44 protein-coding genes (1 of these 44 running past the window's edge) are annotated in these 57671 nt (G+C 73.3%); 21 read left to right on the top strand and 23 right to left on the bottom strand.

Translation table 11 applies throughout. The features are described 5' to 3' along the window. Positions 1-2604: the 5' portion of a CHAT domain-containing protein gene (locus ACIQR3_RS35080; protein ID WP_403545223.1), read on the bottom strand. Its footprint begins 330 nt before the window's first position; the window shows 2604 of its 2934 coding nt (coding positions 1-2604); its start codon is at positions 2602-2604; its stop codon lies off the left edge, out of view. A gap of 149 nt (positions 2605-2753) precedes the next feature. Between ACIQR3_RS35080 and ACIQR3_RS35075 the strand changes: the two genes are divergently transcribed. From ACIQR3_RS35075 to ACIQR3_RS35065, 3 genes are read left to right on the top strand one after another with little or no spacing between them, the layout of a single operon-like run. Continuing rightward, positions 2754-4187: a S8/S53 family peptidase gene (locus tag ACIQR3_RS35075; RefSeq protein WP_403545199.1), complete on the top strand. Its 1434-nt coding sequence runs from the start codon at positions 2754-2756 to the stop codon at positions 4185-4187. 59 nt (positions 4188-4246) lie between these two features. Further along, positions 4247-4822, top strand: coding sequence for an RNA polymerase sigma factor (locus ACIQR3_RS35070; RefSeq protein WP_403545198.1), 576 nt, complete (start codon positions 4247-4249; stop codon positions 4820-4822). After that, positions 4819-5286 (top strand): hypothetical protein, encoded by a 468-nt coding sequence (locus ACIQR3_RS35065; RefSeq protein ID WP_403545196.1) that lies wholly within the window; start codon positions 4819-4821, stop codon positions 5284-5286. The genes ACIQR3_RS35070 and ACIQR3_RS35065 overlap by 4 nt, the downstream gene beginning before the upstream one ends. 41 nt (positions 5287-5327) lie before the next feature. Here ACIQR3_RS35065 and ACIQR3_RS35060 read toward each other — a convergent pair whose 3' ends face one another. After that, positions 5328-6551, bottom strand: a complete 1224-nt coding sequence (locus tag ACIQR3_RS35060; protein ID WP_403545194.1) for a cytochrome P450 — start codon at positions 6549-6551, stop codon at positions 5328-5330. Between the two features lie 85 nt (positions 6552-6636). Continuing rightward, a complete protein-coding gene (locus ACIQR3_RS35055; RefSeq protein ID WP_403545192.1) occupies positions 6637-7434 on the bottom strand; it encodes an N-formylglutamate amidohydrolase in 798 nt (265 codons plus the stop codon). An 84-nt stretch (positions 7435-7518) separates the two neighbouring features. Between ACIQR3_RS35055 and ACIQR3_RS35050 the strand changes: the two genes are divergently transcribed. Further along, positions 7519-7860 carry a DUF5713 family protein gene (locus tag ACIQR3_RS35050; RefSeq protein WP_403545190.1) on the top strand — a complete coding sequence of 114 codons (342 nt, stop codon included), beginning with the start codon at positions 7519-7521 and terminating at the stop codon, positions 7858-7860. Positions 7861-7928: 68 nt separating this feature from the next. Here the strand turns inward: ACIQR3_RS35050 and ACIQR3_RS35045 are convergent, their stop codons facing one another. Together ACIQR3_RS35045 and ACIQR3_RS35040 are read right to left on the bottom strand one after the other, a co-directional pair. Next, entirely contained in the window at positions 7929-10148 is a 2220-nt protein-coding gene (locus ACIQR3_RS35045) for an NADP-dependent isocitrate dehydrogenase (RefSeq protein WP_403545188.1), read from the bottom strand. 199 nt (positions 10149-10347) lie between these two features. After that, positions 10348-11433 carry a mechanosensitive ion channel family protein gene (locus tag ACIQR3_RS35040; protein WP_403545186.1) on the bottom strand — a complete coding sequence of 362 codons (1086 nt, stop codon included), beginning with the start codon at positions 11431-11433 and terminating at the stop codon, positions 10348-10350. 463 nt (positions 11434-11896) lie between these two features. Between ACIQR3_RS35040 and ACIQR3_RS35035 the strand changes: the two genes are divergently transcribed. Next, the gene (locus tag ACIQR3_RS35035) at positions 11897-13087 is read left to right on the top strand and encodes an AAA family ATPase (protein ID WP_403545221.1); all 1191 of its coding nucleotides are present in this window, start codon (positions 11897-11899) and stop codon (positions 13085-13087) included. Positions 13088-13110: 23 nt separating this feature from the next. Beyond that, on the top strand, positions 13111-14730 hold the full coding sequence (locus ACIQR3_RS35030; protein WP_403545184.1) for a VWA domain-containing protein: 1620 nt from the start codon (positions 13111-13113) through the stop codon (positions 14728-14730). 33 nt (positions 14731-14763) lie between these two features. Here the strand turns inward: ACIQR3_RS35030 and ACIQR3_RS35025 are convergent, their stop codons facing one another. Beyond that, positions 14764-15756: a YbhN family protein gene (locus tag ACIQR3_RS35025; protein WP_403545182.1), complete on the bottom strand. Its 993-nt coding sequence runs from the start codon at positions 15754-15756 to the stop codon at positions 14764-14766. A gap of 138 nt (positions 15757-15894) precedes the next feature. Here ACIQR3_RS35025 and ACIQR3_RS35020 point away from each other — a divergent pair, with 138 nt between their 5' ends. Beyond that, on the top strand, positions 15895-17778 hold the full coding sequence (locus tag ACIQR3_RS35020; protein ID WP_403545219.1) for an ABC transporter ATP-binding protein: 1884 nt from the start codon (positions 15895-15897) through the stop codon (positions 17776-17778). Here ACIQR3_RS35020 and ACIQR3_RS35015 read toward each other — a convergent pair. After that, positions 17765-18670: a helix-turn-helix transcriptional regulator gene (locus tag ACIQR3_RS35015; protein ID WP_403545180.1), complete on the bottom strand. Its 906-nt coding sequence runs from the start codon at positions 18668-18670 to the stop codon at positions 17765-17767. The two genes, ACIQR3_RS35020 and ACIQR3_RS35015, sit on opposite strands and share 14 nt — an antisense overlap. Positions 18671-18756: 86 nt before the next feature. Between ACIQR3_RS35015 and ACIQR3_RS35010 the strand changes: the two genes are divergently transcribed. Genes ACIQR3_RS35010 through ACIQR3_RS35000 form a run of 3 tightly spaced genes read left to right on the top strand, consistent with a single transcriptional unit; the run spans position 18757 to position 21189 of the window. Beyond that, positions 18757-19317 carry a quercetin 2,3-dioxygenase gene (locus tag ACIQR3_RS35010; RefSeq protein WP_403545178.1) on the top strand — a complete coding sequence of 187 codons (561 nt, stop codon included), beginning with the start codon at positions 18757-18759 and terminating at the stop codon, positions 19315-19317. A gap of 10 nt (positions 19318-19327) precedes the next feature. Beyond that, a complete protein-coding gene (locus ACIQR3_RS35005) occupies positions 19328-20284 on the top strand; it encodes an amidohydrolase family protein (RefSeq protein ID WP_403545176.1) in 957 nt (318 codons plus the stop codon). A gap of 14 nt (positions 20285-20298) precedes the next feature. Beyond that, complete coding sequence (locus tag ACIQR3_RS35000; protein ID WP_403545174.1) at positions 20299-21189, top strand: alpha/beta fold hydrolase; 891 nt, start codon at positions 20299-20301, stop codon at positions 21187-21189. An 18-nt stretch (positions 21190-21207) separates the two neighbouring features. Here the strand turns inward: ACIQR3_RS35000 and ACIQR3_RS34995 are convergent, their stop codons facing one another. After that, a complete protein-coding gene (locus ACIQR3_RS34995; RefSeq protein WP_403545172.1) occupies positions 21208-21729 on the bottom strand; it encodes a MarR family winged helix-turn-helix transcriptional regulator in 522 nt (173 codons plus the stop codon). 100 nt (positions 21730-21829) lie between these two features. Between ACIQR3_RS34995 and ACIQR3_RS34990 the strand changes: the two genes are divergently transcribed. Further along, entirely contained in the window at positions 21830-23203 is a 1374-nt protein-coding gene (locus ACIQR3_RS34990; protein WP_403545170.1) for an MFS transporter, read from the top strand. On the opposite strand, the gene ACIQR3_RS34985 is transcribed toward ACIQR3_RS34990, so the two are convergent. After that, positions 23144-24433: a cytochrome P450 gene (locus tag ACIQR3_RS34985; protein WP_403545169.1), complete on the bottom strand. Its 1290-nt coding sequence runs from the start codon at positions 24431-24433 to the stop codon at positions 23144-23146. The two genes, ACIQR3_RS34990 and ACIQR3_RS34985, sit on opposite strands and share 60 nt — an antisense overlap. Positions 24434-24807: 374 nt before the next feature. Between ACIQR3_RS34985 and ctaD the strand changes: the two genes are divergently transcribed. The 3 genes from ctaD (at position 24808) to ACIQR3_RS34970 (ending at position 27852) form a co-directional block, all read left to right on the top strand. Continuing rightward, positions 24808-26514: a cytochrome c oxidase subunit I gene (ctaD, locus tag ACIQR3_RS34980; RefSeq protein ID WP_403545167.1), complete on the top strand. Its 1707-nt coding sequence runs from the start codon at positions 24808-24810 to the stop codon at positions 26512-26514. A gap of 3 nt (positions 26515-26517) precedes the next feature. Continuing rightward, on the top strand, positions 26518-27054 hold the full coding sequence (locus ACIQR3_RS34975) for a hypothetical protein (protein ID WP_403545165.1): 537 nt from the start codon (positions 26518-26520) through the stop codon (positions 27052-27054). A gap of 105 nt (positions 27055-27159) precedes the next feature. Next, the gene (locus tag ACIQR3_RS34970; protein ID WP_403545163.1) at positions 27160-27852 is read left to right on the top strand and encodes a response regulator; all 693 of its coding nucleotides are present in this window, start codon (positions 27160-27162) and stop codon (positions 27850-27852) included. 271 nt (positions 27853-28123) lie between these two features. On the opposite strand, the gene ACIQR3_RS34965 is transcribed toward ACIQR3_RS34970, so the two are convergent. The 3 genes from ACIQR3_RS34965 to ACIQR3_RS34955 all read right to left on the bottom strand — a co-directional run bounded on the left by ACIQR3_RS34965 (position 28124) and on the right by ACIQR3_RS34955 (position 32802). Further along, entirely contained in the window at positions 28124-28546 is a 423-nt protein-coding gene (locus tag ACIQR3_RS34965) for a pyridoxamine 5'-phosphate oxidase family protein (protein WP_403545161.1), read from the bottom strand. A gap of 222 nt (positions 28547-28768) precedes the next feature. Beyond that, positions 28769-30517: a GAF domain-containing protein gene (locus tag ACIQR3_RS34960; protein ID WP_403545159.1), complete on the bottom strand. Its 1749-nt coding sequence runs from the start codon at positions 30515-30517 to the stop codon at positions 28769-28771. Between the two features lie 266 nt (positions 30518-30783). Further along, positions 30784-32802 (bottom strand): FAD-dependent oxidoreductase, encoded by a 2019-nt coding sequence (locus tag ACIQR3_RS34955; RefSeq protein ID WP_403545157.1) that lies wholly within the window; start codon positions 32800-32802, stop codon positions 30784-30786. Between the two features lie 257 nt (positions 32803-33059). Between ACIQR3_RS34955 and ACIQR3_RS34950 the strand changes: the two genes are divergently transcribed. Next, positions 33060-34958: an NAD-binding lipoprotein gene (locus ACIQR3_RS34950; protein WP_403545155.1), complete on the top strand. Its 1899-nt coding sequence runs from the start codon at positions 33060-33062 to the stop codon at positions 34956-34958. A 131-nt stretch (positions 34959-35089) separates the two neighbouring features. On the opposite strand, the gene ACIQR3_RS34945 is transcribed toward ACIQR3_RS34950, so the two are convergent. Then, positions 35090-35623, bottom strand: a complete 534-nt coding sequence (locus ACIQR3_RS34945) for an EF-hand domain-containing protein (RefSeq protein ID WP_403545153.1) — start codon at positions 35621-35623, stop codon at positions 35090-35092. Between the two features lie 348 nt (positions 35624-35971). On the opposite strand from ACIQR3_RS34945, the gene ACIQR3_RS34940 reads away from it, so the two are divergent. Beyond that, the gene (locus ACIQR3_RS34940; protein ID WP_403545151.1) at positions 35972-36880 is read left to right on the top strand and encodes a class I SAM-dependent methyltransferase; all 909 of its coding nucleotides are present in this window, start codon (positions 35972-35974) and stop codon (positions 36878-36880) included. Positions 36881-36920: 40 nt separating this feature from the next. Here the strand turns inward: ACIQR3_RS34940 and ACIQR3_RS34935 are convergent, their stop codons facing one another. The 4 genes from ACIQR3_RS34935 to ACIQR3_RS34920 all read right to left on the bottom strand — a co-directional run bounded on the left by ACIQR3_RS34935 (position 36921) and on the right by ACIQR3_RS34920 (position 41393). Next, positions 36921-38006, bottom strand: coding sequence for a glutamate dehydrogenase (locus tag ACIQR3_RS34935; protein WP_403545149.1), 1086 nt, complete (start codon positions 38004-38006; stop codon positions 36921-36923). A 51-nt stretch (positions 38007-38057) separates the two neighbouring features. Then, positions 38058-39134 carry a polyprenyl synthetase family protein gene (locus ACIQR3_RS34930; RefSeq protein WP_403545148.1) on the bottom strand — a complete coding sequence of 359 codons (1077 nt, stop codon included), beginning with the start codon at positions 39132-39134 and terminating at the stop codon, positions 38058-38060. 54 nt (positions 39135-39188) lie between these two features. Then, entirely contained in the window at positions 39189-40655 is a 1467-nt protein-coding gene (locus ACIQR3_RS34925; protein ID WP_403545146.1) for an ABC1 kinase family protein, read from the bottom strand. Positions 40656-40787: 132 nt separating this feature from the next. After that, a complete protein-coding gene (locus ACIQR3_RS34920) occupies positions 40788-41393 on the bottom strand; it encodes a hypothetical protein (protein WP_403545144.1) in 606 nt (201 codons plus the stop codon). 512 nt (positions 41394-41905) lie between these two features. Here ACIQR3_RS34920 and ACIQR3_RS34915 point away from each other — a divergent pair. Further along, a complete protein-coding gene (locus ACIQR3_RS34915; protein ID WP_403545142.1) occupies positions 41906-42349 on the top strand; it encodes a hypothetical protein in 444 nt (147 codons plus the stop codon). A gap of 231 nt (positions 42350-42580) precedes the next feature. Next, the gene (locus ACIQR3_RS34910) at positions 42581-43618 is read left to right on the top strand and encodes a 3-dehydroquinate synthase family protein (protein ID WP_403545140.1); all 1038 of its coding nucleotides are present in this window, start codon (positions 42581-42583) and stop codon (positions 43616-43618) included. 1 nt (position 43619) lies between these two features. Here the strand turns inward: ACIQR3_RS34910 and ACIQR3_RS34905 are convergent, their stop codons facing one another. Next, positions 43620-44480: an ROK family protein gene (locus ACIQR3_RS34905; protein ID WP_403545138.1), complete on the bottom strand. Its 861-nt coding sequence runs from the start codon at positions 44478-44480 to the stop codon at positions 43620-43622. 47 nt (positions 44481-44527) lie between these two features. Further along, positions 44528-44962, bottom strand: coding sequence for a type II 3-dehydroquinate dehydratase (locus ACIQR3_RS34900; protein ID WP_403545137.1), 435 nt, complete (start codon positions 44960-44962; stop codon positions 44528-44530). A gap of 218 nt (positions 44963-45180) precedes the next feature. Between ACIQR3_RS34900 and ACIQR3_RS34895 the strand changes: the two genes are divergently transcribed. From ACIQR3_RS34895 to ACIQR3_RS34885, 3 genes are read left to right on the top strand one after another with little or no spacing between them, the layout of a single operon-like run. Next, the gene (locus ACIQR3_RS34895) at positions 45181-46347 is read left to right on the top strand and encodes a DegT/DnrJ/EryC1/StrS family aminotransferase (RefSeq protein ID WP_403545135.1); all 1167 of its coding nucleotides are present in this window, start codon (positions 45181-45183) and stop codon (positions 46345-46347) included. Beyond that, complete coding sequence (locus tag ACIQR3_RS34890) at positions 46344-47489, top strand: Gfo/Idh/MocA family protein (RefSeq protein WP_403545133.1); 1146 nt, start codon at positions 46344-46346, stop codon at positions 47487-47489. The genes ACIQR3_RS34895 and ACIQR3_RS34890 overlap by 4 nt, the downstream gene beginning before the upstream one ends. A gap of 44 nt (positions 47490-47533) precedes the next feature. Further along, positions 47534-48223, top strand: a complete 690-nt coding sequence (locus ACIQR3_RS34885) for an HAD-IA family hydrolase (protein WP_403545131.1) — start codon at positions 47534-47536, stop codon at positions 48221-48223. 119 nt (positions 48224-48342) lie between these two features. Here ACIQR3_RS34885 and ACIQR3_RS34880 read toward each other — a convergent pair whose 3' ends face one another. The 4 genes from ACIQR3_RS34880 to ACIQR3_RS34865 all read right to left on the bottom strand — a co-directional run. Beyond that, positions 48343-49527, bottom strand: a complete 1185-nt coding sequence (locus ACIQR3_RS34880; RefSeq protein WP_403545130.1) for a cytochrome P450 — start codon at positions 49525-49527, stop codon at positions 48343-48345. Between the two features lie 49 nt (positions 49528-49576). Continuing rightward, the gene (locus ACIQR3_RS34875; RefSeq protein ID WP_403545128.1) at positions 49577-50812 is read right to left on the bottom strand and encodes an LLM class flavin-dependent oxidoreductase; all 1236 of its coding nucleotides are present in this window, start codon (positions 50810-50812) and stop codon (positions 49577-49579) included. Between the two features lie 78 nt (positions 50813-50890). Further along, positions 50891-51649: an arylamine N-acetyltransferase gene (locus tag ACIQR3_RS34870; RefSeq protein WP_403545127.1), complete on the bottom strand. Its 759-nt coding sequence runs from the start codon at positions 51647-51649 to the stop codon at positions 50891-50893. Between the two features lie 43 nt (positions 51650-51692). After that, the coding region (locus ACIQR3_RS34865) for an SDR family NAD(P)-dependent oxidoreductase (protein ID WP_403545125.1) at positions 51693-57671 on the bottom strand (5979 nt) is incomplete at its 5' end.

Here is a 57671-nt window from a genome sequence, read left to right as displayed (position 1 = left end):
CCCGTCGGCCATCCGCAACGACGAGAACAACGGGCTGTCCGCCCGGAACGTGCCGTGCGCCGCGATGTGCGCCAGCGCCGCCCCGTCCAGCTCCCGCAGCACCCGGGGCACGCGGGCCCCGTCGCCCTCCAGCACGACCGGCGCCCCGCGCGCGAGCGGTCGCCCCGGCGCCGGGTACCCCGGCTCCCCGTTCCCGCCGGCGGACGCTCCGCCGACCGGATACCTGTCGACCGGATACCTGTCGACCGGATCCCCTTCGACCGGATCCCCTTCGACCGGATACCTGTGGACCGAATTCCCTTCGACCGAATTCCCTCCGACAGGGGCCCTGTCGGGCCTGCCGGGCCTGCCGCCCCCGTCGACGCGCGTCGCCGACGCCTCGTGACGGAGGCGGTCGGTCTCGGGGTGCGGGGCGCGAGTCCCGTGACGCGCGGCGGGCGTCACACGCGCCCCGTAGGCGCCGGACGGCACCGCCTGGGCCCCGTAGCCCCCGGACGGCATCCCCTGCGCCCCGTACCCCTCGGCCAGCAGCGGGACCTCCGCGCCGCCGCTGGCCAGGCCCGGGCCGCGGACCAGGATGTGCCGGCCGCCGGACGGGGGCGCCGTCCCGCGGGCGCGCAGCCAGCTGGTCGCCGACGGGGAGACGCTCAGGACCCGGTCGCGCAGCGCCGGCAGCAGCGCCCACGGCACCCGGTGCAGCCTCCCCGGCGGCACCACCACGACCGGTCCGGCCCCGAGATGCGCCGCCGCCGGACCGAGCAGCAGCTCCTCCAGGCGACGCCCCGCGGCCTCCACCACTGGCAGCCGCGCCTCCGCGCCGGGATGGGCCAGCCGCCGCAGCCCGGCCTGGACGTGCTCGGCCTCCCGCTCCGCCTCCGCCAGCAGCCCCGCCTCGAACCGCCGCACCCGCCCCTGCCCGCACAGCAGCACCTGCACCCGGCCGTCGAGCACCGCCAGCTCCACCAGCCGTACGTCGTCCCCCAGCGCCGCCAGCAGCCGGCCGACGTCGAACCGGTCACCGCCGCCCGGCGCCTCCCCGCGCATGTGCAGGGTCCGCGCGCGGATCTCCCGCTCCAGGCGCCGCTGTTCACGCTCCAGCGCCGCCACCGGACGGCCCTCCATCCGGGCCTCCTCCGCCCGCGCCGCGATCTCCCGGAACGCCGTCAGGTCGCTGAGCAGCACAGGGTCGGCCGGCGGCCGGGCCGGCGGCGCGGTCAGCACCGTCGCCCGCCACCGCTCGCTCCACACCAGCAGCCGCCGCGGCCCGCCCGAGGCCAGCGACGCCTCCTGGGCCAGTGCCGCCAGTTCCGCGCCCTGCGCGGTCGCCCGGGCCCGCAGCTCCGAGGCGCCCAGCGTCATCCGGTGGTCGTCCAGCACGTCCAGACCGCGCCGGCACGCCTCCAGCACCCCGCGCGGGGAACCGGCAGCCCGCGCCCGCAGCGCCTGCGCCGCCCAGCCCGTCATCCGGGCCAGCGGCGGACCGCTGCGCCGGCTGCGCGCGGCGACCGCCAGATGCCGTTCCGCGTCCGCCGTCCAGCCCAGGTCCAGCGCGATCCGCCCGGCCAGCAGCGACGCCTCCGGCGCGGCCGGCGCCCCGAACGAGGCCAGCTTCTCCGCCACCGCCGCCGCGTCCGCGACCAGCCGCCCCGAACCCCGCCCGGCCGCCACCCGCGCCTCGATCAGCACCAGCCGGGCGTGCGTCTCGTACCAGGTGCGCCGCTGCGCCGCGAACAGCCGCACCGCGACGGCCGCCCGCGCCACCGCGGTCTGCGCGTCACCCGCGAGCCGCGCCGCCCGCGCCGCGACCAGCAGCAGTTCCGCCTTGCGGGTGGACTGCCCGCCGATGCCGTCCAGGACGGCGATCGCCTGATCGACCTCGGCCAGCGCCTCCGGGGCCAGCCCGGCCGCCATCATGACCTCGCTGCGCCGGATGTTCAGCATGAACATCGGCGTGCCCAGCGCCGCGTACCGCTCGCTCGCCTCGTCGAGCAGCCGCAGTGCGGCCGGCACGTCGCCGGACCGGAACGCGGCCAGCCCCCGGCTCTCCACCGCGTCCGCCTTGTCGTGCTCCTGGTCCGTGGTGCCCCACAGCTCCTCCGCCGCCGCGAAGTCGGCCTCCGCCCGCTCCACCGCCCCCAGCGCCAGGTGCACCGTCGCCCGCAGCGTCAGCGCCCGCGCCGTCCAGATGACGTCACCGGCCTGCCGCAGCACGACTATCGCCCGCCGTACGTCCTCCAGCGCCTCCCCGTGCCGGCCCAGCACCCACCACACGTACGCCCGCCGGTACAGCACCCGCGCCCGGGTGTGCCCGGTCCCGCGCGCCACGCCCCGCTCGAAGGCGGCCAGCCCCTGCCGGGTACGGCCCGTGTGCACCAGGGCCACCCCCAGAGTGGCCAGGACGTCGGCCTCTCTTTCGGGTGAATCCGCCCGGGCCGCCAGATCGCGGGCCCGCCGCAGATGGGCCAGTGCCAGCCGGGTGTCGCCGAAGTCCCGCTGCCAGATGCCGATCACCTGATGGGCGATCGAGGCGTGCAGCGGCGGCGGGGCGGCGTCCAGAAGCCCTTCCGCCCTCGCCAGTGCCTCGTTCGGGGCCGCGAACACCATCGGCAGCAGTTCGAAAACCGAGTCGCTTCCCGCTGTCACCTCAAGGATGGTAGTGGCAGCGCACCACGTCACACAGGTGCGGGTCTGTATCAATCAGCTGTCTCCAGACTCTGAATGACGAACGCCGCCTCAGGGGGAGAGGACCCGCCATGGCACCACAGCGATTCCGCGAGCAGTTCGACCACATCCAGCGCTCGATGCCCGACGTCCCGCTGGCGATGGGCCCCGACGACTCCGCCGAGTTCCTCTACGAGAAGGGCGTCGTCCTCGCCCGCGACGGCGAGGAGGCACGCGTCGTCGAGGACACCGTCCGCGAGCACTTCACCGCCGTCGCCGGGCTCGACGCCGACCAGGTGCGCCGCGCGAGCCGTGAGACCAACCGCTGTGGCATCACCCGTATCCAGGTCGGCGACCCCGGCCAGGGCACCGGCGCCGGCGACCCGGCCGTCGCGAACGCCCTGCGGTCCCTGGCCGCCGCCGAGGGCCGCGCCCAGCGCCGCCTGGTCAGCCGCAACCACGTCGTGCACATCGCCGTCAACGCCTGCCCCGGCGACGAACCCGTCCCGGTGCCCCGCACCGAACCGCCCAACCCGGCGGCGGCCGACACGCCGTACGACCCCGGCTCGGCGGTCGGCGTCCTCGTCATCGACACCGGCCTCACGCGCGACCACCGGTCCAGCCCGCTGCTCGCCCACACCCGGGGCGACCTCCAGATCAAGGAGTGGGACGACGCCGGCGTCCTGATGCAGTACGCCGGCCACGGCACCTTCATCGCCGGGCTCCTCGCGGCCGTGGCGCCCAACACCGACATCACCGTGCGCAACACCCTCAACGACGCCGGGGCGATCCTGGAGTCCGAGTTCGGCGAGAAGCTGTTCGAGGCCGTCGACCAGGACGGCTGGCCCGACCTCATCAGCCTCTCCGCCGGCACCCCCAACGGCCGCACCGACGGCCTGCTCGGCGTGCACGCCTTCATGGAGGAACTGCGCACCCGCGGCACCCTCCTGGTCGCCGCCGCCGGCAACAACGGCAGCGCCACGCCGTTCTGGCCCGCCGCCTACGCCGACCTGCCCGGCTGGGAGGACTCGGTGCTGTCGGTCGGCGCGCTGCGCTCCGACGGCGAGGGCGGCGCCTGCTTCTCCAACCACGGCCCCTGGGTCAAGGCGTACGCCCCCGGCGAGCGCCTCACCAGCGCCCTCACCGGCTTCGACACCCCCGTCCCGTACGTCTACCAGCACTCCACCTACGACGCCTGCCGGTACGGCTCCGCCTACGCCTGCACCTGCCAGGCGCCCCGGCACACCGGCCTGCTGAGCGAGCCGGGCGAGGCGCCCGCCAAGGCGGACCAGGTGATGTTCGAAGGGAACGCGCAGTGGAGCGGCACCTCGTTCGCCACCCCCGTCGTCGCCGGCCTGATCGCCGCGCACATGACGACGCACAAGGAGACCGACGCGCGCACGGCCCGGGGCCTGCTCCTGGCGTCGAACACCGCGTACACCGAGGTGCGCGGCGCGCACGTACCGGCGCTGCTGCCGCCCACCTGGCGACCGGTCCCCGTCGAACCCCCGGCCGACGGGGCATGAGGGGCGGAACGGCCCCCTCCACGGCGTACGATGGCGTGTCGTACACGAGGGGTGGGGCCGTGGACCGTACAGATGTCGGGGCGCTCGTCCAGTCCGCCGCCGACGGTGACGCGGCGGCCTGGAAGGCGCTGGTGGAAGGGCTGGGCCCGCTGGTGTGGTCCGTGGCGCGGGCACACCGGCTGTCCGACGCCGACGCGCACGAGGTGTACCAGACCGCCTGGTTCCGCTTCGCCCAGAACCTGGGGCGCATCCGGGAACCGGAGAAGGCGGGCTCCTGGCTGGCCAGCACCGCGCGCAACGAGTGCCTGAAGGTGCTCAAGGCGGCCCGTCGGTGGACGCCGACGGACGATCCGCAGCTGCTCGACCGGGTGAGCGAGGACCTCACGCCGGAGGAGTCGGTGCTCGACTCCGAGGAGGCCGCCGCGCAGAGCGAGCGGGTCCGGTGGCTGTGGCAGGAGTTCGAGGAACTGGGCGAGCGCTGCAGGCAGTTGCTGCGCGTGCTGATGGCGTCGCCGCCGCCCAGCTATCAGGAGGTGTCGGCGGCGCTGGACATCGCCGTCGGCAGCATCGGACCGATGCGTCAGCGCTGTCTGAGGCGCCTGCGGGCGCGACTGGAAGCCCGGGGGGCGGCATGAGCGAGATGCGTGACGAGAGTGTGGACGACGGGTTCGACGACTCGCTGCTGGAGGAGGAACTGCGGCAGGCGGCCGCCATCCTGGACCCGATACCGGCCGAGCTGAGCCGGATCGCCGTGGAGGCGTTCGCGCTGCGCGACCTGGACGCCGGGCTCGCCGAGCTGACGTTCGACTCGCTCGTCGACGCCCTGCCCGTCCGGGGCGAGACGGACCCGCCGCGGATGCTGACCTTCCGCGCCGGGGACGTGAGCCTGGACATCGAGGTGAGCGCCGAGGGCCTGTTCGGACAGGTGATGCCGCCGCAGCCGGCCCGGATCGAGGTGCTCAGCGGCCTGCGGACGGCCCGGTCGCTCGCGGCCGACGACATGGGACGGTTCACCGGCGAGGCACCGCCGTCCGGCCCGTTCGCGCTGCGGCTGCGGGCCGGCGGGGAGGTCGTCGTCACCGAGTGGCTGCGCGCCTGAGCCTCGGGGCGCAGGCGCGGCGCAGGGTCCGCGGGCCCGCGTCACCAGGCGCAGGGCAGGGTCCGCGGGCCGCGGATCATGGTCCGGCGCCGCCAGGCCACCTGCTCGGGGCCGCCCGCCAGCCGCAGTCCGGGCAGCCGGTCCAGCAGCGTGCCGACGAGCAGCTCCAGCTGCAGCCGGGCGAGCACGGCGCCGGTGCAGTAGTGCGGCCCGTTGCCGAAGGCCAGGTGCGCTCCGGCGTCCCGGCCGGGGTCGATCCGGTCCGGGTCGGGGAAGACGTCCGGGTCCCGGTTGGCGGCCAGGTAGGAGACGTAGACGGGGTCGCCCGCGCGGATGAGGTGGCCGCGCAGCTCGACGTCCTCCCGGGCGATCCGGGCCAGGCCCACCGAGGAGCGGTGCGGGATGTAGCGCAGCAACTCGTCCAGGACGGCGCCCCGCTCCTCGGGCCGCTCCCGCGTCCGGGCCATCAGCTCGGGGCGGGTGAGCAGCAGGTACAGCATCTGGCCGCAGTTGTGGGTGACGGCCTCGCCGCCGATCTGCAGCGGCCCGGCCAGCCCGATCGCCTCCTGCTCGGCGACCTCGCCGCGCGCGACGGCGGCACCGAGCAGGGAGTAGACGTCCTCGCCGGGGTCGTGCGCGCGGGCCCGGACGGTCTCGGTGATCCAGCCGTACAGACTGTTCTTGGCCCGCTCGGCGCCCTCGACCCCGCCGGAGGTGGAGATGATCTCCCGGGTCCAGGAGTGCACCCGTTCCCGGTCGGCGGCCGGCACCCCCATCACCTCGCTGACGACGGCGATCGGGAAGGGTTCGAGGACCCGTTCGACCAGGTCCGCGGGCGGCCCGTCCCGCACCACGCCGTCCACCAGGGCGTCCAGCATCTGCTGCGCCCGGGGCCGCAGCCGCTTCATCGCGCCCACGGTGAAGGCCCCGGCCACCGCCCGCCGCAGCCGGTTGTGGTCGGGCTGGTCGGCGAAGGCGAGCGAGCCGGGACGAGGCTTGAAGTGCGGCGCCATCCGCGTCACCTGACGCTGTGTCACCTCCGATCGCTCGAACCGCGGATCGTTGGTGATCAGCTTCACGTCCTCGTGCCGGGTGGCCAGCCACGCCCAGCCCTCGCCGTGCGGCAGCCGGATGCGGGTCAGCGGGCCCTCGCGCATCAGCTCGGCGAGGACCGGGTCGAACTCCGTACCGTCCAGGTCGAGCGCGGGCCAGTCCCGCACCGGGGGCGGGTTCCGGTCGGTGAGCGTGCTGGTCTCCTGCGTCATTCCCCCACCTTCTCCGGGTGGGGGGCCCGTGTCGCGCCGGAGTGCTCCAGGCGGTCGTCGGCCGGGGGCGGGGCGGGCGGACCGGTCAGCCGGAGACCGCGTCGACGAGGGCGGCCAGGGACGTGGCCAGCCGGGACAGCCCGGGGCCGGCCGGGCCGCCGGGCTCGGACATGTACGTGTCCCGGCGGATCTCCACCATCAGCGCGCCGACCTCGGCCCGCTTCCCGTAGAAGTCCAGCGGTACGTACGTCCCGCTGAACGGGCTGTCCAGCCCCGTCTCCCCGCACGGCGCGAACGCCTCCCGGGCCGCGGCGAGCAGTTCGGGCGAGGTGTGGAAGCCGTCCGTGCCCAGGCAGACCGGCGGGCGCGGACCCGCACCGTGCAGTTCGTAGGGGAGCGGCTCGGTGGGGTACGAGTGCACGTCGATGATCACCGCGCGCCCGGTGGCGGCGAGCCGGCCGGCCACCGCCTCGGTCATCGCCCGCGCGTACGGCCGGAAGTACCGCTCGACCAGCGGCTCCGGGTCGGTGCCGCCGGCCCGCAGGACCTCACGGTGCGAGGTCCGCGTGTACACGGCGCCCATTCCGACGGCCGTCATCTCCTCCCGTTCGTCCGGGAACCGCTCGGGGTCGACGACCAGCCGGGAGAGCCGGTTGACGAACCGCCACGGCGGGACGGCGGCCAGCCCGGCCGCCGCTTCGGCGAGCGAGTCCGTGTGCGCGTCGGTGATGTGGTCCAGCTCCCGCGCCAGCTTCTCGTCGTCCGGGACGAGGCCGGCCCGGACAGCCGGCGGAATGCGCCGGGCGGCGTGCGGCACGTGCAGGACGACCGGGGAGGCGTCGGCGCCGGGAAGCAGGTCGAAGGCGGGCGGGGCGTCGGTCACGGGCTGCTCCCGGGGGCGTTGTCAGTGGGGTGCGGCAGTATCGGGGGTGCGGGACCGGAAGACCGGGACGACCGAGGGGGCATCATGCCGATCACCGAGCAGCGGGTGGCCGCACACCCGTTCCTGAAGGCGATGTACGAGGACGGGTACTACCCGGACCACGTGGTGGACCGGGGCAGGGACGTCCTGCGTCGGCTGTGCGAGCGCATCGAGGCCGAGCGCCCCGTCGACGTCGCGGCGCTGTACGCGCTGACCCACGCGGCCACCGAGGAGTTCAACGCGCTGGAGGAGGCGTTCGCCGAGGCCGGCAGCGAGATCGAGACCGTCGCCCGGGAGGCGATAGCCGAGGACTTCCGGTTCGTCGCCCAGGCGTACGGCTTCCCGGACGCCGATGCCGAGGAGCTGATCGCGCCGCGCGCGTGGTGAGAGACGGGCACCCCGCCTCCGCCGCTGCGGAGACGGGGTGCCGACTGCCTCAGGGCCTGTCGTTCGGATCAGGCGAGGGTCGCCAGCGCCTCGTTCCAGGTCGCCGACGGGCGCATGACCTCGGCGGCCTTGGCCGGGTCGGGCTGGTAGTAGCCGCCGATCTCCGCGGGCTTGCCCTGGACGGCGTTCAGCTCCTCGACGATCTTCGCCTCGTTGGCGGTGAGCGTCTCGGCGAGCGGGGCGAAGGCCTTGGCCAGCTCCGCGTCGTCGGTCTGCCGGGCCAGCTCCTGGGCCCAGTACAGGGACAGGTAGAAGTGGCTGCCGCGGTTGTCGATGCCGCCGACGCGGCGGGTCGGGGACTTGTCCTCGTTGAGGAAGGTCGCCGTCGCGCGGTCCAGGGCGTCCGCGAGGACCTTGGCGCGGGTGTTGCCCGTGGCCTCGGCGAACTGCTCCAGGGACGGCACCAGCGCGAAGAACTCGCCCAGCGAGTCCCAGCGCAGGTAGTTCTCCTTGACCAGCTGCTGGACGTGCTTCGGCGCGCTGCCGCCGGCGCCCGTCTCGAACAGGCCGCCGCCCGCCATCAGCGGGACCACCGACAGCATCTTGGCGCTGGTGCCCAGCTCCAGGATGGGGAAGAGGTCGGTGAGGTAGTCGCGCAGCACGTTGCCGGTGACCGAGATGGTGTTCTCGCCGCGGCGGATGCGCTCCACCGAGAGCTTGGTGGCCTCCACCGGGCTGAGGATCCGGATGTCCAGGCCCTCGGTGTCGTGCTCCGGCAGGTACTCCTCGACCTTGGCGATCAGGTTGGCGTCGTGGGCGCGGCCCTCGTCCAGCCAGAAGACGGCCGGGTCGCCGGTGGCGCGGGCGCGGGTGACGGCGAGCTTCACCCAGTCGCGGATCGGGGCGTCCTTGGTCTGGCAGGCGCGGAAGATGTCGCCGGCGGAGACCGTCTGCTCCAGGACGGCGTTGCCGTCGGCGTCGACCAGGCGGACCGTGCCCGTGGTGGGGATCTCGAAGGTCTTGTCGTGGCTGCCGTACTCCTCGGCCTTCTGCGCCATGAGGCCGACGTTCGGGACCGAACCCATGGTCGACGGGTCGTAGGCGCCGTTGGCGCGGCAGTCGTCGATGACGGCCTGGTACACGCCGGCGTAGGAGGAGTCCGGGATGACGGCGAGGGCGTCGTGCTCCTGGCCGTCGGGGCCCCACATGTGGCCGGAGGTGCGGATCATGGCCGGCATGGAGGCGTCGATGATGACGTCGGAGGGCACGTGCAGGTTGGTGATGCCCTTGTCGGAGTCGACCATCGCCAGCTCGGGGCCCTCGGCCAGCTCGGCGTCGAAGGACGCCTTGATCTCGGCGCCCTCGGGCAGGGACTCCAGCCCCTTGTAGATGCCGCCCAGACCGTCGTTCGGGGTCAGGCCGGCCGCGGCGAGGGTCTCGCCGTACTTCGCGAACGTCTTCGGGAAGAAGGCGCGCACCACGTGGCCGAAGATGATCGGGTCGGAGACCTTCATCATCGTGGCCTTCAGGTGCACCGAGTACAGGATGCCCTCGGCCTTGGCGCGGGCGACCTGCGCGGTGAGGAACTCGCGCAGCGCGGCGACGCGCAGCACGGAGGCGTCGACGACCTCGCCCTTCTTCACCGGGACGGACTCGCGCAGCACGGTGGTGGTGCCGTCGTCGCCGGCCAGCTCGATGCGCAGCGCGCCGTCCTCGGCGATCACCACGGACTTCTCGGTGGAGCGGAAGTCGTTCTCGCCCATGGTCGCCACGTTGGTCTTGGACTCGGCGGTCCAGGCGCCCATGCGGTGCGGGTGGGTCTTGGCGTAGTTCTTGACCGAGGCGGGGGCGCGGCGGTCGGAGTTGCCCTCGCGCAGGACCGGGTTGACCGCGGAGCCCTTGACCTTGTCGTAGCGGGCGCGGATGTCGCGCTCCTCGTCGGTCTTCGGGTCGTCCGGGTAGTCGGGCAGCGCGTAGCCCTGGGCCTGCAGTTCGGCGACGGCGGCCTTGAGCTGCGGGATCGACGCCGAGATGTTCGGCAGCTTGATGATGTTGGCCGCGGGGGTCTTGGCCAGCTCGCCCAGCTCGGCGAGGGCGTCCGGGATGCGCTGGTCCTCGGTGAGGTACTCCGGGAACACGGCGATGATGCGTCCGGCCAGCGAGATGTCCCGGGTCTCCACGGGGACACCCGCCTGCGAGGCGTACGCCCGGACCACCGGCAGGAAGGAATACGTTGCCAGGGCCGGGGCCTCGTCAGTGTGCGTATAGATGATGGTCGAGTCAGTCACCGGGTGCTCCGCTCCACGTCTGCAACATTGCTCGACATCAAGATATCTCGTGACCGGCCTGGTCTCGACAGGGGTCCGCCGCGGAGTTCCCGGGGGCGACTTCCGGAGCCGGACTTCCGGGCCGGACTTCCGGGCCGGACTTCCGGGCCGGACTTCCGGGCCGGAGCCGACGGGTGTCCGTCGGCTCCGGCCGCGGGTGTCAGTCGTGCACCGGCTGCGCGGTGTCCTCACCCGTGCGCTGCTGGGGGAAGACCACCGCTCCCTGCTGGAGGGCGACCGTCCGGGCGGGGGAGGGGATGCGGATGCCCTCCTCGCGGTAGCGCCGGTGCAGCCGCTTGATGAACTCGTGCTTGATCCGGTACTGGTCGCTGAACTCGCCGACGCCGAGGATGACGGTGAAGCCGATGCGGGAGTCGCCGAAGGTGTGGAAGCGGATCGCCGGCTCGTGCTCCGGCACGGCACCGGTGATCTCCGTCATGACCTCGGTGACGATCTCGGCCGTCACCCGTTCCACCTGCTCCAGGTCGCTGTCGTAGGCGACGCCGACCTGGACGGTGATGGTCAGCTGCTGCTCGGGCCGCATGAAGTTGGTCATGTTCGTCTTGGCGAGCTGCCCGTTGGGGATCACGACCAGGTTGTTGGACAGGTCGCGGACGGTGGTCTGGCGCCAGTTGATGTCCTCGACGTAGCCCTCCTCACCGCTGCTGAGCCGGATGTAGTCCCCGGGCTGCACGGTCTTCGAGGCGAGGATGTGGATGCCCGCGAAGAGGTTCGCGAGGGTGTCCTGGAGGGCCAGGGCGACCGCCAGACCGCCCACACCCAGGGCGGTGAGCAGCGGGGCGATGGAGATGCCCAGGGTCTGCAGCACCACCAGGAAGCCGATGGCCAGCACCAGCACCCGGGTGATGTTGACGAAGATCGTGGCCGACCCGGCGACCCCGGAGCGGGAGGTCGTGACCGTCCGCACCAGCCCGGCGATCACCCGCGCCGCGGACACCGTCACGACGAAGATGAGGAGGACCGTCAGCGTCTGGTTGACGGTGTGCTGGATCGTGCGGTTCAGCGGCAGCGCCGCCGCGGCGCCCGCGACCCCGCCCGAGACCGCTGCCCACGGTGCCACCGTGCGCAGCGCGGCCACGATCACGTCGTCCCCGCTCCAGCGGGTGCGGCCGGCGTGTCCGGCCAGCCAGCGCAGCAGCGCGCGCAGCAGGAAGGCGGCCAGCAGCCCGGCGGCCAGGGCGATGCCGGCCACCACCAGGTCGTCCACGGTGAGGTCGCGGGTCACCGGTCACCTCCGGGGAGGGAAGCGGCGGCGAGGGTCCTCGCCGACGGCCGGATGTGAAGTCTCGTCACGTCGTCACCTGCTCGATTCCGGAAGGGCGATCACACCGCTCGGTGATCTGTTCGAGCGGCGCGACCGCTCATCCTGCCGCATCCCGGCCGGTGGACGTACCGCGTCCGCGGGCCGGGGGAGGGGCTTCGGCCACCGGGCCGTACGGACGACGGGTACCGCACCACCGCACCGGGACCGGGCCGGGTACGACGGCGGCGGCCCCGGGCCGGACCGTCCGCGTTATCTTGCTCGGGCGCGAAGCGAGGGTTCAGGCGTCGTTCATTTCGAGGAGTCGTACGTGGGGGCACAGGACGCGCGGGAGGCGACCGCGCGGGACACGGGCGTGCGGGACACAAGTGCCTTACGGGAGGTGAGTGCCTTACGGGAGGGAGGCGCCGTACGGGAGGCAGGCACCGTGCCCGCGCGGGACACGGCCGCGCGGCTGCGGGCGATCTGCGGTGAGCTGTCGGACCGCTTCTACGAGCGGGACGACGTGGTGCGGACGCTGGTGGTGACGCTGCTGGCCGGACAGCACTCGCTGCTGCTCGGCCCGCCCGGCACGGCCAAGTCCGAACTGGCTCGGGAACTCACGGGCCGCGTCGAGGGGGCCTCCTACTGGGAGATCCTGCTGTCCAAGTTCACCGCGCCGACCAGGATGTTCGGCCCCATCGACGTGGCCGCGCTCGCCCGCGGCGAGTACCGGCAGGTCTACGAGGGCCGCGCCACCACCGCGCACGTGGCGTTCATCGACGAGATCTTCAAGTGCTCCACGGCCGCGCTGAACGAGACGCTGGGCTATCTCAACGAGCGGATCTACCACCCCGAGAACGGCGGCGAGCCGATCCGCTGCCCCCTGATCGGCGCCATCACGGCGAGCAACGAACTGCCCACCGGCGAGGACTCGGCCGCGATCTACGACCGGCTGCTGGTCCGGATCGAGGTCGGCTACCTGGCCGACCCCTCGAACTTCGCCGCGCTGGTCCGCTCCGCCGTCAGCCGCCCGGAGCCACCGGCCAGGACCACCGTCTCGCTGGCCGCGTTGCGGCAGGCCGTGACCGGGGCCGTGCCGGACGTGGCGGTCCCCGACGCGATCGTGGACGCGGCGTGCACGCTGCGGGCCGCCCTGCGCCGCAAGGAACTCGTCGCCTCCGACCGCCGCTGGCGGCAGGCGGTGCGGCTGCTCCAGGCGTCCGCGTACCTCGACGGCCGCCCGGCGGTCGCCGAGACCGACCTGTCGGTGCTGACCCACGTGCTGTGGGACTCGCCCGCCCAGCGCCCGACCGTCGAGCGCGAGGTGCTGCACCTGGTCAACCCGGACGCCAAGGAGGCGCTCGACCTGGCCGACACCCTCGACGAACTGGAGGCCCAGCTCGACGCCATGGCCGGGCAGTCCCGTGAGGCCCTGAGCGAGTGGGTCATCAAGCACGCCCACAACAAGCTCGCCACGGCGGGCAAACGGCTGGAGAAGCTGCGCGCGGAGGCAGCGGGCGCCGGCCGTTCCACCGCCGCCATCGACCGGGTCACCGGCCGCCAGCGCGCGGTCCGCGCCCGGGTCCTCACCGAGGCCCTCGGCGTGGACGCGAGCATGGTGCAGGCCCAGTTCTGAACGGCGGCGAGGACGGACAGGACATGGACGCGACACCCGGCAGGCTCGACGCACTGGCGGCCCGCGCCGGGACCTGGCTGGGCCGCTCGGCCGGCACCCCCGAGCGGCACACCGCGGCCGTGGTCACGGACCCCTTCGAACGCATCGCCTGGCGCGACACCTACGGCCGGTCGGCGGGCCTGCGCGAGCTGGCCGAGGAGCTGAACGAGCGTTACGAGCACGCCACCGACCTGCTGGCCGATGTGTTCGTGGCCGCCTACCAGCCCGTCCCGCTGCTGCGCGAGCGCGCGGAGATGGACCCCTCCCGGCTGGTGAACCACCAGGTCGTCGCCGCGCTGGCCGAGTCGGCGGACTTCGCCGAGCTGCGCCGGGAGACGGCGGGCGACCCCTATGCCGCCGCCATGGCCGTACTCGCCCAGGCCGCCGAACTGCGCCGGATGCTCGCCGGTTCGCGGGACGCCCAGGAACAGGCCGAGCGGGCGAGCGGGGCCCGGCGGGCCGCCGACGGCGCGGCGGGCGCCGTGGGCGAGGCGCTCCGGGAGGCCGCCGAGGAGGCCGGAGCGGACGGCACCGTGCCCGACCGGGCCGCCGACGCCGTCCAGCGGGCGATCCGGGCCGCCGAGACCGCCGACGCCGCCGCCCGGCAGGCGGCCCGGGCCGCCCAAGGGGCCCTCGCGGCGGCGGGCGGCCAGGTCCGTGCCGCCGCGCGCACCGCGGTGGCACGGGCGGCCCGGACCGTCCGGCAGGAGGCCGCGCTGACGCGCGCGTGGGGCATCGGTCCCGGCGAGCTGGAGCGGCTGCCGTTCGACCAGCGGGCCCGGCTCGCCGAACGGCTGCGCACCGGCCGGCTCGCCCGGTGGGCCGAACTGATCGGCCGCTTCCGGCAGATGGCCGGCGGCGAACGCGCCCGCAAGGTGGAGAACACCACCGGGGAACTGGTCGGCGTCACCCTCGGCGACGACCTCTCCCGCGTCATCCCCTCCGAACTGGCCCACCTCGGCCTGCCCGGCCTGCGCGCGGTCTTCGCCGCCCGCTACGCCGCCGGCGAACTGATGCTCTACGACAGCCAGGGCGAGCAGGACACCGGCCGGGGCGCCGTCATCGCGTGCGTCGACACCTCGCACTCCATGTACGCGCAAGGGCCCGGCGGCATCACCCGGGAAGCGTGGTCCAAGGCCTGTGCCCTGGCGCTGCTGGACCAGGCCCGCGCGGCGCGGCGCGACTTCGTCGGCATCCTCTTCTCCGCCGCCGACAAGCTCCGCGTCTTCCGCTTCCCGGCCGACCGGCCCGCCGAGGCCGCCGAGGTCGTCGAGTTCGCGGAGACCTTCCTCGGCGGCGGCACCGACTTCCAGCGGCCGCTGTCGGCCGCCGTCGACATCCTGGCGGCGGAACTCGACGACGCGGCGCGCGGGCGCGGCGACATCGTGCTGATCACCGACGACGCGTGCGAGGTCACCGAGGCGTGGACCCGCGGCTGGAACGAGGCCAGACACCGGCTGGGCTTCCGCCTCTTCGGCGTGGCCATCGGCGTCCCGGACGCGGCCGAGACCGGCTCGGTCCTGGAGGCCCTGTGCGACAACCTCCGTACCGTCGACGACCTCACGGACGTGCACGCCGCCGCCGACCTCTTCCGGGTCATCTGACCCGGCGATCCGGCCCGGGGGCCGGCCGCCCGCTCAGATGACCTTCAGCCGTACCAGCGCCCCCAGCGTCAGCGCCCCCGGCAGCAACGGCAGCCAGACGGTGATGATCCGGTAGGCCAGCACCACCGCCGTCGCCACGGCCGCCGGGCCGCCCGCCGCCACCAGCGCCACCACCAGCGCGGCCTCGACCGACCCCAGGCCGCCCGGCGTGGGCACCAGCGCCACCGCGACCGTCGCCGCCAGGTACGCCAGCGCCATGTGCGCGGCCGGCACCGGCAGCCCCAGCGCCCGTCCCGTCAGCACCAGCGCGGTCGCCTGCAGCGCGGGGAAGGCCAGCGAACCGCCCCACAGCGCCAGCGCCCGCGCCGGACGGGTGTGCACCGAACGGGCCTCGCCGAGCGCGGTGCGCAGGAAGCCGGTCACGGCCGTGCGCACCCGCCGCACCAGCGCCAGTACGCCCGCCGCCACCACCAGCACCGCCACCGTGCCGAGCAGCAGGGGGCCGGCGAACCCCTCGGGCAGCAGCGCCCCGAGCCGCAGCGCGCCGGGGAAGGCGAGCAGCAGCACCCCGAGCAGCGCCACCCGGCCGACGCTCTCGGCCAGCAGGTACAGGGCGAGCGCGGCCGAGGAGCGGGCCAGCGGCAGCCCGCACACCGTCATGAACCGCAGGTTGACCGCGCCCGCGCCCAGGCCGCTGGGCAGCAGGTGGTTGGCGGCGCCGGCCGCGAACTGGGTGGCCAGCAGCCGTCCGCCGGGCAGCCGCTGAACTACGGCGCCCTGCCGGGTGCAGGCGGCGGCGACCCAGGTCAGACAGGTGGCGGCGACGGCGGCCAGCAGCCAGGGCCAGCTGGCCGTGGCGAGGTGCCTGACGCCCTCGGCGAGCACCGACCGCTGCCGCACGGCGACCACGGCGACGAGCACGAGCGGGAGCAGGCACAGGACCTGGCGGATCCGGTGGGCCGGGACGCGGCGCGCCCGCCGGGGGGATCGTCCCGGGGGAGCTTCGGGGAGGTGTACGGCTGTCACACCGGCAGAGCGTTCCCGTCTCGCGCCAACTCCCGGTGGCAGCAGCGGGGACGGCGGCTTACGGGCGGACAGCGGACCGCCGCTGACCTCGATGTTGACCTCAAGATTGCTTGAGGTTCTACCGTCTGCGGCATGAGCATGGAGACCACCGCCTGGACCCAGCTGCACAGCGTCCTCAACGCCGAGCGGGACCGCCGCCCCTTCGCCCGCGCCACCCTGCGCCGCATCGGCGCCTTCGCCCGCCCGCACCGCCGCCGGATCACCTGGTTCGTGCTGCTCGGCGTGGTCACCGCGCTGCTCGCGGTCGCCACCCCCGTCCTGGCCGGCCGCGTCGTGGACGCGATCGTGTCCGGCGGCGACGAGCACACCGTCGTACGCCTCGCCCTGCTGATCGCCGCGATCGCCGTCGCGGAGGCGGGGCTCGGCATCCTCTCCCGGAGGCTGTCGGCGCGGCTCGGCGAGGGGCTCATCCTCGATCTGCGGACGGCCGTCTTCGACCATGTGCAGCGCATGCCGGTCGCGTTCTTCACCCGGACCCGTACGGGAGCCCTGGTCTCCCGTCTCAACAACGACGTCATCGGCGCCCAGCGGGCGTTCAGCAACACCCTCTCCGGAGTCGTCAGCAACCTGGTGACGCTGCTGCTCACCCTCGCCGTCATGCTCACCCTGTCCTGGCAGATCACCCTGCTCGCGCTGGTGCTGCTGCCCGTCTTCGTGGTCCCGGCCCGCCGCATGGGCCGCCGGATGGCCCGGATGCAGCGCGAGGCCGCCGCCCTCAACGCCGCGATGGGCACCCGGATGACCGAGCGGTTCTCCGCGCCCGGCGCCACCCTGGTCAAACTGTTCGGCCGGCCCGAGGACGAGTCGGCGCAGTTCGCCGAGCGGGCCCGCCGGGTCGCGGACATCGGGGTGCGCACCGCGACCGCGCAGGCCGCGTTCATCACCGCCCTCACCCTGGTCTCCGCGCTCGCCCTCGCCCTGGTCTACGGCCTCGGCGGCCGGCTCGCCCTGCGCGGCACCCTGGAGCCGGGCGCCGTCGTCGCCCTGGCGCTGCTGCTGACCCGCATGTACGCGCCGCTCACCGCGCTCGCCGGGGCCCGGGTGGAGGTGATGAGCGCGCTGGTCAGCTTCGAGCGGGTCTTCGAGGTGCTCGACCTGAAGCCGCTGATCGAGGAGCGGCCCGACGCCCGCCCGGTCCCCGACGGCCCCGTCGCCGTCGAGTTCGACGACGTCCGCTTCGCCTACCCCTCGGCCGACAAGGTCTCCCTCGCCTCCCTGGAGGAGGTCGCCGCCCTGGACGGCCGGGGCGGCGCCGAGGTCCTGCACGGCATCTCCTTCCGCGCCGAGCCCGGCCGGACCGTCGCCCTCGTCGGCTCCTCCGGCGCCGGCAAGTCCACCGTCGCCCAGTTGCTGCCGCGCCTGTACGACGCCGACTCGGGCACCGTACGCGTCGGCGGCACCGACGTGCGGGAACTGACCGCCGCGTCGCTGCGCGCCACCGTCGGCATGGTCACCCAGGACGGCCACCTCTTCCACGACACGGTCCGCGCCAACCTCCTGCTCGCCCGCCCCGACGCCGCCGAGGCCGACCTGTGGGACGCCCTGGGCCGCGCCCGCCTCGACGGCCTCGTACGGTCCCTGCCCGACGGCCTGGACACGGTGGTCGGCGAACGCGGCTACCGCCTGTCCGGCGGTGAGCGCCAGCGGATGACCATCGCCCGGCTGCTGCTGGCCCGCCAGCGCGTCGTCATCCTCGACGAGGCCACCGCCCACCTCGACAACACCTCGGAGGCAGCCGTCCAGGAAGCGCTCACCGAGGCCCTGGCGGACCGGACCGCCGTCGTCATCGCCCACCGCCTGTCCACGGTCCGCGCCGCCGACCAGATCCTGGTGATCGAGGCCGGCCGCGTCGTGGAACGCGGCACCCACGACGGTCTCCTCGCCGCCGGCGGCCGGTACGCCGAGCTGTACCGCGGCCAGTTCGAGAACCGGCGGGACGACACCGCCCTCAGGGCTTCGTGAGGGTCCGGAACTCGGTGGGCGTCATCCCGGTGCGCTGCCGGAAGAACGCGCTGAAGGCGGTCGGATAGCCGAACCCGATCCGCTCCCCGATGGTGGCCGGCGCCAGCGAGGTGTGGATGAGCAGGCGTTTCGCCTCCAGCAGCACCCGGTCGTCGATGAAGCGCTTGGCGCCGACCCCGAGCGCCGCCCGGGTGGCCCGGGTGAGCGTGCGCGGGCTGTAGCCCAGCCGGGCGGCGTAGTCCTCCACCCGGTGGGTCCGCCCGAAGTCCTCCTCGACCGCCCGCCGGAACCGGTGGAACGGCTCGCTGCCGCCGGGACGCGTCCGGCGGCGCGGGTCGGCGAGGTGGACCAGCCGCACGAGGATCACCGAGAGCAGATCGCGCAGCGTCTCGACGTACGCCTCCAGCGTCAGGTCGCCGAGCCCCGCGTGCTCCTCGACCAGGGCGTCGAGCAGCCGCAGCAGCGCCGCCTGCCGCCCCGGCTCCGGGGTGATCAGCCGGTACGGGACGTGCTCGCCGTCCCGGATCAGGGCGTCCGTCGCGGCGCTCGGGAAACCGGACGGGAACACCAGTACGGTGGCGTCGGCGTCCCCGGGCCCGTCCGGGAACTGGATCACCTGGCCCGGCCACACCCACAGCCAGTCGCCCGCGCCCAGCGTGTACGAGGTGAAGTCCACCGCGCACGCCAGCCGCCCGCCCCGTACCGAAACGACCAGGTGGAAGGCCGGGCGCACCGGCCCGGTGAGCGGGCGTTCCCGCTGGTCGGCGCGGGCGGCGAGGCCCGGCAGGTCGAGCACCTCCAGCCCCGGTGGCCGGCCCGGTGTCGGATGGTAGGACACCGTCGGAACACCGCCCGTCGGACGGCCGCCCGCGAACTGTCCGTTTTTCTTCATCGCGTGCCCGAGTGTATGCCGACCACCCGCCGGGGCCGGTTCTAGGTTGGCGGGAGCCGTCCGAGCCGCAGAGAGGACCGACCCCCATGACCATCGAGTTCGCCACCCGCTACCGCCGGCGCTCCCACATCCCGCCGGAGCCGGGCAAGCCGTACTTCATCGAGAAGGGCATGGGCGACCGCGCCCACCTCTTCACCGACATGTTCACCATCTACGCCGGCGGCGAGCAGACCGAGAACACGTTCAACTTCTTCACCTGCGAGGGCCCCAAGGGCGACATCATCCCCGCCCACTCCCACCCCGACACCTACGAGGTCTTCTACATCACCGACGGCGCCGTGCGGCTGTTCGTGGAGGACCTGGAGGGCGAGCAGTACGAGAAGCTGCTCACCGTCGGCGACTTCGGCTTCGTCCCGAAGAACTGCCCGCACGCCTACCGCATCGAACGCCACCACAGCCGCATCGTCGGCGTGGCGGCCGGACCGGGCGGCACCTTCGAGCGGTTCTTCGAGAACCTCGGCACCCCCACCGACGAACTCTCCCCGCCGCAGCGCCCGTTCGTGCCCGAGCCGCACAAGTTCGGCACCGTGCCGCAGCAGTACGACGTGAACTTCCTGCCCGACCACCAGTGGCGCACGGGAAAGTGAGCAGCGGTACATGAGCACCCCCGGCTACCTCGACGTCCACGCCCACTTCGTCACCGACTCCTACGTCCGCCAGGCCCGCGCGGCCGGCCACGAACTGCCCGACGGCGTGCCCGCCTGGCCCACCTGGTCGGCGCAGGCGCACCTGGAGCTGATGGACCGCTGCTCCATCGAGACCTCGATGCTGTCGATCTCCTCGCCCGGCATCCACTTCGGCGACGACACCGCCGCCCGCCGGCTGGCCCGCGAGGTCAACGAGGACGGCGCCGACACCGTACGCGCCCACCCCGGCCGCTTCGGCCTGTTCGCCTCCCTGCCGCTGCCGGACACCGACGGTGCGCTGGAGGAGATCGCGTACGCCTACGACACCCTCGGCGCCGACGGTGTGGTCCTGGAGACCAACACCCACGGCACCTACCTCGGCAACCCGGACCTGGAGCCGGTCTGGGCCGAGCTGGACCGGCGCGGCGCGGTCGTCTTCCTGCACCCGACCTCGCCCGTGTGCTGGGAGCAGTCCGCCCTCGGCCGCCCCCGCCCGATGGTCGAGTTCATCTTCGACACCGCCCGCACCGTCACCGACCTGCTGATGGCCGGCACCCTCGGCCGGTACCGGAACCTCACGGTGATCGTGCCGCACTGCGGCGGCGCGCTGCCGGTCCTCGCCGACCGGATCAACGGGTTCATGAAGATGTTCATGCCGGCCGGCACCGACGCCCCGGACGCCGTCGAACAGCTCCGCCGCCTCTACTACGACCTGGCCGGCCCTGCCCTGCCCCGCCAGCTCCCCGCGCTGCTGAACCTGGTCGGCACCGACCGCCTCCTGTACGGCAGCGACCACTGCTGGACCCCCGCCGCCGGTGTGGAGGCGCACGTCGCGGGCCTGGACGCGGCCCCCGCCCCCGAGGGCCACGCCGACTGGCGCACCCTCACCACGGCCAACGCCCGCCGCATCCTGCCCCGTACCGCCTGACGTAAGGCACCGCCGTGACCTTCCCCTTCCACCTGCTGGCCCCGCCCGACCCGGCCGCCCTGCCGCTGCCGCACCCGGCCCGCCCCGCCGACGGCGTGACGCTGCTGCGCGGCGCGGTGTACGCCCTCCCCGAGGGGAGCCGCCCGCTCACCGCCGACCTGTGGCTGCCCGAGGACGCCACCGGACCGCTGCCGGTCGTCGTCTTCGTCCACGGCGGCGGCTGGCGGGCGGGACTGCGCGACGACCTCGGCCCCCGCTTCCGCGACTGGACGCCGGGACCCTTCGCCCGGCTCGCCCGGGCCGGGTTCGCCGTCGTCTGCCCCGACTACCGGCTCAGCGGCGAGGCCCCGCACCCCGCCCAGCAGGGCGACCTGGCCGCCGTACTGGCCTGGCTGCGCGCCCGCGCGGGCGACCTCGGACTCGACCCCGCGCGCACCGTCCTGTGGGGCGAGTCGGCCGGCGGACACCTCGCCGCGCTGACCGCCCTGACCCAGCCGCCGGGCACCGTCGCCGGGTGCGTCACCTGGTACGCCCCCACCGACCTGCCCGGCCTCGCCGAGGACCGCCCCGCGGGCACGTACGACGCCCACGACCCCTCCTCCTACGAGGCGCTGCTGCTCGGCGGGCCCCCGGCGGACCGGCCCGAGGCGGCCCGCGACGCCAGTCCGGTCACCCACGCCGGACCCGACGCGCCGCCCTTCCTCCTGCTGCACGGCACCGACGACTCCCTGGTCCCGGCCCGGCAGTCGGTCCGCCTCGCCGAGGCCCTGCGCGCCGCCGGGCACCACCCCGACCTGCGCCTGGTCACCGGGGGCGACCACCTCTGGGTGGGCCTGTCCGACGCGGACGCCGAGGACTGCTACGCCCGCACCCTCACCTTCGCCCGCCGCTGCACGGGCGCCTGAGGGGGCCGTCGGGGCGCGTCACGGGCGGGACTGGCGGGGTTCCAGGTCGAGGAGCAGGGCGCGCAGGTCCCCGGCCAGCCGGTCGCGCCCCTCGACGTCCAGGGCGCGCAGCAGATCGGACTCGAAGGCGTAGTGGCCGTCCAGGTCCCGGTCCAGGTCCGCCACGCCCTCCGGGGTGAGACTCACCAGGGAGGACCGCCCGTCGTCCGGGGAGGCCGTACGGGCGATCCACCCTTCCCGCTCCAGCCGCTTCAGCCGGCCGCTCAGCCCGGCCCCGGAGACCAGCATGGCCTCCCGCAGCCGCGTCGGGGTCAGGGCGTACGGCGGACCGGCCCGCCGTAGCGCCCGCAGGACGTCGAAGTCACCCAGGTTGTTGACGACCATGCCCGGACGCCGGCGCAGCCGCCGGCTCTGCGCCTCCTCGATCAGCTGGGCGAGGCGCTGGACCCGGGCGAGGACCTCACCCGGCGAGACGTCCAGGCGCGGACAGGCCGCCGCCCACTCCCGGGTCGCGGTGTCGACGGCGTCGGTTCCGATCATGTTTCGTTCGCGCCCTTTCCTGTGCTGGGTGCACAAGCTTACCAAGCAGGACCACTCGGTCCACTTGGTTCGCTCGCGAACTACCTATACGCTCGGTGACATGCAAAGTGAAGTCTCCTCACCGGCCGCCCGCGACGCGCTGGCCCCCCGGCGCCGCTCGCCGGGCACCGTGCTGGCCAGCACCAGTCTGGGCACCCTCCTGGTGATCCTGCTGACCTCCGGCCTCAACATCGCCTCCCCCGAGATCCGCTCCACCTTCGACGCGGGGGACACGGCCATCGGCTGGGTCCTCTCCGGCTACACCCTGGCCTTCGCCATGCTGTCGCTGACCGGCGGCGCGCTGACCGACCGGTTCGGGGCGCGGCGGATCTTCCTGGTGGGGCTGGGGATCTTCACCGTCTTCAGCCTCGTGGCCGCCGCCGCCCCCACCGTGAGCCTCGTGGTCGTCGGCACCTTCGGCGAAGGGGTGGGGGCGGCGCTCGTCCTGCCGTCCGCGCTGGCCCTGATCCAGTTCGTGTACCAGGACGTCCCCGGCCGCCTGTCCTGGGCCATCGGCATCTGGGCCGGCGCCAACGCCCTGGGGGCCGCCCTGGGGCCGGTGCTGTGCGGCGCCCTGGTGTCGGTCTCCTCCTGGCGTGCCATGTTCCTGGCCGTCGCCGTCCTCGCCGTCGCCTTCGCCCTGGTGGGGCGGCCCGTACTGCCGCTGCTGCGCGGCGGCGGGGCGAGGCTGGACCTGCCCGGGCTGCTCGTCATGGTGGTGCTGCTCGGCCTCGTGGCCTTCCTCGCGCACGACTGGCGGGCACTGCCGCCCGCGGTCCTGGCCGCCGGCGTCGTCGTCGCCTGCGCGGCGGTCTGGGTCTTCGGCCGGGTCGAGCGGCGCGCACCCGCGCCGATGCTGCCGCTGAGCCAGTTGCGGGACGTGCCGTTCAGCGCCAACGCCGTCGTCACGGTGGTGGGCACCGCCGCCTTCTTCGGCACCCTGTACATCACCAGCATGGGCTTCCAGGACGAGCTGGGCATGACCCCCTTCGTCGCCGGGGTGGCCCTGCTGCCGCTGGCCGGCGGCAACATCGTCGCGGCGCTCGCCGCCGGCCGGATCATCGGCCGCCTCGGTGTGCGGGGCGCGATGATCCTCGGCTCGGTCCTGCTGATCGCCGCCCTGGCCGTCATTCCGCTGGTCTTCGACCACTACGGCGCGCTGGTCGCCCCGCTCGTCCTGATGGGCGCCGGCTGGGGCCTGCTGGTCCCCACGACGTCCGCGGCCGGACTGGCCCGCGCCCAGCGGGGCAAGGAGGGCGTCGCCTCGGGCGTCACCGCGGGCGGCCGGGAACTGGGCGCAGCGCTCGCCGCCGCCGTACTCCTGCCGCTCGGGGTGCGGGCGGGCGTCTGGAGCGCGGCGGCGGTCGGCGCCGTCTCACTGGCCGTGGTGCTCCTCGGCGTCCGCCTGCACGGCCGCTCCGAACCCGGCGCCTGAGCGGCCGGCCGGCCGCAGACGCACCGGCAGCGACTGGTGGCCGTTGCTGATCAGCGAGGCCAGCGGGACCAACTCCTCGGCCGGTACGGCGAGTTCGATCTCGGGGAACCGCTCGAAGAGCTGCCGCAGCACGGTGACCAGCTCCAGGCGGGCGAGCGGCGCGCCGAGGCAGAAGTGCACACCGTGGCCGAACGCCAGGTGGTCCTTGGCCGGCCGGGTGACGTCGAAACGGTCGGCGGCCGGCCCGTGCCAGCCGGGGTGCCGGTTGGCGGCGCCGTACGACGCGAGGATCGCCTCGCCCCGCGCGATCACCTGCCCGTCGGGCAGCGGGATGTCCGCGAGGGCGAACCGCAGGGGGAGGTGTTTGATCGCCGGTTCGTGCCGCAGGGTCTCCTCGACGAGGTCCTCCCAGGTCGCCCGGCCGGCCCGGAGGTGACCGAGCTGCTCGGCGTCGGTCAGCAGGGCCGTGACGGCCTGGTCGATGACGTTGACGGTCGTCTCGTACCCGGCGCTGATCATCAGGATCAGCGTGCCGAGCAGTTCCTCGTCCGTGAACCCGCCGCCGTCGCCCTCCTCGTCCCGCGCGGCGATCAGCAGTGAGGTCATGTCGTCGCCCGGCTCGGCCCGCTTGGCCGCGACCAGCCGCTCCATCGCCGCGTACAGCGAGGCGGTGTTGGCGGCGGCCTCCTCGGCGCTGAGCGTGGTGGCGAAGACCCCGTCGACCAGGGCGCGGAAGTCCTTGCGCTGGTCGACGGGGACACCCATGAGCCGGCCGATCACGGCGATCGGCAGCGGGTAGGCGAGCTGCTCGCGCAGATCCACGACCTGCCCGGCGGGCCGGGCGTCGAGGCCGTCGAGGAGCGAGGTGACGATGGACTCCACGGCCGGGCGCATGGCCTGGATCCGCCGGGCGCCGAAGGCCGGCGCGACCATCCGGCGCAGCCTGCGGTGATCACCGCCGTACGCCGTGAACATGTTGTTCACCGCGACCCACAGGGCGAGGGGCCAGGTGGCGACGGTCTCGGCGAAGCCGGGCCAGTGGGCCCGGCCGTCCTTGGAGACCTGAGGGCTGGTCAGCAGCTGTTTCAGCAACCGCGGGTCACTGACGGACCACGCGGTCACCCCGAGGACGTCCACCCGGGTGGCCGGCCCGCGGGCGCGCAGCGCCCGGTCCTCGGCGTGGTGGTCGGAGGCAGTGGGGTCGAGAACGAAGAGGTTCTGCTCGGACACGGCTTCTCCTTCTGTGGGCGCACAGGCCGGACGTACCCCACCTTTTGTCCACCCACCGGGCGTCCCGTACGCAAGGCCGATTCCGGCCGATCAGGGGCGAACCGGCGGAGGGGTGGATCAGTCGGGAGATGGAGGTTCTGCGCGCGGTTTCACAGGACATGACCGACCGGTGCCCCGGTCTGTGACACCGCGCCTCGCGCCGGAGGGACGTCTGGCCCTGTCGTCGGCCGCTGCCGGGGCCGTTCGGCCCTGTCCGGCCGGGGGGCCGCTCCGCGGATCATGGGGCGGCGGCCGGGAGGCGCCGCGGTCATCCCCCGTCGCGCGGTGTCTCCCGGTCCGTGTGCGACTCGAACGGATGGGGAGGACGTCGTCCCGTGGACGGAACACAGGTGGACCAGGCGGAGCCGGCGGCGAAGGTGCCGGTACGCCCGGCAGCGCGGAGCGCGCGCCGGCCGTCGTGGGTGGAGTGGCTGACGACCACCGACCACAAGAGGATCGGGACGCTGTACCTGGTCTCCGCGTTCGCGTTCTTCGTCGTCGGCGGGGTGATGGCGCTGCTGATGCGGGCCGAACTCGCCCGGCCGGGGCTCCAGATCGTGTCGGGCGAGCAGTTCAACCAGGCGTTCACCATGCACGGCTCGATCATGCTGCTGATGTTCGCCATGCCGCTGTTCACCGGCTTCGCCAACTGGATCATGCCGCTCCAGATCGGCGCCCCGGACGTCGCCTTCCCCCGGCTCAACATGCTCGCCTACTGGCTGTTCCTGTTCGGCTCCTCGATAGCGGCGGCCGGTCTGCTCACCCCGGGCGGCGCGGCCGACTTCGGCTGGTTCCTGTACGCGCCGCTCTCCGACGCCGTGCACTCGCCGCAGGTCGGCGCCGACCTGTGGATCATGGGCGTGGCGCTCTCCGGGTTCGGGTCGATCCTCGGCGCGGTCAACTTCATCACCACCATCGTCTGCATGCGCGCCCCCGGCATGACCATGTTCCGGATGCCGATCTTCACCTGGAACGTGCTGCTGACCGCGCTGCTGATCCTCATGGTCTTCCCGGTCCTCGCGGCGGCCCTGTTCGCGCTGGAGTGCGACCGCAGGTTCGGCAGCCATGTCTTCGACGCGGCCAACGGCGGGGCCCTGCTGTGGCAGCACCTGTTCTGGTTCTTCGGCCATCCCGAGGTGTACATCCTGGCGCTGCCGTTCTTCGGCATCGTCTCCGAGGTCGTCCCGGTCTTCGCCCGCAAGCCGATGTTCGGCTACCTGGGCCTGATCGGCGCCACCATCGCCATCGCCGGTCTGTCGGTGACCGTATGGGCCCACCACATGTACACCACCGGCGGCGTGCTGCTGCCGTTCTTCTCCTTCATGACCTTCCTGATCGCGGTCCCGACCGGGGTGAAGTTCTTCAACTGGATCGGCACCATGTGGAAGGGCTCGCTGTCCTTCGAGACGCCGATGCTGTGGACCACCGGCTTCCTCGTCACGTTCCTGTTCGGCGGTCTGACCGGCGTCATCCTCGCCTCACCGCCGCTCGACTTCCACCTGTCCGACTCGTACTTCGTGGTCGCCCACTTCCACTACACGGTGTTCGGCACGGTCGTGTACGCGATGTTCGCCGGGTTCCACTTCTGGTGGCCCAAGTTCACCGGCAAGATGCTCGACGAACGCCTCGGCAAGCTCACCTTCTGGACGCTCACGGCCGGCTTCCACCTCACCTTCCTCGTCCAGCACTGGCTCGGCGCCGAGGGCATGCCCCGCCGGTACGCCGACTACCTGGCCGCCGACGGTTTCACCGCCCTCAACACCCTCTCCAGCATCGGCTCCTTCCTGCTCGGCATGTCGATCCTGCCGTTCTTCTACAACGTCTGGAAGACCGCCAAGTACGGTACGACGGTGGAGGCCGACGACCCCTGGGGCTACGGCCGTTCCCTGGAGTGGGCGACCTCCTGCCCGCCGCCCCGGCACAACTTCGCCTCCCTGCCCCGCATCCGCTCCGAGGCCCCGGCCTTCGACCTGCACCACCCGGACATCGCCCGCGCCGGGACCGGGGCCGGGGTCCAGGCCGGGACCGGGACGGCGGGCTGAGCCGTGGCCCACCCCGTCCTGGCCCTGGGCCTCGCCCTGGTGACCGCCTCCGGCTGGGTCTGGTACCTGCCCGCCCTCGCCGACGTACGCGCCGGAGCGGACCGGCCGGGCTCCCGGCGGGCCCGGGCGGCGGCCTGTCTGACCGGCTGGGCCACGGCCGCCGCCGTCGCCGCCCTGCTCCCGCTGACCGCGTCCTGGTGGCCGCCCTGTGCGGCGGCCGGGGCGGGCGCGGTCCTGACGGCGGGCCTGTGGGCCCACGCGGCCGTACGGCGCCGGCGCGAGAGCCGGGAGACGGTGCGGCAGTGGGCGGCCCTGACCCAGGGTCCGCCCCCCGCCCCCGGTCCGTACCGTCCCCGGTACCTCTTCGCCGCCCTGCTGGGCACCGGCCTGGCCGCCTCCACGGCGTCGGCGGTCCTGCTGGCCGGCACCGGCCGGAACTGGACGGCGTACCCGGTCCCCGCCGCGCTGACGGCGCTGTTCCTCACCCTCGCGGCCGGCTGGGCGCGCGCGGCCCGCCGAGGGGCGACGACCAGGCGGTGACACCGGCGAAAGCCGGAGGACCAGGGCCGATCGGCCCTGGTCCTCCGGCTTTCGGTCACGGAGACTCGGCACTGGCACGAGCAGCGCGACGCGAGGAGCATCTCCATGGCCGACGGCGAGCAGCCCGGACCCGACCACCCGATCAGGGTCTTCCTGCTGGACGATCACGAGGTGGTACGGCGCGGGGTGCACGACCTGCTGGACGACGAGCCGGACATCACGGTCGTCGGCGAGGCCGCCACCGTGGCCCAGGCCCTGGTCCGCGTCCCCGCGCTGCGCCCCCACGTGGCCGTGCTGGACGTACGGCTGCCGGACGGCGACGGGGTGAGCCTGTGCCGGGAACTGCGCTCCCGGCTGCCGGAGCTGGCCTGTCTGATGCTGACCTCGTTCGACGACGAGGAGGCCCTGCTGGACTCGATCATGGCCGGGGCCTCCGGCTACGTGCTCAAGCAGATCCAGGGCTCCGACCTGGTGTCGGCCGTGCGGACCGTGGCCGCCGGCCAGTCCCTGCTCGACCCCAGCGCCACCGCCCGGCTGATGGCCCGGCTGCGCCACGGCCCGGAGCCGGAGCCCGAGCCCGACGCCCTGCCGGGCCTGACCGGGCGGGAGCGCGAGATCCTGGCCCTGATCGGCGAGGGACTGACCAACCGACAGATCGGCGGGCGGCTCTACCTCGCGGAGAAGACGGTCAAGAACCACATCTCCCGGCTGCTCGCCAAGCTCGGGGTGGAGCGGCGCATCCAGGCCGCCGTCATCGCCACCCAGGCCCAGGACCGACTGCGCCGCGACGCCCGCTGACCCGGCGCCGAGACCTCCGCCGCGCCCGGGTGCGGGGCGAGCCGCTCGGCGGCGTGCTCGACGTCGTCGGCGTGGTCCGGGCTGACGGCGACGACCTTGGTGCCGTTGCGGCGGGTCCCGGAGAGGAAGGGCGCGTCGGCAACGGACCGCCCTTGCCGCGCGCCCGCTGGTACGTCCGCGCCTTCGCCGGGTCGGAGGTGATCTCCGCCCAGGCGGCGACCGGACCGCCCAGGCCCGGTGCCCCGACGCTGACCTGGGCCGGCGCACCCCCTCACCGCGTGCCGCGGGATCCCCTGAGTTCCCGTCCGGTGACCATCTCGGACTCGATCCGGATGAACACCGCGTTCCGCAGCGGCATCCAGGAGGCGGGGCCGGACCGCGACAGCCGTTCGTGCTCGGCGGGGTCGGTCACCAGGGCGGCCCGCCCGGTGACGACCACGCTCCACCCCGACCGGGTCCGGACGTCGAACTCGTCCGCCTCGAAGGCGACCACGACACCGTCCACGGCCCGCACCAGATCCGAGTCGGGCGAGGTGCTCAGCAGCACGGAGGCGTCCGCGTCCAGGGAGAAGTTGACGGGAAGGACCGCGGGCAGTGCCTGCCGGGTGTAGACCACGCGGCCCACCGGCACCTTGGCGAGCAGGCGCAGGCACTCCGGCCGGTCGAGTGCGCCGAAGGCATCGTTCTGGAACATCCGCCCATCGTTCCGGCGGCCACCGCACGCGGGTAGGGCCGGTCGGCCCCACCCCGCCTCGGACGCGGAGCCCCCGGCCCGAGCCCGGCCGCCGACAGCGGTGCCGTACCACTGCGCGCGAGAAGGACGGACAACGTGCCGCCCGCACCGCGGGGTTCCCGGCCGCGCTCGCCGGCCCGGTCCGAAGGGTGCGAGAAGGACGAGGCGGGCGGCCCGCCGGGTTCAGCCGTCCGCCGGTGCCCTTGCCGGGAGCGGAACCGTCCACCGCGCCACGGTCCCGGAGGGCTCGTTCGGCCCGACGGTGAAGTCGCCGCCGAGGTCGGTGGCGCGCCGGCGGAGGTTGGCGAGACCGCTGCGCCGGGTGACGCCGGGGCCGACGCCGGTCCCGTCGTCCGCGACCCGCACCGACAGCCGGCTGCCGTCGGTCTCCGCGGTGACCTCGACGTGCGTGGCGTGCGCGTGCCGTGCGGTGTTCGACAGGGTCTCGCGTACGACCGCCAGCAGGTGCCCGGCGTACTCGTCGGGCACGCAGGTGTCCAGCAGGCCGGTCATCCGCAGGGCCGGGGTGAAGCCGAGCGGGCCTGCGGCCCGGTCGGTCTCGGCCAGCAACTCGGCGCGCAGTCCGCCGCGTCCGCCGGGCCGGTCCCGCTCGCGCAGCGCGTAGATCGTGCCGCGCACCGTCTTGATGGTGTCGTCGAGGTCGTCGACCACCCGCTGGACGCGCTCGGCGGCCTCGGGCCGGTCGGCGATCCGCCCGAGCACCGAGTTGAGGGTCAGCCCGGAGGCGAACAGCCGCTGGATGGCCAGGTCGTGCAGATCGCGGGCGATCCGGTCCCGGTCGGACAGGACCATCAGCCGCTCGGCCTCGCGCCGGTGCTCGGCGATCTCCAGGGCGAGCGCGGCCTGGTCGGCGAACCCGCCGACCATGGCCATCGTGGCGTCGGAGAACTCCGGCCGCCCGGGCAGGTTGGCGACCTGGAGCACACCGCGGGCGTGTTCCTGGTGACCGCCGAGCGGGAGCAGGAACCCCGGCCCCAGTTCGATCCGTCCCGCCGAGCCGCCGCCGTCCTGCGCCTCCTCCGACAGAGAGGCGCTGGCCATCCGCGTGTTGGAGCGGTACACCCGCGCGGCCAGCGTGACCGGCGGCAGCACCAGCCCCCGCACCCGCCCGGCGCCCTCCCCGTCGGCGGCCTCGATCACCAGCCCGTCGCCGCCGTCCAACGGCACCGCGACGGTGACCAGATCGGCCCCGGCCAGCGCCCGGACGGTACCGGCCACCTGGTGCAGCACCTGGTCGGGGTCGGTGCCCGACAGCAGACTGCGGGTCAGGTCGCTGCTGGCCGCCAGCCACTGCTCACGGCGGCGGGTGTCCTCGTACAGCCGGGCGTTGTCGACGGCCACCCCGGCCGCGGCGGCGAGCGTGCGCAGCACCGCCTCGTCCTCGTCGTCGAACCGCGCCCCGTCGCGCTTGTCGGTCAGATAGAGGTTGCCGAAGACCCGGTCGCGCACCCGCACCGGCGTCCCCAGGAACGTGGTCATCGGCGGATGCCCGTCGGGAAAGCCCACGGAGGCGGGGTGCGTCCCGAGGTCGGCCAGGCGCAGCGGCTCGGGCTCCTCGATGAGCAGCCCGAGGATGCCGTGGCCCTCCGGGTAGTGGCCGATCGCCGCGACGGTCCCCTCGTCCATGCCGACCGTGATGAACTGCCTGATCCGCCCTTCCTCGCCGAGCACCCCCAGCGCCCCGTAGCGGGCGTCCACCAGGGTCACCGCGGACTCGGTGATCCGCCGCAGCACCACGTCGAGGTCGAGGTCGGAGCCGATGGCGAGCACCGCGTCCAGCAGGGTGTGCACCCGGTCCCGGGTCGCGCGGACCTGCGCCACCTGGGCCTGCAGGCCCTCCAGTAACTCGTCCAGCCGCAACCGCGGTGCCGCCGGGCCGTCCTTCCGCCCCGCCGCCGGACTCTCCGCCATTCCCGCTCCCTCCGGGAAGGCGCCTGACGTCTTCCCCCCTCGTGCGGGACGGCCCTGTCGGCGCGCGGACAGGCGAACGAGGTACGGCCGTCCCTGGCGCTCAGATCCTATGGCCCCCGGTTCTCCCGCTCGAGGCCGCCCGACCGCGACGGGCGCCGAGCCGCTCCGGCGGTCCGACGCCCGTCGCGTGCGGGAGAACCGACGGCCCCGGTGCCCCGGGGCCGTCGGCTATGTGGTGACCGGGCGCACCGCGCCGACCGCGCGGCTCACGCGGTGTGGATCTCCAGGGCGGTGCGTACGGCGGACTCCACGGCTCCCTCGATCCAGGCCGGCTTGACGGACGTGTGGTCCCCGGCGAAGTGCAACGGCCCCTCGGCCGCGGGGATGGCGGGCAGCAGCTCCGTGTGCTGTCCGGGCAGCAGCACGGACGCCTCCCCGTAGGCGTAGGGGTCGCGCAGCCAGCTCTGGGTGCGGCCGGCGCCGGTGTAGAAGACCTCGACGCGCTGGCCGTAGACCTGCTGGAGGCCGCACAGGGCGTGCGGGTACCGTGCCTCGTCGTCCAGGGAGTCCCAGCGCAGCGCGTCGTCCGCCCAGCTGTAGGAGGCCAGGACCACGCCCCCCGCACTGCCCGGAACCGGATGGGACGGGTGGAACATGAACCGGTTGGCGTTGTCCGACACCGAGCCGCCGCCCACGACGTCGACCGCCTCCGGCTGATCGCGCGCCACCGCGCGGTTGGCGGCGTAGTGCGTGCGCTGACCCGCCGTGATGTGCCCGTCGGGCACCGAGGGGTGGGCACCGAGCAGGCTGCCGTCCGCGGCGGCCCGGCCGGTGCGGTAGGCGTCGTACAGGCCCGGGTCGATCGCGCCCAGCTCCCGCTTCCAGTCGGCCTCGTCGAACTCCCACCAGCGGCGGCTGAACTCCAGCAGCACCTTGGTCGCGCAGTCGTAGTGCAGTTCGCTGACCGCCCGGCGCTTGCGGTACGACAGGGGCGGGGTGATCTGCACGTGGCGCAGCCCGGAGAACGGCACCGTGACCACGGCGACGTCCGCGGTGAACTGCTCCCGCACGACCGGGCCGTCGCGGCCCTCCGACACGGTGTCCACCCACACGTGCGGCCCCTTGTCCCCGACGTGCTCGGTGTCCGCAGAGGAGCGGTCGGGGTGGTGGTACTGGACGCGGGTGACCCGGCGGTCGAACCGCACCTCCTCGCGGACGCGTTCCAGCAGGGCGTCCGGCAGTACGGCGGTGCCGCCCTCCAGCTCGTAGAAGGGCGTGTCGGGGCTGATGAGGGAGGAGCCGATGAAGCTGTGGATGAAGGACAGCGGGAGGCGTGAGGTGAGGTTCTCCAGGGTGCCGATCAGGTCGACGGTCCGCTCGTCGAAGCCGGCGTGCTCGGTGAGGAAGCGGAACATCGACCAGTCGCCGAACCGCTCCACCACCCGGGCCCAGCCCTTCAGCCGCTCCGGGAGCGGCTTGTCGACCCGCTTGCCGGTCCGGTCCACGTGACTGAACTCGTCGCGCACCGGGTCCAGCGCGGAGCGCAGGATGGCGGCGGCGGTCGTGTCCCAGTGGGCCCGGGGCACCCCGAACGACCGGTTCACGCGCCGGGGCGCGCGGGCGTAGTCGGCGCGCCGCACACGGATGCCGTTGACGTGGATCCAGGTGCGGTTGGCGGGACGTCCCTCGCCGTCGACGTCGACGTAGTGGAAAGGCCGCTTCTTCAGGCCGAACTGGTCGATCAGCTCCATCACCAGGGGATGGCTGCCCGGGATGCGCATCGCGCCGGCCTCGGCGTACTGGCGGGGGTCGGCGAAGGGCTGCTCGGCGCGCTCGTGGCCGCCGGTGCGGAAGGTCTTGATGCGTCCGCCCGCCCGGTTGCCGTTGGCCTCCAGCACCGTCACCCGGTGCCCGGCCCGCTTCAGCAGCCAGGCGGCCACCAGACCGGCCGGGCCGGCGCCGATGACCAGGACCTTCTTGGGGCGGGCCCGGCGCTGGGCCGGCAGGCCCTTCTGGAGGACGTTCTGGTAGCGCGGTACCAGGGGGCGGTCGTCGGAGTCGAGTACGAGCAGCGCGCGAGCGACGGCGAGGCTCCGGGCGGAGTCGGTGCCGCGGCCGGCGCTCGGGGCGGCCGGCGCGGGCGGAGCCGCGGGGACACCGGGGGTCAGGGCCGTGGCGGCACCGGGCGTCAGGGCCGTGGCCACCGTGGCCGTGCCCACCGCCGCCGCGAAACCCCTGCGGGAGAAACCGCCGTCCGCACGCGTCACCGCGTGATCTTCAGTCATGGCGGACTTTGTACCGACGGCCATGACCGGGCACCCGCCTTTCACTCCGGTGCCTACCCGAAGGAGTTAACGCGGGGACCGGTCTTTGACGTCCCGGCGGGGGTACCGGCGCGAACGGCTCGGGGACCCGAAGGGATGAACGCCGGGCGAACACCGTCTGCCGCGGCGGCCGGTCGCCCACACTGCGACATGCCTGCCCGTCACGGGTGAGATGCCTGCCTGCCACGGGTGAGGAGCGGGAGAGGGGAGGGGGAAGGGTGGCGCAGCGGCGTACTCCGTTCGGTGACAGGGCCCGTTACTGGTTCGACAGCACGCTGGCCCGCGGTGCCGCCGCGCTCGTCGGCTGGATGGCGCTGCTGTGCCTGGCCGTCGTCGTCCCGGCCAGCGCGGTGCTGGTGTGGACCGACCCGGACGCGCCGGCGCCCCTGGCGGACCGGCTGGTGCGGGTCTGGCAGCTCACCGGGGAGACACTGCGGCTGGGCGGTGCGACGGGGACGCCGCCGCGGGTACTGGTGTCGGTGCTGCTCGCGCTGGTCACGCTGCTGTACGTCTCGGCGCTCGTCGGCCTGATCACGACGGCGCTCACGGAGCGGCTCACCGCGTTGCGGCGGGGCCGCTCCACCGTGCTCGAACAGGGGCACGCCGTGATCCTGGGCTGGTCGGAGCAGGTCTTCACGGTGGTGGGCGAACTGGTGGCCGCCAACGCCAACCAGCGGCGCGGGGCGGTGGCGGTGCTGGCCGACCGGGACAAGACCCTCATGGAGGAGGCACTGGCCACCCGGGTGGGCCCGGCCGGCCGTACGCGGCTGATCTGCCGCAGCGGTCCGACCACCGACCCGTCGGTGCTCCCCCTGGCCAGCCCGGCCACGGCCGGGGTCGTACTGGTCCTGCCCCACGACGAACCCGACGCCGACGCCGAGGTGGTCAGGACGCTGCTGGCGCTCAGGGCCGCACTGGCCGGGGAGGACAGCCGTCCGCCCGTCGTCGCCGCCGTCCGGGACGAGCGGTACCGCCTGGCCGCCCGGCTCGCCGCCGGACCGGGCGGTGTCGTCCTGGAGAGCGACACCGTCACCGCCCGGCTGATCGTCCAGGCCGCCCGCCGCCCCGGACTCTCCCTCGTCCACCAGGAACTCCTCGACTTCGCCGGTGACGAGTTCTACCTGGTCGCCGAAGTCGCGCTGACCGGCCGCACGTTCGGCGAGGCGCTGCTGTCCTACCGGACGTCGAGCGTCGTCGGCATGGTGCGGGACGGCACCCCGCTGCTCGATCCGCCGCCCGAGACGCTGATCACCGCCGACGACCTGCTGCTCGTCATCTCCCGTGACGACGACACGGTCCGGCTGGAGGACTGCGCGGGGGCGGTCGAGCAGGCGGCGATGGCGTCCGGCCCTCCGGCACCCGCGCGAGCGGAGCGGGTCCTCCTGCTGGGCTGGAACCGCCGGGCTCCGCTCATAGTCGACCAGCTGCGCCGCCGTGCCCGGCCCGGATCAGCCGTCGACGTGGTGACCGACCAGGGTGAGGCGACGGTCCGCCAGGTCGGCGAGGCCGACGCACACAGCGGTACGGGCCTGCGCCTGACGCTGCACCACGGGGACGTCACCCGCCCTCAGACCCTGCGACGGCTGGACGTCCACTCCTACGACAGCGTGATCGTGCTCGGCCGGGACCCCGTTCCCGGCCAGCCGTCGGCCGACCCCGACACCCGTACGCTCGTCACCCTCCTGCTGCTGCGTCAGCTGGAGGAGGACACCGGGCGCGAACTGCCGGTCGTCACCGAACTGATCGACGACCGGAACCGGGCGCTGGCCCCCATCAGTCCCGGAGCCGACGTCATCATCAGCGGCAAGCTGATCGGCCTGCTCATGGCCCAGATCTCCCAGAACCGGCACTTGGCGGCGGTGTTCGAAGAACTGTTCTCCGCGGACGGCGCCGGGATCCGCCTGCGGGCCGCCGCAGACTACGTACGGCCGGGGAGCGAGACGCCCTTCGCCACCGTCGTCGCCGCGGCCCGCCACCGCGGCGAGTGCGCCATCGGCTACCGGAGCCACGACGGCGCGTCGACGAGCCCCGGCTACGGCATGCGGATCAATCCGCCCAAGGACGAGCGACGCCGCTGGACGGCCGAGGACCAAGTGGTCGTCGTCGGCAGGGACTGAGGAACGCGCCCCGGCTCTCCCGGCGGTTCCGGGGCCGGAACAGCGTCTCGGCGAGCACGAGCTGGTCGCCCTCACCCGTCGTGCGGAGCCCGGCGGCCCGCCCCCTGCGGAGCGAGCCGGGCCGGGCGGGATCAGGCCGCCGGAGACGGGGCCAGCAGGTCCGCGGGGACGCCGCCCTTGTCGGGGTCGTAGAAGTTCTTGATCTCGGCTTCCCAGGCATCCACCCGGACCCGGTCGGCGTCGTCGGGTCCGAGGGCCTCGAAGAGGGCCTGGATGTTCGGCGGTTCGAAGCCGACGCCCCTGAGCATGCCGGTGAACACCGGCCGTGTGACGGTTCCGCTGCCGTCCAGGTCACCGAGGCGCGCGAAGCCGGCCGCGAACTCGGCGACCGCCCCGCTGAAGCGCTCCGGCGACAGGACGCACGCCTGGAACTCGTCGTAGGTGATCCGGCCGTCGCGATCGGTGTCGAGTTCACCGACCAGCGTGTTCCAGTAGCGGGTGAAGCCGGCGCGCATGGCCTGCCGACGGGTCTCGTCGGCCCCGGGCGCGGCCGCGGCAACCCGGTTGCTCATCAGTTCGAAGTCGTCGGATTCCAGGACGCCGTTGCCGTCGGCGTCGAACAGGGTGAAGACGAGCTTCACACGGTTGACCGCTTCACTGCGCATGGACTCTTGCCTTTCGTCGGGCCAGGAGACGGAACGGGGTGAGCCGTCGCGCAGTCACTATGCGGGCTGCGGAATCCGGTGTCCCCGGGAGAGCGGGCTTGTCGGCAAAAAGAGCGAACATGGCGCCGATCCGGCATGAACCCGCACACCGCGCATCGAACTTCCGCTGTCCGCAGTGCAGTTCATCGCGCACCGGCGTGCACGGCGCACGGGAGAGACCGGCAGTGCCCTGTCCGGTCTCCGCACGCCCTACCGGTGGTCACGGGCCGCCCTCAATGATGAGAACGCATCCGACGCCCCAGTGGCATCCTGCGCTGTTCATGGTCCCGCTTCACCGACGGAGGAAACGTGGACGGCACGACGCGGCACGACACCGGTACGGAAGGCGTGGAAGGGGGCGTAGGGGTGACCGCGCTCATGGTCGCCGCGGCACGGGCGATCGAGACCCACCGCCACGACACCCTCGCCCGCGACGTCTACGCGGAGCACTTCGTGCGCGCCGCACCCGTGTCCGCCGGCTGGCCGGTCCGCCCGCACCAGGTCCCGGACGGCGACGCGAATCCCCTGTGGGGACGGTTCGCGCGCTACTTCGGTCTGCGGACCAGGGTCCTCGACGACTTCCTCCTCCGGGCGGTGCACACGGGTGACGCCCGTCAAGTGGTGCTGCTGGGAGCGGGACTGGACGCGCGGGCCTTCCGGCTCGACTGGCCGCCCGGGTGCGTGGTCTTCGAGATCGACAGGGAAGGCGTGCTGGCGTTCAAGCACCAGGTGCTCGACGGGCTGCCGGCCACCCCGAAGGCAGCGCGCGTGCCCGTCCCGATCGATCTCCGCGAAGACTGGGCCGGCGCACTCGCCGACGCCGGCTTCGACACGGCCGCACCGAGTGTCTGGCTGGCCGAGGGACTGCTGTTCTACCTGCCGGCCGCCGCCGAGACCCACCTCATCGGCATGGTGGACCAGTTGAGTGCGGCGGGGAGCGCCCTGGCGTTCGAGGTCAAGCTCGACAAGGACCTGCTGGAACACCGGGACAGCCCGCTCTACACCTCGACGACCCGGCAGATCGGCATCGACCTCCTCGACCTGTTCCGCAGGGAACCGCGGCCCGATTCCGCGGGCGACCTGGTGCGCAAGGGCTGGTCCACATCGGTCCGCACCCCCTACGACTTCACCCGCCGGCACGGCCGCGGCCCGCTGCCCGAGCCGAACGACGCCCTGGCGGGCAACCGGTGGGTGTTCGCGGACAAACCCCTGCCGTGACGGCGCCGGGAGACGGGTGCGCCTCGGGTGCCCGGTCACGTCAGAGGACGAGGTCGTGCCACCACCACGCGATGGACGGCAGCCTCCTGGGGTCCTGGCGGCCGGGGCGGGGGAGGTCGGTCCAGCGGCCGGCGGCTGCCTGGGCCGGGACGCGGGCCCGGGCGGCGGGGGTGACGCCGTCCGCGGCGAGGTAGCGCGGTACGCGCAGTGCCCATTCGATGTTGCCGCGGATGCCGTGCCCGAGGCCGGTGAGGTAGTGGCGCAGGGACGTGCCGGCGCGGGGGGTGACCTGGTCGCGCAGGGCGAGGAACCGCTCCAGCACGGCGTCGCGCAGGGCGATGGCCTCGTCGACCGCCTGGTGGAGCGAGTAACGGTGCTGGACCCTGAGGACGTCGACGATGTTCTGTTCGGTCTGGTGGCGCCTGGCCTCCCTGGCGTGGGAGTGGCGGTCGTTGTCGAGGGCCGCGACCAGGATGGCCATCTCGGTCAGGGCGCGGACCGCGGGCGAGTCCATCTCTCGGTCGGGTACGTCGAGGCCGTTGGCGATCTCCAGCATCGCGTAGGTGGGTTCGCCGCCGGCCGAGTGCAGGCGCATGGCGAGGTACTCGTCCAGGTCGGGCATGCGGCCGGCGGCCCGGTTGCCGATCTGCCACTGGACACCGGTGAGCCAGGCGCGGTGGGCGTGCTCGAAACGGCGGTTCTGTACGGGCCCGGCGATCGCGCGGAACAGTTCCCCGATCTCGTGCAGGACGGCGGCGTACGGGTCGGCGCAGTGCAGCCGGCCGGGTACCTCCAGGGCGCGCTGCACCGAGAAGGCCATGGTGGCGAAGGCGCCGGGGTCGGCGGCGTAGGGGCCTTCGTCGCAGCGGGCGTCGTCGAAGGCGAACCCCCAGTAGACCCACAGGGCGGCCGGCCACAGCCGGTCCAGGTCGGCGGCCGGGGCGAAACGGGCGTAGAAGTCGGCGCTGCGGCTGCCGGCGTACCGGGCGAGGTCGGTGCCGTCGCGGCACAGACCGCTCCGGCCGAGCCAGGCCAGGGCGCGTCGCTCGGCTTCCTCGGCCTCGGGATGGACGGCGGATTCGATGGGACAGTAGAAGGGCGGGGTGTCGACGGCGGTACCGGCCACCGGTTCTCCTTTCGCCGCGGTAACGGCCGCGGTGCCGTACGGCGGACGCGGTCAGGCGGTGCGGACGGCGACGCGGGCCGCGATCTGCCGCAGCGCGGCGGCGATCCGGGGCGCGAGCGGACCGTCGTCCAGGGCGCGCAGCGCCCGCTCGTACCGTTCGGTGATCATGTGCTCGACGGTGGCGCGGGCGCCGGTGTGCTGGAGGATGTGCCGGACGCGTGCGGCACCGTCCTCGCCGAGGTCCGCCCGGCCGACCAGCGCGTCGAGCGTCTCGCGCTGCTCCGGCGTGGCACGCCGGGCGGCGAGGGCCATGAGCACGGTGGGCTTGCCCGAACGGAGGTCCTCGCAGACGGGTTTGCCGGTCACGGCGGGGTCGCCGAAGACCCCGAGGAGGTCGTCCCGCAGCTGGAACGCCTCCCCGAGGGGGAGCGCGTAGGCGGAGCACAGGGCGAGCAGGTCCCGGTCGGCACCGGCGAGGGCGGCTCCCAGCTGCAGGGGCCGTTCGACGGTGTACTTGGCGGTCTTCAGGCGGGCGATGGTCAGCGCCTCCTCCACGTCTTCGGTGGGCCGTCCGGTCGCCAAGAGGTCCATGTACTGGCCCAGGAGCACCTCGCCGCGCATCGCGTCCAGCAGCGGCAGCACGGTGTCGCGCTGCCGGGCGCTCAGTCCGGCGGTGTCGACGAAGGCGTTGGAGCAGAGCAGGGCCAGGTCGCCGAGGAGGAGGGCGGCGTTGGTGCCGAACGTGTCGGCGTCCGGCCTGGACCGGTGGCGGACGGCGAAGTCCCGGTGGACGCTGGGGCGGCCCCGGCGCGTGGGGCTGCCGTCGATGATGTCGTCGTGGATCAGGGCGAAGGCGTGGAAGACTTCCAGGCTCGCCGCCGTGCGCCACAGGGTCTCCTCGCCGTCTCCGGCGCCGCCGGCGGCGTGCCAGCCGAGGACGCACAGCAGGGGCCGGACGCGTTTGCCGGGTGCGAGGACGAAATCGGTCAGGGCCCGGGTCAGTTCGCCGGCCCGGCCCCGCTGGGAGGGGACCGAGGCGGGCGGACGGCGCAGGCTCTGCGCCAGGACGGTGTCGATCCGGTCGCGCAGGGCGTCGAGGTCGAGGGTGGGGGCGAGGTCGGTACTCATGGGGGGCTTCCTCCCTGCGGACAGGCCGGCAGGCGGGGAGCGGTGACACGCTGGTCACCGGTCCTTCGCGTAGTGGTTCCAGAACATCGTGGTGGCGAGCGCGAGGGACACCTCCGCCGCGCCCTTGCGCAGGCCGGAGGAACGGCTGGACGAGCGGGAACCGTTGAGGTTCATGCGCATGGTCAGGTCCTGGTTGGACAGGTCCTTGGTGATCCCCCGCAGTTGCTGGGGGGCGGAGGCACCGGCCGTGATCACCTCCAGGGCCGTACGGACCGCCTGCTGCGGGGAGAGCGACTCCTTGACCAGGTCGGTGACGATGCCGACCAGTTCCTGGGAGAAGACGTCGATGAGGGAGAGCTCCGGGCACAGGTGCCGGATGGACCCCTCGATGTTGGCGAAGGACTTGCCCAGGATGGAGACCATGGGGCTGGTGCGGATGCCCCGGCGGGTGGAGTGCTGCAGCACGGCGGTGAGGGTCACCCCGAAGTTCAGCTCCTCCAGGGAGGCCGTGGCGATCTGCGGCACCAGCGAGGCCATGTCACCGGCGAACGCCGCCGTGTTCGCCCAGGAGGTGGCGCTCCCCATGTCGACCCAGGCCCGGGCCGTCCCGGCCCCGTCGTTCATCGCCAGGTTGAGGAGCAGCAGCAGGATGCTGGTGCTCATGGGCCGGTCGATGCGCCCGACCATGCCCCAGTCGATCATGGTGGCCGGGTGGCCGGGTTCCACGAAGATGTTCCCCGGGTGCGGGTCCGCGTGGAAGATCCGGTCGACGAAGTAGCCCCGGTACATGAAGGCGAGCAGGTCCTGACCGATGGCCCGGCGCTCCTCGGCGTCGAACCGGTCCTTGTCGGCCTCCCGGATCGGCGTCCCGGGGGCGAGCCCCTGCACCAGGACCCGCCCGGTGGCCTCGACGACCTCGGGCACCGCCACGTAGTCGAAGTCCTCCGCCGCCTTGGCCGCCTCGGTCATGTTCCGGGCTTCCATCACGAAGTCCAGCTCGGGCCGCATCGCGTCGAAGACCACGTTGAGCATGGCCTCGACGTCGATGACCTCGTTGAAACGCCAGGTCCGCCGGGAGGCGAAACGGGACAGGGAGCCCATGAGCTTCATGTCCGCCTCGACCGTCTCGCGCACACCGGGACGCTGGATCTTCACCGCGACCGGCCGTCCGCCGGGCAGTTCCGCCCGGTACACCTGGGCCAGGGACGCGGTGCCCAGCGGGCGTTCGGTGTCGAAGTCGCGGAACCGCCGGACCCACCCCGGCCCCAGCTCCCTGCGGAGCACCGGCTCGAAGTCGCGGAACGGGGCGGGCGACGCCCCGTCCTGCAGCTTCTCGAACTCGTCGATCATCTGCGGGGTCACGATGTCGGGCCGGGTGGCCAGCATCTGGCCGACCTTCACATAGAAGGGCCCGAGGCTCTCCAGCGCCCGGCGGACGTTGCGGGCCCGGCGTACGGCCCCCTCCTCCGCCCGGCCGGCGGGCATGGCCTCCTGCCGGACCAGGTGGGCGAGTACGCGCATCAGCACGCGTCCCCGGCCCGCACTCACCTGCCGCGCTCCCGTGCCGTGCGGTCCGCGTTTCCCGGTCCGGTCCCGTCCCACCCGAATCCGTACCGTCCGGGTCCGTACCGGCGCGGGCGGGCGAGCGGGGGGTCAGCGCGCATCACGGATACGGTCGATACGGTCGGCCAGGCGCGCCACCTCGTCCCTCAGGGCTTCCGCGTCCTCCGCCCCGCGTGCCCTCGGCACCCTGCCCCGGCCCCCGGGGTGGTCGTCCCCCTCGCCCCAGCGCCGGTCCATCCGCCCCCGGAGCAGTTCCAGTTGGTCCCTCAACGCCGTCAGTTCGTCCGGGTCGTCGTCGGGGTGGTCGTCGTCCGGCCGGATCCGCGGTTCCCGCCGGGGGCCGGACGCGTAGGGCTCTCCCTCGTCCGGGCGGAGCCGGTGCCGCGATCCGTCACCGGGCCGGCGGCCGTCACCGCGCCGGCGCCGACGGCCGCGGCGCCCGCCCCGGTCGTGGTCGTCATCGTCGCGGTCGTCATCGTCGTGGTCGTCGTCACAGCCGTCGTAGTCGTCGCAGTGACGGTCACCGCGGTGACCGCGGTCGCGGCGGTCATGACGGTCGCGGCGGTCGTCGTGGCCGTGGCGGTCGTCGTGACCGCGGCGGCCACGGTCGCGGTCGTCATCGTCGTCCAGCGCCCGGCTGACCGAACTCCGCAGGCCGCTCTCGAAATCCCCTGCTCTGTCCAGGGCGTCGTCCACGAGATCCTCCGTGGCGCGCACGATATTGCGCAGTGCGTGACTGAATGACGTACGGGAATGGCGACGGGACATGCGATGTGCCCTTTCCGAGAGGTGCGGGGAGGAGAAATGCGGCAGGCTTCCGGCTTCCCTCATCCTGGCCGGTGGAGTCGGCCGAAAACGCTCCCCATATCTATTTCATTCAATCGAGCGAAGCGCTCTTTCTCACCGTATTCGCGCGCCGTCGTGCGCCGTGGGTTCACGAGGGGCGCACTGGCGTGGCCAGGAGGTTGCGGTCGCACGATCGCATCATGGCCGACTGCTCACATGAAGATGATCTCACCCCTGGCCTCGACGTCACGCGCCGCAAGAAGCACCGTCCCGGCGGTGCCGGACGAGTATCCCGACATCTCGACAACGGGAAAATCATCACGGTCGGCATGGATTCGCCTCGGCGTACCTGGGAATCAATCCCGAAAAGATTCGGAGGTCACCCGCCCGGGAAACTCGGCGGGAGAAAGGAGGGCATCCCCATGGCGAGGATCACGAGAATCGAGGCGCATGTGCGTACCGCTGACGTACCGCACGGGGGTACACAGGGGTGGGTCTATCTGGGTGTCGCCGGCCGCGAGTTCGTACTCGACGCCGGCGGGACCGCCGGCGGCACCCGGACCGGTGACAACTGGACCTTCGTGCTCGGCGAGGACGCCAACGTCCGAAACGCCGCCTACAACGACCCGCGCAGGCCGCAACTGGACACCGACGACCTCGACCGCTACCCCGTCTACGTGAGGTTCGAGCCCGTGGGCCCCGACCCCGCGTGGTGCCTGGACCGCGTCGTCGTCCATGTCAACGGCGACACCGACCACCCGCACACCTTCGACAACCCCGACCTCGCCGACTTCGGGGAGGACCGCCGCCTGTGGCTGGGCCAGGAGTACGGCAAGCAGCTCTACCTCAAGCGGTACGACAACTGACACATGCCTGGCTTCCGCTCGGAAGGTTCGCTTCGTGGCTCGTCAGCCCGCTCGCGGTGCCCGCGGCCGCACGGTCGGAAGGGCGCGGGCCGGAGTTGACGTCCGGCTGTCGGCCGACCGGACACCCGCCGGCCGGAAGGCGGTTGACCGCCGCGCGGGTCCGGGTAGGCATGGTGCCGGGACCGGTGCCGGCGGGCGGCCGGGCATCGTACGCGGAAGGACGGACAGCGCATGACGGCGTCGGCTCAGCCGCACACCCGTGTCATGGTCGAACTCGGCGAACGCTCCTACCCCGTCGACATCGGGCCGGGCGTCCGGCACTCGTTGGCCGGAATCCTCGCCGGGCTCGGTGCGCGGCGGGTGGCGATGGTGTCCGCGCGGCCCGAGGAGTGGCTGCCGGACCCGGGGGTGCCGTCGGTGGTGCTGCGGGCCCGGGACGGCGAGGCGGACAAGACACTGGCGACCGTGGAGGAACTGGGCCGTGCCTTCGTGCGGTTCGGGCTGACCCGCTCCGACGCGGTCGTCTCCTGCGGCGGTGGCACCACCACCGACGTCGTGGGACTGGCCGCCGCGCTGTACCACCGCGGGGTGCCCGTGGTGCACCTGCCGACCTCACTGCTGGCCCAGGTGGACGCCAGCGTGGGCGGCAAGACGGCGGTCAACCTCCCCGAGGGCAAGAACCTGCTGGGCGCCTACTGGCAGCCGGCCGCCGTGCTGTGCGACACCGACCACCTGCGCACGCTGCCCGAGCGGGAGATGCTCAACGGATACGGGGAAATAGCCCGCTGCCACTTCATCGGCGCCGGCGACCTGCGCGGGCTGCCGCTGCCGGAGCAGATCGCGGCGAGCGTGGCACTCAAGGCGTCGGTGGTCGCCGCCGACGAACGGGACGCGGGGCGCCGGCACATCCTCAACTACGGCCACACCCTGGGACACGCCCTGGAGATCGCGACCGACTTCGCGCTGAAGCACGGCGAGGGGGTGGCGGTCGGCACGGTGTTCGCGGGCCGTCTCGCGCTGGCCCTCGGCCGGATCGACGCGGCACGGGCGGCCGAGCACCTGGAGGTGGTGCGCGGTTACGGCCTGCCGACCGCGCTGCCGGCCGGGGTCGACGCGCGGCGCCTGATCGAGGTGATGCGGCTGGACAAGAAGGCGACGCACGGGCTGACCTTCGTCCTCGACGGCCCGGACGGCCCCGAACTGGTGTCCGGGGTGCCCGAGGAGACCGTCGCCTCGGCACTGGCCGGGATGGACCGGGCACCTGACTGAGCTACCCCGCCGGCAGGCCCCGGGCCAGCAGCACCGCGCCGTGCAGGGAGGACAGCCCGCCCAGCAGCGCGGGACGTACCGGGGGCAGCGGGTGCCCGGGGCGTTGCAGGGCCGCGGTCCGCTCGGCCACCATCGGCACGAGGTCCGGCACGGCCGCGGCGAAGCCGCCGCCGACGAGGACCAGCGCGGGGTGCGTCAGTTCGCAGACGCCGGCCACGGCAGCGGCGAGCGCGGCGCAGCTCTCCCGCAACGCCGCCACGGCCCACGGCTCGCCGTCGGACACGGCCTGCCGGAAGGCGGTGAACGGCACCTCCGCTCCCCGGTGCCGGGCCGCGCGGCGCAGCGTCGCCGGGCCCGAGGCCGCCGCCTGCACACAGCCGCGCCGTCCGCAGTCGCACAGCGGTCCGTCGCGGTCGACGACCAGGTGGCCGACCTCGCAGGAACCACGCCCCACGCCGGGAACGGGGCGCCCGGCCAGCACCAGACCGCCACCGACACCCGTGCCGACGCCGAGGTAGAGCAGGTCCGCGCAGCCGGCCGCGTCCGCCTCGGCGAGGGCGGCCAGGTCACCGTCGTCGGCGCACGCCACCTCGGCGGTACCGAAGAGCGCGGACAGGGCGGCGCCCAGACCGAACCCGGCCCAGGCGGGACGGCCCGGCCAGACGGTGACCGTGCCGGCGGCGTCGAGCGTGGCCGGCAGGGCGACCCCGACGCCGCGCAGCCCCTGCGGGCGCCCCGCGCACAACTCCCCGACGTGCCGGGCCAGCAGGCCGAGATCGTCCTCGGGGCCGGAGGCCCGGCCGGCCCACCGGAACGACGACTCCGCCACGTCACCGTCGTCGTGCTCGACGCGCAACGCCACCTTCGTGCCGCCGATGTCGATGCCCAGCCGGCCGGCGGCCCCGGCGGTCAGGCCGGCACCTTCTCGAGCAGGGCACGGGCGGCGAGCCGGTACCCCAGCGCCCCGAACCCGAAGACGACGCCGGACGCCAGCGGCCCGGTCACCGACTCGTGGCGGAACTGCTCACGGGCCCACACATTCGACAGGTGCACTTCGATCCACGGCCGCGGATAGTTCGCCAGGGCGTCACGCAGACCCCAGCCGGCCATCATCAGGGCGGCCGGATTGATGATGGCGCCGACGGTGTCGTAGTTCCCCTGAATGGTGCGGATGATCTCCGCCTCACCGTCGAACTGATAAGAGTCCACTTTCCAGCCGCGCTCCGCGACCTCTTCGCCCACCCAGCGTTCGATGTCCTGCAAGGTATCGGTTCCGTATATCTCGGGCTGGCGTGTTCCGAGTATTCCGAGATTCGGCCCGTTCACCAACAACAGCCTGCTCACAGCGCACCTCACCCGGTTCGTCACGGACTTCCATCTATAGCACGGGCCTCGCGGCGTACGCCCCGCCGAATGCCCGCCGTATACCCGGGAGCCGTTTTCAGGGGCTGCTAGGGGGGTGTTGAGGGGGAATGGCGCGGCTGCCGTCGGCCGGTTAGCGTCATGATGCGATCGCCTCCGCATATCGCGTCGAGAGAAGCGTCGAGAGAAGTGGGGAAACCATGAGCAAGGGTGTGCGCCTGGAATCCGAGCTGCCCGGCTGGCCGCAGTACGACGACGCGGAACGCGAGGGACTGATACGGGCGCTGGAACAGGGCCAGTGGTGGCGGATCGGCGGCGGTGAGGTGGACGCCTTCGAGGCCGAGTTCGCCGCCGCCCACGGCAGTCCGCACGCCCTGGCGGTCACCAACGGCACACACGCGCTGGAACTCGCCCTCGAAGTCCTCGGCGTCGGCGCCGGCTCCGAGGTCATCGTCCCGGCGTTCACCTTCATCTCCTCCTCGCAGGCCGCGCAGCGGCTGGGCGCGGTGGCCGTGCCGGTCGACGTCGACCCGGGTACGTACTGTGTCGACCCGGCGGCGGTCGAGGCCGCGATCGGGCCGCGGACCGCGGCCATCATGCCGGTGCACATGGCGGGCCAGATGTGCGACATGGACGCGCTGGGCAAGTTGTCCGCCGACTCGGGCGTGCCACTGGTCCAGGACGCGGCCCACGCGCAGGGCGCGCGGTGGCGCGGCCAGCGGGTCGGGGAGCTGGGCTCGGTCGCGGCGTTCAGCTTCCAGAACGGCAAGCTGATGACCGCCGGTGAGGGCGGCGCGGTGCTCTTCCCCGACGCCGAAGGGTACGAGAAGGGCTTCGTGCGGCACAGTTGCGGCCGGCCGCGCACCGACCGCGGCTACTTCCACCGTACGTCCGGTTCCAACTTCCGCCTCAACGAGTTCTCCGCGTCGGTGCTGCGCGCGCAACTCGCCCGGCTCGACGCACAGATCGACACACGCGAGGCACGCTGGCCGGTGCTGAGCCGGCTGCTGGCCGAGATCCCCGGCGTCGTCCCGCAGGCACGCGACGAGCGCGGTGACCGCAACCCGCACTACATGGCGATGTTCCGGGTGCCGGGCATCACCGAGGAGCGGCGCGCACGGGTCGTGGACACCCTCATCGAGCGGGGGCTGCCCGCGTTCGTCGGGTTCCGCGCGGTCTACCGTACCGACGCCTTCTGGGAGGTCGCGGCGCCGGAGCTGACCGTGGAGGAACTGGCCCGCCGCTGCCCGCACTCCGAGGCCCTCACCCGGGACTCCGTGTGGCTGCACCACCGTACGCTGCTGGGCAGCGAGGAGCAGATGCACGAGGTCGCCGCCGTCATCGCCGACGTGCTCGCGAGCGCATGAGCGCCCCGCCCCCGCCCCCGCCCCTGCCGCCCGTCCGCACCGCCGTGATCGGCCTGGGCTGGGCCGCCCGCTCGATCTGGCTGCCCCGGCTGCTGCGCAGCCCCGCCTTCACCGTGACCGCCGCCGTCGACCCCGACGAGCGCGGCCGGGCCGCCGTCACCGGCTCGCAGGGGGCGGACGCGACCGGGCTGTCGGTGCTGGCTGCCGTCGCCGACCTCGATCCCGCCGAGGTGGACCTCGCGGTCGTCGCGGTCCCCAACCACCTGCACTGCGCCGTCGCCTGCGAACTGCTCACCAAGGGCATCCCGGTGTTCCTGGAGAAGCCGGTCTGCCTGACCTCCGAGGAGGCGGAACGGCTGGCCGTCGCCGAACGCGCGGGCGGCACGGTGCTGCTGGCCGGCAGCGCGGCCCGGCACCGCGCCGACGTACGCGGCCTGTACCGGGCCGCCGAACGCCTGGGCGAGGTCCGGCACGTGGAACTGGCCTGGGTACGGGCGCGCGGGGTGCCCGACCGGGGCGGCTGGTTCACCCAGCGGTCGCTGGCGGGCGGCGGGGCGCTGGTCGACCTCGGCTGGCACCTCCTCGACATCGCCGTACCGCTGCTGGGCACCGCCGCCTTCCGGCACGCCATCGGCACCGTCTCCGCCGACTTCATCGCCCAGGCGTCCTCCCGGGCCGCCTGGCGCGACGACGACAACGATGCCGAAGGCGACGGCGGCACGGCCGGGGGCGGCACCGACGTCGAGGACACCGCGCGCGGCTTCCTCGTCACCGACGACGGCCGGTCCGTCGTCCTGCACGCGAGCTGGGCCTCGCACGAGGCGGTGGACACCACCCGCGTCACCGTCGACGGCAGCGCGGGCAGCGTGACCCTGCGCTGCACCTTCGGTTTCAGCCCCAACCGCCTCGGGAAGTCCGTGCTGACCCGCACCGCCGACGGCACCACGCGCCAGCTCGCCGTGCCGACGGAACGCGTCGGCGCCGAGTACGACCGGCAGCTCGCCCTGCTGCCCGGCCTGTTGCACGACCCGGCCGCACGGGGCCGGGCGATCGACGAGGCGCGCCGCACCATCGGCGCCATCGAGCGGGTCTACACCTCGGCCCGCACCGTCCAGGAGGTCCGGGAGTCCGCCCCGGTGTGACCGCACCCGGCGTGCGCCGCGACCACGTTCCACGGGAGTCCCCGATGAACAACCAGCCCGCACCTTCCCCTCCTTCCCCTCCTTCCGCCTCTGGCGTCACCTCGGTGGTCTTCGATCTCGACGGTGTCCTCGTCGACAGCTTCGCGGTGATGCGCGAGGCGTTCACCCTCGCCTACGCGGAGGTCGTCGGCCCGGGCGAGCCGCCGTTCGCGGAGTACAACCGGCACCTGGGCCGCTACTTCCCGGACATCATGCGCATCATGGGACTGCCGCTGGAGATGGAGGAACCCTTCGTCCGCGAGAGCTACCGGCTCGCCCACCTGGTGAAGGTGTTCGACGGCGTGCCGGAGCTGCTGGGGGAGCTGCGCCGCCGGGGGGTACGGCTGGCCGTGGCCACCGGCAAGAGCGGCCCGCGGGCCCGTTCGCTGCTGGACACGATCGGCATCCGCGACCGGTTCGACGCCGTCCTCGGCTCGGACGAGGTGGCGCGGGCCAAGCCGGCGCCCGACATCGTGCTCAAGGCGATGGAGCTGCTGGGCGCCGACCCTGGGCGGACGGTGATGGTCGGCGACGCCGTCACCGACCTCGCCAGCGCCCGCGGCGCGGGCGTCACCGCGGTGGCCGCGCTGTGGGGCGAGACGGACGAGGCGACACTGCTCGCCGCGGACCCCGATGTCGTCCTGCGGCACCCGGCGGAACTCCTGGCGCTGTGCCCGGCGGTGCCGGTGTCCTGACAATCGGGACGTGCGGGACTCGGGGCGTCCGGCACCCCGGTGCCTCACACCCCGGACGCGTCGACGGCGGTGCGCAGGGAGGCCGGACCGGCAGCCCCGCGCACCGCCGTCGGCTGTGCTCACCGGGGAGCGAACTCCACCGGCAAGGACGTCAGGGAACGGATGAACGGGTTGGGTTTGGCGGCGACCTCGGCGGCCGGTACGGCCAGGCGCAGGTCGGGGAAGCGCCGGAACAGGCTCTCCAGCGCGGTCTGCGCCTCCACGCGGGCCAGCGGCGCGCCGATGCAGTAGTGCACGCCCTGGCCGAACTGGAGGTGCATCACGTTGCCCCGTGTGAGGTCCAGCCGCTCTCCGTCGGTGACGTGCGCGGGGTCGGAGTGGGCGGCGTCCATGTCCAGCAGCACCTGCTCGCCCGCGGCTATCGTGACGCCGCCGATCTCGACGTCCTCGTTGGCGAAGCGCACGACGAGGACGCCGGGCCCGGCGTGCCGCAGCAGCTCGTCCAGGTTCCGGCCGGCCAGCTCGGGGTCCGCGCGCAGCAGGTCGAGCTGGTCCGGCCGGGTCAGCAGCGAGAAGACGGCGTTGCTGATGAAGCTGCCGGTCAGTTCGTAGCCGGCGATCAGCATCATGCGGGCGGTGGAGACCACCTCGCGGTGACTGAGCCGGTCGTCCTCGTGCGCCGACATCAGCGCGCTGATCAGGTCGTCCCTGGGGTCCTCGCGCCGCTCCTCGGCCAGGTTCTCCACGTACGACCACAGTTTCGCGGAGGCGTCCGCGGAGCGGGCGGCGGACTCCGGGTCGAAGGGCGGCAGCAGCATCAGGTCGGCCCACTGGTGGAACTCGGTGCGGTCGGCGATGGGCACGCCGAGCAGCTCGCAGATCACCTGCATGGGCAGCGGGACGGCCAGCGCGGAGACCAGGTCCGCCCGGCCGTCGGCGGCGACGGCGTCCAGCAGACCGTCGGTGATCTCCTGCACGCGCGGCCGCAGGGCCTCCACCCGGCGCGCGGTGAACGCCGTGCCCAGCAACCGGCGCAACCGGGTGTGCTCGGGCGGGTTGGTGCCCATCAGCGTGTCCTCGAACAGCCCGCTCACCGGGGTCGTCTGCCCCTGTGAAGCGGCGTAGGCGGCGGCCGGGCTCATCCTGGGGTGCGCGAGGCACTCACGTACCTCGTCGAACCGGGACACGAGCCAGGCGGCGGTGCCGTGCATCTCGATCCGCCGCGGCGGACCGTTCTTGCGCAGCTCCTCGGCGACGCTCTGCGGGTCGAGGATGCGCATCTCTTCTTCCGGTGTCCGAGCCATGGCGTTACGCGATCTCCTCATGTCGTGAGTCAGCGGGTCGGTAAGGGGGTCAGGGGGCCGGGTTGGGGCTGCGGGCGGGGATGACGTAGGCGGGATCGGCCGTGCGGGGCGGTTCACGCCGGGCCAGGGCGGCATCGAGGGCGGGCCGCAGCCGGGCGGCCTTCGCCCGCTCGGCCCGCTCGTGCCGCTCCTTGAACTCGGGCATCACCTCGCGGGCGAACAGCTCCAGCGACTCGCAGACGTGCTCGTGCCGGGTCCCGCCGCCCTGCACCAGGAAGATCGCCTGGTCGAGGCCGGCCTCCTCGTGCTGCCGCAGGAACCGCCGGATCTGCTCCGGGGTGCCCACCGCGCCGCGCGCCGGGTTGCCCAGCGGCATACCGGGCTTGCCGAAGGCCGCACGGCCCATGCCGTAGCGGTCGCGGTCGCGCTGGAACGTCTCCCACAGCCGGGTCCGGCCAGGGGCGGCGGCGCCGAAACCAGCGTAGAAGCCGAGTCCGAAGTTGAAGAACTGGACGCCGTCGGCGCCGCGTTCCACGGCTGTCGCCTCGTCCTGGTGGCAGAACATCGGGATGGTCGCGGCGACCTGCGCGTTGACCGCGAACCCGGCGGGCACGCAGTCCGCGGACTCGATGCCCTCGTAATAGGCGTCGACCCACTTCTTCGTCTCGGCCGGGCCGAAGAACGAGAAGTTGAGCGCGCCGAGCCCCTTGGCGGCAGCGAGCCGGATGGCCTCCCGGTTGCCGCAGGCCATCCACATCGGCGGGTGCGGCTTCTGCCGGGTCTTGGGCAGCACGTTGCGGACCGGCGCCGAGACGTACTTGCCCTCGTACCCGGCGAACGGCTCCTCCACGAACATGCGGGCCACGGCGTCCACCGCCTCCGCCCACTGGTCCCGCTTGACGGCACGCTCCACACCGAACCCCGCCAGTTCGGTGGGGGTGGTCGACTCGCCGGTGCCGAACTCCACGCGTCCGCCGGACAGCAGGTCCAGCGTGGCGATCCGCTCGGCGATCCGCGCGGTCGGGTTGAAACCCGGCGGCATCAGGGCGACGGCGTGCCCGATCCGGATACGGCTGGTGCGCTGGCTGACCGCGCCGAGGAACACCTCCGGCCCGGACATGTGCGAGTACTCCTCCAGGAAGTGGTGCTCGGGACACCACACATGGTCGAAGCCCAGCCGGTCGGCCAGTTCTATCTCCGCCAGCATGTCGTGGAAGAGCCGGTATTCGGAATCCTCGGTCCAGGGACGGGGCAGCTGGGCACCGTACAACAGGCCGAACTTCATGGGCGCATCACTTTCCTCTGCCGGCGGTCGGCCGGGAACGGGGACGGAGACGGGGCGGGGGCGACGGCACCGGACGGGTCAGTCGCGGCCTTCCCAGTAGGTGGCGATCACCTCGGCACGCTGTGCGGGGTCGACGAGGACGGAGACCTTCTCGTGGCCGTCCTCGACGGTCGTGAACATGTTGTTGGTGAGGAACACCTGTCCCCGCTCGGTGGCACGCCGGCGCCGGCGCATCGCGGCGAGGATGGCCGGCCCGTTGCCGCCGCCAACTCCCTCCCAGGCGTCGTAGGTCCGGGGCGCGGTGGTGAAACGGTAGGTGGTGCGCCAGTCGTGCCCCAGCGTCCTGGCCTGGAGCACGAGGAACCCGTCCCGCCGCACCAGCCGGAACGCGCAGCCGTACTGCCACTGCGGCTCGTCCTCCACCAGGCGCAGCGGCTCGGTGAAGCAGAGCCCGGCGTGTCCGACGTCGGCCAGCCACTCCTCGCCGTCGATCCGGACGAGCATCAGCATGTGCTCCGGGTCGGGCGCGAAGGTGTCACCGGGCAGGTAGGTGCCGCCGCTGAGCACGTCCAGGTCGTAGCCCAGTTCCCGCAGGAGCCGGGCGAACAGGGTGTTCAGCTCCAGGCACATGCCGCCGGCGCCGGTCGGCACGATGGCCTCGAAGGCCTTGTCGACGTCGATGTCCGCCATGTTCACCGCGCTGAGCCGGTGGGTGTGCGCGGTGTCGTAGGGGACGGACGTGAGGTGACTGCGGTGCAGCCGCCGCAGGTTGACCAGGGTGGGCGCGGGTGGCCGGTCGAATCCCAGCCGCGCCAGGTAGGCGTCGGTGCTGAACATGTGCGGTCCCTCTCTCGTTCGCTTCTCGCCCGCATGACGTGTGTCATGAGTTCGCATCCATGTCCGGGTTCGGACCGCTCAGTTCGTCCCGCAACTGCCGGGCCAGCATCCGCAGGGTCGGGTGGTCGAAGACGAAGCTGGGCGGCAGCCGCAGCGCCGTGTGCCGGGCCAGGCGGTCGCGGAGTTCCACCGCCGTCAGGGAGTCCAGGCCGATCTCGGTGAACACCACGTCCGGGTCGAGGGCGGTGGCCGCCGTGGCCGGCGTGTGCCCGAGGACCTGCCCGGCCTCCCGCAGCACCAGGCCGAGCAGTACGCCCTCCCGTTCCTCCGCGTCCAGACCGGCCAGCCGCGCGGACACCGGCTCCTCCTCGGCGGCGACCGCCGGCGCCCGTCGTGCCGGGGGCACCAGGGTCCGCATCGGCGGGGCGACGGGTCCGGCGGCGGCCTGGGCGCGCAGGGCGGCGAGGTCCAGTTTCATCGGCACCACCACGGGCAGGCCGGTGCGCAGCGCGGCGTCGAAGAGCCGCATGCCCTCGGCGGGTGCCAGTGCGGCGACACCGCCTCGCGCCGTCCGGTGCCGCTCGGGCCGCTCGGTGGCCGCGAGCCGCCCAGTCATACCGGTACCGGCGGCCTGTTCCCACATGCCCCACGCCAGCGACACGGCGGGCAGGCCCGCGGCGCGGCGCCGGTGCGCGAGCGCGTCGAGGTAGGCGTTGGCGGCGGCGTAATTGCCCTGCCCCGGGTTGCCCAGGACACCGGCGGCGGAGGAGAACAGGACGAACGCGGCGAGTCCGGAGTCCCGGGTCAGCTCGTCCAGGTGGCGCGCGCCGTCGGCCTTGGCCCGCAGCACCGTGTCGAGCCGCTCCGGCGTCAGGGCGGTCAGCACCCCGTCGTCCAGCACACCCGCCGCGTGGACTACGGCGGTCAGCGGTGCGTCGGCGGGCATCTCGCCCAGCAGCGCCGCCACGGCGTCCCGGTCCGCGACATCGCACGCCGCGACGCGTACCCGGGCCCCCGCCGCCGCCAGTTCCGCCGCGAGTCCGGCGGCACCGGGGGCCTGCTCCCCGCGCCGCCCGGCCAGCACCAGACTCCGCACCCCGTGCACCGCCACCAGGTGCCGGGCCACGACCGCGCCGAGGGCACCGGTACCGCCGGTGACGAGGACGGTGCCGTCGCCCGGACCGGCGTCCGGCACGTCATCCTCCGCCGTCGCCCGGACGAGCCGCCGGGTGAACCACCGACCGTCCCGCAGGGCCAACTGCGGCTCGTCGGCGGCAGGGAGCTGAGCGAGCGCACCGGTGGCCCAGTCGGTATCGGTACCCGGGTCCGCGTCCAGGAGAACGACACGCCCCGGGTTCTCCGCCTGCGCGGAGGCCATCAGGCCCCACACCGCGGCCGTCGCCGGGTCGGCCGGCTCGCCCTCCCGGACGGCGACGGCACCCCGCGTCACCACGACCAGCCTGCTGGACAGCAGCGACGGCTCGGCCAGCCACGCCCGCGCCACCCGCAACGCCCGTCCGGTCACCTCCCGCACATCGGCCGTCTCCGGCACATCGGCTGCCGCACCGCGGAGGTCCAGCAGCAGCGTGTCCGGTGTCTCGGGCGCGGCGGACAGCCGGTGCACGTCGCCGGCGTCGGCCACCGGCACCGGACGCAGGGCCCGGGACTCACCCCGTATCGGCACCTCCTCCCAGGCGACGCGGAACAGCCGGTCCGCCGTGGCCGCCGTCCCGGTGAGCTGCCCGGGGTCGACCGGCCGGGACACCACCGACCCGAGCGACGCGATCGGGGCACCGGCACCGTCGGCCAGTTCGAGGGCCATGGTGTGCGTGCCGCTCGGGGTCACCCGGACCCGCAACACCGAGGCACCGGACGCGTGCAGCGTCACGTCACGGTAGGCGAAGGGCAGTACCAGCTGGGGCTCGGACTCGTCACGCTCGTGGAAGGCGAGGGTGTGCATCGCGGCGTCGAGCAGCGCGGGATGCAGTCCGAAGGCGGCCGCCCGGTCCTCGTGGTCGTCGGGCAGGGCCACTTCCGCGTACACGGCGCCGTCACCGCGCCAGGCCGCCCGCAGCCCCTGGAACACGGGCCCGTACCGGTACCCGGCCTGCTCCAGACCGTCGTACAGCCCCTCGACGTCCGCCGGATCCACGGCCACCGCACCGGCCGGCGGCCAGACCGTCAGGTCGGCCATCGACGTGGCCTCGGCCGTGTCCGCGACCGTGTCCGTGTCATCCGCAGGACGCAGCGTGCCGGAGGCGTGCCGCGTCCACGGCGTTCCCAGCCCGGCGTCCTCGGCACGGGAGTGGACGCGCACGGCACGCCGGCCGGTACCGTCGTCAGCCGCGACGCCGACCCGCACCTGCGCGGCGACGCCCTCCGCGAGGACCAGGGGAGCCTCCATCACCAGCTCCTCGACGGCACCGCAGCCGACCTCGTCACCGGCGCGCAACGCCAGTTCCACGAAGGCCGCACCGGGCAGCAGTACCGCCCCGGCCGCGACGTGGTCGGCCAGCCACGGGTGCGTGGTGAGCGACAGGCGCGAGGTGAACAGCACCTCACCCGACTCCGGTACTTCGACCACCGCGCCCAGCAGCGGATGCCCGAGGCCGTCCACCCCGGCGGCCGACACATCACCGGCGGCACCGGGGCCGCCCTCGCCGGTCAGCCAGTAATGCGCGCGCTGGAAGGCGTAGGTCGGCAGTTCGGGCATGAGCGGGGGACGGGCCGTGGTGCCGTGGAGGGCGCCGAGGTCGACGGGGATGCCGGCGATGTGGAGTTGGGCGAGGGCGGAGGTGAGGGTGCGGGTTTCGTCGGTGTCGCGGCGCAGTGCGGGGATGAGGGTGGTGTCGGTGTCGTGGTCCAGGTTCTCGCGGGCCATGGCGGTGAGGGTGCTGTCGGGGCCGAGTTCGAGGTACGTGGTCACGCCGTATGCGGCCAGTGCTTGGATGCCGTCGGCGAAGCGTACGGTCGTGCGTGCGTGGTGGGCCCAGTAGGCGGGGGTGCACAGGGTTTGGGGGTCGGCGAGTTGTCCGGTGGTGTTGGAGAGGAGGGGGAGGGTGGGGGTGTGGTAGGTCAGTCCTTCCAGCGCGCGTTGGAACTCGGTCAGCATGGGTTCCATGCGGGTGGAGTGGAAGGCGTGGGAGACGGTGAGGCGTCGGGTGCGTATGCCTTGTGCGGCGAGTTGTTGTGCTGCTTCGAGTACGGGTTCTTCGTCGCCGGAGAGGACGGTGGAGGTGGGGCTGTTGACTGCTGCGATGTCCACTCCCGGCGTTGGGGGGATGTGGTGTTCGGGGGCGGCGACGGCGATCATGGCGCCGCCTTCGGGCAGTGCTTGCATCAGGCGTCCGCGGGTGGTGACGAGTGTTGCCGCGTCTTCCAGCGAGAGCACGCCTGCGATGTGTGCGGCTGTGATCTCGCCGATGGAGTGTCCGCCGACGATGTCGGGTGTGATGCCCCAGGAGGCTATGAGCCGGTAGAGGGCGACTTCTACGGCGAACAGTGCGGCCTGTGTGTACATGGTCTGGTTGAGGCGGTCGGGGTCGTCACCGAAGACGATGTCGCGGACGTTTCCGCCGAGGGCGTCGCATGCTTCGTCGAACGCTTCGCGGTAGACGGGGAATGCTTCGTACAGTTCACGTCCCATGCCGAGCCGTTGGGAGCCCTGGCCGGTGAACAGTACGGCCAGCCGTCCGCGTGTGGCTGTGCCTGTCACGACGCCGGGTGCTGTTTCGCCTCGTGCCAGTGCGTCCAGGCCGGTCAGTGCCTCGTTGCGGTCGCCGGCGAGGATTACCGCGCGGTCCGGCAGCGCGGCTCGGCCCAGGGCCAGCGCGGCACCCAGCTCAGGCAGATCGAGTTCAGGTTGCCGCACGAGGAAGGACAGCAGCCGCTGTGCCTGCGCGCGCAGGGCCGTCGCGCCGCGGCCGGACAGCGGCAGGGGTACCGGGACGTCCTTCGGCCAGGTCGACGTCGTGTCGACGGAGGCGGGCTCCGCCTGTTCGAGAATGACGTGGGCGTTGGTGCCGCTGACGCCGAACGCGGAGACGCCCGCCCGCCGGGGCCGTCCGACCTCGGGCCAGGGCTGCTGTTCTGTCAGCAGTTCCACCGCGCCGGCCGACCAGTCGACCTGCGGGGTGGGGGCGTCGATGTGCAGGGTGCGCGGCAGGATTCCGTGCTGGAGGGCCAGTACCGTCTTGATGACGCCGGCGACGCCCGCGGCGGCCTGGGCGTGTCCGATGTTGGACTTCAACGATCCGAGCAGCAGGGGGCGTTCGCGGTCCTGGCCGTAGGTGGCCAGGATTGCCTGGGCCTCGATGGGGTCGCCCAGTGCGGTGCCCGTGCCGTGTGCCTCCACCGCGTCGATGTCGGCGGGGGTCAGCCCGGCCTCCGTCAACGCCCGTTTGATCACGCGCTGCTGGGAGGGGCCGTTGGGGGCGGTGAGGCCGTTGGAGGCGCCGTCCTGGTTGACGGCGCTGCCGCGCAGCACCGCCAGCACCCGGTGGCCGTTGCGCCGCGCGTCTGAGAGCCGTTCCAAAGCCAGCACGCCCACGCCCTCGGCCCATCCCGTGCCGTCGGCAGACGCCGCGAAGGACTTGCAGCGGCCGTCGACCGACATGCCGCGTTGCCGGGAGAAAGCTATGAAAATGCCGGGCGTCGGCATCACCGTGACACCACCGGCCAGCGCGATCGAGCACTCTCCCGCCCGCAGGGCCTGGGCGGCCAGGTGCAGAGCCACGAGAGAGGAGGAACAGGCGGTGTCCACGGCGACCGACGGCCCCTCGAAACCGAGCGCGTACGACACCCGGCCCGACAGCACGCTGGCCGAGGCACCGAGACCGAGCATGCCCTCCAGCTCGGCGGGCACGGGTTCCACACCCGACCCGTAGTTGTGGTAGGTCACGCCGGAGAAGACACCGACGTCCGTGCCACGCAGGGCGGTGGGGTCCAGACCGGCCCGCTCCAGCGCCTCCCACGACGTCTCCAGCATGAGCCGCTGCTGCGGGTCCACGGCCAGCGCCTCGCGGGGCGAGATGCCGAAGAAGGCCGCGTCGAAGTCGCCCGCGTCGTGGAGGAAGCCGCCTTGCGTGGCGTAGCTGGTGCCGGTGTGGTCCGGGTCGGGATGGAAGAGGGAGTCCAGGTCCCAGCCCCGGTCCGTCGGAAAGTCACTGACGCCGTCACGGCCGTCGAGTACGAGGTCCCACAGTTCCTCGGGCGTGGTCACGCCACCCGGCAGCCGGCACGCCATGCCGACGATGGCTATCGGCTCGTCGGTCGTAGCCGGGGCGGCCGTCGGCACCGCGGTCGCGGGGGCCGGCAGGTCGTCGACCAGCTCTTCCAGCAGGAAGGAGGTGAGGACCTGTGGTGTCGGGTAGTCGAAGAGGAGGGTGGTCGGCAGGGTGCGGCCGGTGAGGGTGTTGAGACGGTTGCGCAGTTGGACGGCGGTGGCCGAGTCGAAGCCGATCTGGTTGAACACCATGTCCGGTTCGATGTCGTCCGGCGAGGAGAACCCCAGGACGGCCGCGGTCTCCCGGCGAACGGTGGCCAGCAGGATGCGTTCCTGTTCCGGCGTGGACTGCCCGGCGAGGCCGGCGATGAGGACGCCGGTGTCCGACGGCGGTTCGGCGAGGCCCGGCAGCTGGTCGGCGACTGAGCCGACGGTGTCGGTGGCTGCGGCACTTCTGAGCCAGTAGTGCTGGTGTTGGAAGGGGTAGGTGGGGAGGTTCCAGGCGGTGTGTGGGGGTGTTTCGGTGTTGTGGCCGAGGTGGGTGGTCCAGTTGATGGGGAGGCCGCGGGTCCATGTGTGGCCGAGGGAAGTGAGGAGTTGTCGGGTGTTGCCTTGGTCGCGGCGCAGGGTGCCGGTGACGAGGACGGGGCCTGTTGGGGTGTGTTCGGCTGTGGCTTCGATGCTTGGGGTGAGGACGGGGTGTGCGCTGATTTCGATGTAGGTGGTGAAGCCTTGGGTGAGGAGGTGGGTGATGGCGGGGGTGAATTGGACGGTGTTGCGGAGGTTGCGGTACCAGTA

The organism is Streptomyces sp. NPDC090994 (genome assembly GCF_044768905.1).
In the GTDB taxonomy this organism is placed as follows: Bacteria; Actinomycetota; Actinomycetes; order Streptomycetales; family Streptomycetaceae; genus Streptomyces.
This window is presented reverse-complemented; position numbering and strand designations above follow the sequence as displayed.

Coding starts and splice junctions, on each gene's coding strand:
- ACIQR3_RS35050 (WP_403545190.1), top strand. CDS start 7,519: ATGCCGATCACCGAGCAGCGGGTGGCCGCACACCCGTTCCTGAAGGCG.
- ACIQR3_RS35060 (WP_403545194.1), bottom strand. CDS start 6,551: ATGACGCAGGAGACCAGCACGCTCACCGACCGGAACCCGCCCCCGGTG.
- ACIQR3_RS34915 (WP_403545142.1), top strand. CDS start 41,906: ATGGCGAGGATCACGAGAATCGAGGCGCATGTGCGTACCGCTGACGTA.
- ACIQR3_RS34875 (WP_403545128.1), bottom strand. CDS start 50,812: ATGAAGTTCGGCCTGTTGTACGGTGCCCAGCTGCCCCGTCCCTGGACC.
- ACIQR3_RS34885 (WP_403545131.1), top strand. CDS start 47,534: ATGAACAACCAGCCCGCACCTTCCCCTCCTTCCCCTCCTTCCGCCTCT.
- ACIQR3_RS35020 (WP_403545219.1), top strand. CDS start 15,895: ATGGAGACCACCGCCTGGACCCAGCTGCACAGCGTCCTCAACGCCGAG.
- ACIQR3_RS35065 (WP_403545196.1), top strand. CDS start 4,819: ATGAGCGAGATGCGTGACGAGAGTGTGGACGACGGGTTCGACGACTCG.
- ACIQR3_RS34930 (WP_403545148.1), bottom strand. CDS start 39,134: ATGAGTACCGACCTCGCCCCCACCCTCGACCTCGACGCCCTGCGCGAC.
- ACIQR3_RS35005 (WP_403545176.1), top strand. CDS start 19,328: ATGAGCACCCCCGGCTACCTCGACGTCCACGCCCACTTCGTCACCGAC.
- ACIQR3_RS34890 (WP_403545133.1), top strand. CDS start 46,344: ATGAGCGCCCCGCCCCCGCCCCCGCCCCTGCCGCCCGTCCGCACCGCC.
- ACIQR3_RS35015 (WP_403545180.1), bottom strand. CDS start 18,670: ATGAAGAAAAACGGACAGTTCGCGGGCGGCCGTCCGACGGGCGGTGTT.
- ACIQR3_RS34955 (WP_403545157.1), bottom strand. CDS start 32,802: ATGACTGAAGATCACGCGGTGACGCGTGCGGACGGCGGTTTCTCCCGC.
- ACIQR3_RS34965 (WP_403545161.1), bottom strand. CDS start 28,546: ATGTTCCAGAACGATGCCTTCGGCGCACTCGACCGGCCGGAGTGCCTG.
- ACIQR3_RS35030 (WP_403545184.1), top strand. CDS start 13,111: ATGGACGCGACACCCGGCAGGCTCGACGCACTGGCGGCCCGCGCCGGG.
- ACIQR3_RS34895 (WP_403545135.1), top strand. CDS start 45,181: ATGAGCAAGGGTGTGCGCCTGGAATCCGAGCTGCCCGGCTGGCCGCAG.
- ACIQR3_RS34995 (WP_403545172.1), bottom strand. CDS start 21,729: ATGATCGGAACCGACGCCGTCGACACCGCGACCCGGGAGTGGGCGGCG.
- ACIQR3_RS34925 (WP_403545146.1), bottom strand. CDS start 40,655: ATGCGCGTACTCGCCCACCTGGTCCGGCAGGAGGCCATGCCCGCCGGC.
- ACIQR3_RS34945 (WP_403545153.1), bottom strand. CDS start 35,623: ATGCGCAGTGAAGCGGTCAACCGTGTGAAGCTCGTCTTCACCCTGTTC.
- ACIQR3_RS34990 (WP_403545170.1), top strand. CDS start 21,830: ATGCAAAGTGAAGTCTCCTCACCGGCCGCCCGCGACGCGCTGGCCCCC.
- ACIQR3_RS34880 (WP_403545130.1), bottom strand. CDS start 49,527: ATGGCTCGGACACCGGAAGAAGAGATGCGCATCCTCGACCCGCAGAGC.
- ACIQR3_RS35010 (WP_403545178.1), top strand. CDS start 18,757: ATGACCATCGAGTTCGCCACCCGCTACCGCCGGCGCTCCCACATCCCG.
- ACIQR3_RS34870 (WP_403545127.1), bottom strand. CDS start 51,649: ATGTTCAGCACCGACGCCTACCTGGCGCGGCTGGGATTCGACCGGCCA.
- ACIQR3_RS34960 (WP_403545159.1), bottom strand. CDS start 30,517: ATGGCGGAGAGTCCGGCGGCGGGGCGGAAGGACGGCCCGGCGGCACCG.
- ACIQR3_RS34970 (WP_403545163.1), top strand. CDS start 27,160: ATGGCCGACGGCGAGCAGCCCGGACCCGACCACCCGATCAGGGTCTTC.
- ACIQR3_RS34910 (WP_403545140.1), top strand. CDS start 42,581: ATGACGGCGTCGGCTCAGCCGCACACCCGTGTCATGGTCGAACTCGGC.
- ACIQR3_RS35075 (WP_403545199.1), top strand. CDS start 2,754: ATGGCACCACAGCGATTCCGCGAGCAGTTCGACCACATCCAGCGCTCG.